General features: G+C 61.2%; 45 protein-coding genes and 1 pseudogene (1 of these 46 running past the window's edge). 26 read left to right on the forward strand and 20 right to left on the reverse strand.

Annotated features, from left to right (window positions below; translation table 11 throughout):
- Positions 1 to 135 precede the first annotated feature (135 nt).
- From M2400_RS25650 to M2400_RS25660, 3 genes are all read right to left on the reverse strand, one after another.
- Positions 136 to 1,836, reverse strand: coding sequence for an aspartate:alanine exchanger family transporter (locus M2400_RS25650; protein WP_259197349.1), 1,701 nt, complete (start codon positions 1,834 to 1,836; stop codon positions 136 to 138).
- Positions 1,837 to 1,905: 69 nt separating this feature from the next.
- On the reverse strand, positions 1,906 to 3,336 hold the full coding sequence (locus tag M2400_RS25655; RefSeq protein ID WP_177044099.1) for a glutamate decarboxylase: 1,431 nt from the start codon (positions 3,334 to 3,336) through the stop codon (positions 1,906 to 1,908).
- Positions 3,337 to 3,512: 176 nt separating this feature from the next.
- Complete coding sequence (locus tag M2400_RS25660; RefSeq protein WP_259197350.1) at positions 3,513 to 4,535, reverse strand: AraC family transcriptional regulator; 1,023 nt, start codon at positions 4,533 to 4,535, stop codon at positions 3,513 to 3,515.
- A 168-nt stretch (positions 4,536 to 4,703) separates the two neighbouring features.
- Between M2400_RS25660 and efeU the strand changes: the two genes are divergently transcribed.
- The 4 genes from efeU to efeO (M2400_RS25680) are packed head-to-tail and all read left to right on the forward strand — an operon-like array spanning position 4,704 to position 8,936.
- Entirely contained in the window at positions 4,704 to 5,552 is an 849-nt protein-coding gene (gene efeU / locus M2400_RS25665; RefSeq protein WP_177044101.1) for an iron uptake transporter permease EfeU, read from the forward strand.
- 10 nt (positions 5,553 to 5,562) lie between these two features.
- Positions 5,563 to 6,765: an iron uptake system protein EfeO gene (efeO, locus tag M2400_RS25670; RefSeq protein ID WP_259197351.1), complete on the forward strand. Its 1,203-nt coding sequence runs from the start codon at positions 5,563 to 5,565 to the stop codon at positions 6,763 to 6,765.
- 14 nt (positions 6,766 to 6,779) lie between these two features.
- The gene (gene efeB, locus M2400_RS25675) at positions 6,780 to 8,090 is read left to right on the forward strand and encodes an iron uptake transporter deferrochelatase/peroxidase subunit (RefSeq protein ID WP_177044103.1); all 1,311 of its coding nucleotides are present in this window, start codon (positions 6,780 to 6,782) and stop codon (positions 8,088 to 8,090) included.
- 27 nt (positions 8,091 to 8,117) lie between these two features.
- Positions 8,118 to 8,936 (forward strand): iron uptake system protein EfeO, encoded by an 819-nt coding sequence (efeO, locus tag M2400_RS25680; RefSeq protein WP_177044104.1) that lies wholly within the window; start codon positions 8,118 to 8,120, stop codon positions 8,934 to 8,936.
- Positions 8,937 to 8,992: 56 nt separating this feature from the next.
- Here the strand turns inward: efeO (M2400_RS25680) and M2400_RS25685 are convergent, their stop codons facing one another.
- Together M2400_RS25685 and pssA are read right to left on the reverse strand one after the other, a co-directional pair.
- A complete protein-coding gene (locus tag M2400_RS25685) occupies positions 8,993 to 12,706 on the reverse strand; it encodes a hypothetical protein (protein WP_259197352.1) in 3,714 nt (1,237 codons plus the stop codon).
- 150 nt (positions 12,707 to 12,856) lie between these two features.
- On the reverse strand, positions 12,857 to 14,200 hold the full coding sequence (gene pssA / locus M2400_RS25690) for a CDP-diacylglycerol--serine O-phosphatidyltransferase (protein ID WP_177044105.1): 1,344 nt from the start codon (positions 14,198 to 14,200) through the stop codon (positions 12,857 to 12,859).
- Between the two features lie 126 nt (positions 14,201 to 14,326).
- Between pssA and M2400_RS25695 the strand changes: the two genes are divergently transcribed.
- A complete protein-coding gene (locus M2400_RS25695) occupies positions 14,327 to 14,878 on the forward strand; it encodes a TetR/AcrR family transcriptional regulator (RefSeq protein ID WP_259197353.1) in 552 nt (183 codons plus the stop codon).
- A 36-nt stretch (positions 14,879 to 14,914) separates the two neighbouring features.
- Entirely contained in the window at positions 14,915 to 15,394 is a 480-nt protein-coding gene (locus M2400_RS25700; RefSeq protein ID WP_259197354.1) for a nuclear transport factor 2 family protein, read from the forward strand.
- A 122-nt stretch (positions 15,395 to 15,516) separates the two neighbouring features.
- On the opposite strand, the gene M2400_RS25705 is transcribed toward M2400_RS25700, so the two are convergent.
- Together M2400_RS25705 and M2400_RS25710 are read right to left on the reverse strand one after the other, a co-directional pair.
- Positions 15,517 to 16,677: a PQQ-dependent sugar dehydrogenase gene (locus M2400_RS25705; RefSeq protein ID WP_177044108.1), complete on the reverse strand. Its 1,161-nt coding sequence runs from the start codon at positions 16,675 to 16,677 to the stop codon at positions 15,517 to 15,519.
- A 30-nt stretch (positions 16,678 to 16,707) separates the two neighbouring features.
- The gene (locus tag M2400_RS25710; RefSeq protein WP_177044109.1) at positions 16,708 to 17,028 is read right to left on the reverse strand and encodes a hypothetical protein; all 321 of its coding nucleotides are present in this window, start codon (positions 17,026 to 17,028) and stop codon (positions 16,708 to 16,710) included.
- Positions 17,029 to 17,226: 198 nt separating this feature from the next.
- Here M2400_RS25710 and M2400_RS25715 point away from each other — a divergent pair, with 198 nt between their 5' ends.
- Together M2400_RS25715 and ligD are read left to right on the forward strand one after the other, a co-directional pair.
- Entirely contained in the window at positions 17,227 to 18,063 is an 837-nt protein-coding gene (locus M2400_RS25715) for a Ku protein (RefSeq protein ID WP_010169546.1), read from the forward strand.
- 11 nt (positions 18,064 to 18,074) lie between these two features.
- Positions 18,075 to 20,573 (forward strand): DNA ligase D, encoded by a 2,499-nt coding sequence (gene ligD, locus M2400_RS25720; RefSeq protein WP_259197355.1) that lies wholly within the window; start codon positions 18,075 to 18,077, stop codon positions 20,571 to 20,573.
- 18 nt (positions 20,574 to 20,591) lie between these two features.
- On the opposite strand, the gene lpxO is transcribed toward ligD, so the two are convergent.
- The gene (lpxO, locus tag M2400_RS25725) at positions 20,592 to 21,491 is read right to left on the reverse strand and encodes a lipid A hydroxylase LpxO (RefSeq protein WP_177044112.1); all 900 of its coding nucleotides are present in this window, start codon (positions 21,489 to 21,491) and stop codon (positions 20,592 to 20,594) included.
- Here lpxO and M2400_RS25730 point away from each other — a divergent pair.
- Positions 21,393 to 21,644 carry a hypothetical protein gene (locus M2400_RS25730; protein WP_177044097.1) on the forward strand — a complete coding sequence of 84 codons (252 nt, stop codon included), beginning with the start codon at positions 21,393 to 21,395 and terminating at the stop codon, positions 21,642 to 21,644. The two genes, lpxO and M2400_RS25730, sit on opposite strands and share 99 nt — an antisense overlap.
- Before the next feature lie 110 nt (positions 21,645 to 21,754).
- Here the strand turns inward: M2400_RS25730 and M2400_RS25735 are convergent, their stop codons facing one another.
- Together M2400_RS25735 and M2400_RS25740 are read right to left on the reverse strand one after the other, a co-directional pair.
- Complete coding sequence (locus tag M2400_RS25735) at positions 21,755 to 23,098, reverse strand: LPS O-antigen chain length determinant protein WzzB (protein ID WP_177044113.1); 1,344 nt, start codon at positions 23,096 to 23,098, stop codon at positions 21,755 to 21,757.
- A gap of 550 nt (positions 23,099 to 23,648) precedes the next feature.
- Positions 23,649 to 23,831 (reverse strand): annotated as a pseudogene (locus M2400_RS25740) (SAM-dependent methyltransferase); the annotation flags it as partial.
- Positions 23,832 to 24,139: 308 nt separating this feature from the next.
- Here M2400_RS25740 and M2400_RS25745 point away from each other — a divergent pair.
- The 3 genes from M2400_RS25745 to M2400_RS25755 all read left to right on the forward strand — a co-directional run bounded on the left by M2400_RS25745 (position 24,140) and on the right by M2400_RS25755 (position 28,568).
- Positions 24,140 to 25,378 (forward strand): MFS transporter, encoded by a 1,239-nt coding sequence (locus M2400_RS25745; RefSeq protein WP_259197436.1) that lies wholly within the window; start codon positions 24,140 to 24,142, stop codon positions 25,376 to 25,378.
- Positions 25,379 to 25,540: 162 nt separating this feature from the next.
- The gene (locus M2400_RS25750; protein ID WP_177044114.1) at positions 25,541 to 27,130 is read left to right on the forward strand and encodes an ABC-F family ATPase; all 1,590 of its coding nucleotides are present in this window, start codon (positions 25,541 to 25,543) and stop codon (positions 27,128 to 27,130) included.
- A gap of 253 nt (positions 27,131 to 27,383) precedes the next feature.
- Positions 27,384 to 28,568, forward strand: coding sequence for an MFS transporter (locus M2400_RS25755; protein WP_177044115.1), 1,185 nt, complete (start codon positions 27,384 to 27,386; stop codon positions 28,566 to 28,568).
- On the opposite strand, the gene M2400_RS25760 is transcribed toward M2400_RS25755, so the two are convergent.
- From M2400_RS25760 to M2400_RS25770, 3 genes are all read right to left on the reverse strand, one after another.
- On the reverse strand, positions 28,562 to 29,599 hold the full coding sequence (locus M2400_RS25760; RefSeq protein ID WP_008436172.1) for a dienelactone hydrolase: 1,038 nt from the start codon (positions 29,597 to 29,599) through the stop codon (positions 28,562 to 28,564). The genes M2400_RS25755 and M2400_RS25760 overlap by 7 nt on opposite strands.
- A gap of 227 nt (positions 29,600 to 29,826) precedes the next feature.
- Positions 29,827 to 30,438 (reverse strand): FMN-dependent NADH-azoreductase, encoded by a 612-nt coding sequence (locus M2400_RS25765; protein WP_177044116.1) that lies wholly within the window; start codon positions 30,436 to 30,438, stop codon positions 29,827 to 29,829.
- A 120-nt stretch (positions 30,439 to 30,558) separates the two neighbouring features.
- Positions 30,559 to 31,497, reverse strand: coding sequence for an AraC family transcriptional regulator (locus M2400_RS25770; RefSeq protein ID WP_259197356.1), 939 nt, complete (start codon positions 31,495 to 31,497; stop codon positions 30,559 to 30,561).
- Positions 31,498 to 31,620: 123 nt separating this feature from the next.
- Between M2400_RS25770 and M2400_RS25775 the strand changes: the two genes are divergently transcribed.
- Together M2400_RS25775 and M2400_RS25780 are read left to right on the forward strand one after the other, a co-directional pair.
- On the forward strand, positions 31,621 to 32,529 hold the full coding sequence (locus tag M2400_RS25775; RefSeq protein ID WP_177044118.1) for a LysR substrate-binding domain-containing protein: 909 nt from the start codon (positions 31,621 to 31,623) through the stop codon (positions 32,527 to 32,529).
- Complete coding sequence (locus M2400_RS25780; protein ID WP_177044119.1) at positions 32,526 to 32,888, forward strand: MmcQ/YjbR family DNA-binding protein; 363 nt, start codon at positions 32,526 to 32,528, stop codon at positions 32,886 to 32,888. Before M2400_RS25775 ends, M2400_RS25780 begins: the two co-directional genes overlap by 4 nt.
- Here the strand turns inward: M2400_RS25780 and M2400_RS25785 are convergent.
- The gene (locus tag M2400_RS25785; protein ID WP_259197357.1) at positions 32,871 to 33,254 is read right to left on the reverse strand and encodes a DUF1294 domain-containing protein; all 384 of its coding nucleotides are present in this window, start codon (positions 33,252 to 33,254) and stop codon (positions 32,871 to 32,873) included. The genes M2400_RS25780 and M2400_RS25785 overlap by 18 nt on opposite strands.
- Entirely contained in the window at positions 33,251 to 34,081 is an 831-nt protein-coding gene (locus M2400_RS25790) for an undecaprenyl-diphosphate phosphatase (RefSeq protein ID WP_177044121.1), read from the reverse strand. Before M2400_RS25790 ends, M2400_RS25785 begins: the two co-directional genes overlap by 4 nt.
- A gap of 230 nt (positions 34,082 to 34,311) precedes the next feature.
- Here M2400_RS25790 and M2400_RS25795 point away from each other — a divergent pair, with 230 nt between their 5' ends.
- The 3 genes from M2400_RS25795 (at position 34,312) to M2400_RS25805 (ending at position 37,211) form a co-directional block, all read left to right on the forward strand.
- Entirely contained in the window at positions 34,312 to 35,955 is a 1,644-nt protein-coding gene (locus M2400_RS25795) for a methyl-accepting chemotaxis protein (protein WP_259197358.1), read from the forward strand.
- Between the two features lie 174 nt (positions 35,956 to 36,129).
- A complete protein-coding gene (gene pnuC / locus M2400_RS25800; protein ID WP_259197359.1) occupies positions 36,130 to 36,693 on the forward strand; it encodes a nicotinamide riboside transporter PnuC in 564 nt (187 codons plus the stop codon).
- A complete protein-coding gene (locus tag M2400_RS25805) occupies positions 36,690 to 37,211 on the forward strand; it encodes an AAA family ATPase (protein WP_259197360.1) in 522 nt (173 codons plus the stop codon). The genes pnuC and M2400_RS25805 overlap by 4 nt, the downstream gene beginning before the upstream one ends.
- Before the next feature lie 94 nt (positions 37,212 to 37,305).
- Here the strand turns inward: M2400_RS25805 and ggt are convergent, their stop codons facing one another.
- Positions 37,306 to 39,030 carry a gamma-glutamyltransferase gene (ggt, locus tag M2400_RS25810; RefSeq protein ID WP_177044125.1) on the reverse strand — a complete coding sequence of 575 codons (1,725 nt, stop codon included), beginning with the start codon at positions 39,028 to 39,030 and terminating at the stop codon, positions 37,306 to 37,308.
- A 153-nt stretch (positions 39,031 to 39,183) separates the two neighbouring features.
- Here ggt and M2400_RS25815 point away from each other — a divergent pair, with 153 nt between their 5' ends.
- On the forward strand, positions 39,184 to 39,819 hold the full coding sequence (locus M2400_RS25815) for a TetR/AcrR family transcriptional regulator (RefSeq protein ID WP_063029859.1): 636 nt from the start codon (positions 39,184 to 39,186) through the stop codon (positions 39,817 to 39,819).
- A 98-nt stretch (positions 39,820 to 39,917) separates the two neighbouring features.
- Here the strand turns inward: M2400_RS25815 and M2400_RS25820 are convergent, their stop codons facing one another.
- The 4 genes from M2400_RS25820 to M2400_RS25835 form a co-directional block, all read right to left on the reverse strand.
- Positions 39,918 to 43,454: a molybdopterin-dependent oxidoreductase gene (locus M2400_RS25820; protein ID WP_259197361.1), complete on the reverse strand. Its 3,537-nt coding sequence runs from the start codon at positions 43,452 to 43,454 to the stop codon at positions 39,918 to 39,920.
- A gap of 16 nt (positions 43,455 to 43,470) precedes the next feature.
- Positions 43,471 to 43,947 carry a (2Fe-2S)-binding protein gene (locus M2400_RS25825; protein ID WP_177116042.1) on the reverse strand — a complete coding sequence of 159 codons (477 nt, stop codon included), beginning with the start codon at positions 43,945 to 43,947 and terminating at the stop codon, positions 43,471 to 43,473.
- A gap of 275 nt (positions 43,948 to 44,222) precedes the next feature.
- Positions 44,223 to 44,657, reverse strand: coding sequence for a MarR family winged helix-turn-helix transcriptional regulator (locus M2400_RS25830; protein WP_177044129.1), 435 nt, complete (start codon positions 44,655 to 44,657; stop codon positions 44,223 to 44,225).
- 190 nt (positions 44,658 to 44,847) lie between these two features.
- Entirely contained in the window at positions 44,848 to 45,900 is a 1,053-nt protein-coding gene (locus M2400_RS25835; protein WP_177044130.1) for a 2,5-dihydroxypyridine 5,6-dioxygenase, read from the reverse strand.
- 308 nt (positions 45,901 to 46,208) lie between these two features.
- Between M2400_RS25835 and M2400_RS25840 the strand changes: the two genes are divergently transcribed.
- The 8 genes from M2400_RS25840 to M2400_RS25875 form a co-directional block, all read left to right on the forward strand.
- On the forward strand, positions 46,209 to 47,342 hold the full coding sequence (locus M2400_RS25840; protein ID WP_177044131.1) for an FAD-dependent monooxygenase: 1,134 nt from the start codon (positions 46,209 to 46,211) through the stop codon (positions 47,340 to 47,342).
- Positions 47,339 to 48,148, forward strand: a complete 810-nt coding sequence (locus tag M2400_RS25845; RefSeq protein WP_259197362.1) for an alpha/beta fold hydrolase — start codon at positions 47,339 to 47,341, stop codon at positions 48,146 to 48,148. The genes M2400_RS25840 and M2400_RS25845 overlap by 4 nt, the downstream gene beginning before the upstream one ends.
- Positions 48,149 to 48,159: 11 nt before the next feature.
- Positions 48,160 to 48,912 carry an Asp/Glu racemase gene (locus tag M2400_RS25850; protein ID WP_177044133.1) on the forward strand — a complete coding sequence of 251 codons (753 nt, stop codon included), beginning with the start codon at positions 48,160 to 48,162 and terminating at the stop codon, positions 48,910 to 48,912.
- 137 nt (positions 48,913 to 49,049) lie between these two features.
- Entirely contained in the window at positions 49,050 to 49,682 is a 633-nt protein-coding gene (locus tag M2400_RS25855; RefSeq protein ID WP_259197363.1) for an N-carbamoylsarcosine amidohydrolase, read from the forward strand.
- Positions 49,683 to 49,997: 315 nt separating this feature from the next.
- A complete protein-coding gene (locus M2400_RS25860) occupies positions 49,998 to 51,308 on the forward strand; it encodes an MFS transporter (RefSeq protein ID WP_177116041.1) in 1,311 nt (436 codons plus the stop codon).
- A gap of 14 nt (positions 51,309 to 51,322) precedes the next feature.
- Positions 51,323 to 52,405, forward strand: coding sequence for a nucleoside hydrolase (locus M2400_RS25865; protein ID WP_259197364.1), 1,083 nt, complete (start codon positions 51,323 to 51,325; stop codon positions 52,403 to 52,405).
- A 189-nt stretch (positions 52,406 to 52,594) separates the two neighbouring features.
- A complete protein-coding gene (locus M2400_RS25870; protein ID WP_259197365.1) occupies positions 52,595 to 57,241 on the forward strand; it encodes a dermonecrotic toxin domain-containing protein in 4,647 nt (1,548 codons plus the stop codon).
- Between the two features lie 89 nt (positions 57,242 to 57,330).
- A protein-coding gene (locus M2400_RS25875) for a glycosyltransferase family 4 protein (RefSeq protein ID WP_259197366.1) crosses the window boundary here: on the forward strand, positions 57,331 to 57,671 show its 5' portion. The gene runs 943 nt beyond the window's last position; the window shows 341 of its 1,284 coding nt (coding positions 1–341); its start codon is at positions 57,331 to 57,333; the stop codon falls past the right edge of the window.

The following is a 57,671-nucleotide window of genomic DNA, read 5'->3' on the forward strand; positions in this document are numbered from 1 at the left end:
ACACCGAGCCTAGGCGAGGTGCCGACAGGCGGGGCAGAGCCCTTTGCTTACTTTGGGGCTTTTCCAAAGTGAGTCGCTGTAAGAGCGAAACCATAAGCCGCCGTTACCTAAATAACGGATATGTACGCAGACCGGCTACCGCGCAAGCACCATGGCAAAATACCCAAACACCGTGAGCAAGATCCCCGACACCGCATAAGCCACCGGAAACCCGATCCACGGCACGGTGCTGTCAATCTCCTTGGCCGCCTCCCGCGCAGGCCCCGAATGACTACGCGCCCCCGCCACCCCGCCCATGAGAATCGCCGGGTTGATCTTGAACACATGAAACCCCACCGCCCAAACAATAAACGGCGGAATCGTGCACGCCACAAACCCCAGCACAAAGATCTTCAACGCAATAATCGCGCTGATCTGCGAAACCAGATTCGCCCCCGCATTCACCCCCACAATCGCAACAAAGAAAATCAGCCCCATGTCCTCGAGGATGTTGCGTGCCGCGTTCGGCGTATTACCAAAGAACCGCACCCGCGATACCAGTGACGAAACAATAATCCCCGACACCAGCAACCCACCTGCATTCCCCAACCCAACCGCCGCACCGAACGCCGGCACTTGAATCAGCCCGATCAGCAAGCCCAGCACCATGCCCAGGGACAACGTGAGCAAATCAGTCGCGGTGCTCGGCCGCCCCGCCTTGCCCAACAACGCCGTGGCCTTGTCGATAGCACTGCGCAGGCCAATCAGGTGCATCACATCCAGGCGTTGCAGACGGGTTTCCAACCCCACGGGAATCGGCGCCCCACCCCGCTCAATCCCCACCAATTGCACCTGCCCGGCAATCGGCGACTGGCTGAATTCCTTGAGGGCCTTGCCCACGGCATCCTTGTGGGTCACCAGGATCACCGCTTCGTCCAGCGGTATATTCAGCGCCCGGGCATCCGGCACTTCCGGACCGATCAGGCCCATGTGATCGGTCAGTGCGTCCAGGCTCCCACCCAGTGCAATTACGTCGCCCAGTTGCAACACCAATGTCGGATCGGCCCCCAGCAACTGGTCACCGCGCTCGACATTCTCGATCTGGTACAGCGCAAACCGCTCGCGAAACTGCGCGATGCTCTGCCCCGCCAGCTCCGGATTCACCAGCCGATAAGCCCGCAGGTCAAACGGTCGATAACCGCTGAGCCCCGCATCATCGACGTTCGGCACGCCGTGCTCGACTTCATATTGCTTGGCCGCCTTGCGCGCATCCACACCCCACCAGCGCGGCAGGTATTTGCAGATCAGGATGATGCCGACCGTGCCCCAGATATAAGTGATGCCGTAGGACAGCGCGATCATCGCCGTGGCCGCAGCCGCCGTGGTCCCCGGCGGCAGCGGCACCACGCCCGAGGTGATGGCCTGTTCGGCGGAACCTATGGCCGCCGACATGGTTTGCGAACCGGCAAGAATCCCGCCCGCCGCACCCACCGGCAGCGATAACAGGCGTACGCCCAGCACCACGATGCCCAGCCCGAGGAACGAGGACAGAATTGCCAGGAAGGTGAACTTCAGGCCATCGCCCTTGAGGCTGTTGATGAACGAAGGCCCCACACGCAGGCCGACGCCGTACATGAACAGGTAATAAAACAGGCTCTTGGTGAAGTTATCGAGTTCGAAATGCACGCCGTAGTACGACGCCCAGGTCGCAATCGCGCAGCCGATCACGATGGCCCCGGCCACCGCGCCCAGGCCGTAGCCCTTGATGGTGCCACGCCCGACCCAGACAGACAGGCCAACCACCAGGAACAGCAGGATGTAAGGGTTGTCGTGCAGGAAAGTAAAGAAGGCAGTCACGATGATTCGTACCTGGCGATGAAACGCTAAAGGCACCGGGCCTCAAGGCCCGGTGAGTGTTCAGGGCGTTCAGTCGAGGTTCGGGGTGTCGGCCGGGGTAACCGGGTCGGCAATGGCGCCATGGCTGAAACTTGGGCCCGCGTCGGAATGCTCCACCGGGTTTTTCTGCAAGTAGGCGATGGCCTTACGCAGGTCATCAAGCAGCAGCGCCACCAGGTCGCGACTCACGCCATGGCGCACCAGGATGCGCTGCACCACGATGTTCTGGCGGTCGGACGGCAGCGGGTAAGACGCAATCTGCCAGCCGCGCATGCGCACGCGTTCCGACAGGTCGTAGAGGCTGAAACCGTGGTCGACGCCATCCTTGAGCTTGTAGCAGACCGCCGGCAGCCCGTCCTTGCCGTCATACACCAGTTCCAGCGGGGCGAACTTGACGATCTCCGACGCCAGCCACTGCGCAGTGTCCGAACAGGCTTGTTGAATGCGGGTGTAGCCGTCGCGCCCGAGCCGCAGGAAGTTGTAGTACTGGGCGATGATTTCACCGCCCGGCCGGCTGAAGTTGAGGGCAAAGGTGGCCATGTTGCCGCCCAGGTAATCGACGTAGAAGATCAGCTCTTCCGGCAGGTCTTCGGTGGAGCGCCAGATCACCCAGCCCACGCCCAGCGGCGCCAGGCCGTACTTGTGGCCCGAGGCATTGATCGATTTGACACGCTCGATCATGAAGTCCCATTGCAGTTCCTGCTGGATGAACGGGGCGATAAACCCGCCGCTGGCGGCGTCGACATGGATCGGGATGTCCAGGCCCAGGTCACGTTGCATCGAGTCCAGCTCGGCCGCCAGGGCGGCGACCGGTTCGTAGATCCCGGTAAAGGTCACGCCCAGGGTCGCCACTACACCGATGGTGTTTTCGTCGCAATATTCCCGCAGGTCGGCCGGGCGCAGGCCCAGGGCGTCGCCGCGCAATGGCACTTCGCGAATTTCCACGTCGAAGTAGCGGGCGAATTTCTTCCAGCAAATCTGCACCGGGCCACACACGAAGTTTGGTTTGTCGGTGGGCAAGCCTGCGGCTTCGCGGCGTTTCTTCCAACTCCATTTGAGGGCCAGGCCACCGAGCATCGCCGCCTCGCTGGAGCCGGTGGTGGAACAGCCGACGGTTTGCCAGGACTTCGGCGCGTGCCACAGGTCGGCAATGATGTGCACGCAACGGTTTTCGATTTCGGCCGTCTGCGGGTATTCATCCTTGTCGATCATGTTCTTGTCGAGGGCATCGGCCATCAACTGCTGCACTTCGGGCTCGACCCAGGTGGTGCAAAAGGTCGCCAGGTTTTGCCGGGAGTTGCCGTCCAGCAGCAGCTCGTCGCGCACCAGGTTGTAGGCCGCCGACGGTGTGGTCGAGTGGTCCGGGAGGCGATATTTGGGGAGTTTGTGCTGGGCGGAGCCACTCGAATAGACGTCTTCGATGGCTTGGTCCTGGGTCTCTACGGTTCTGTGAAGTGCCATGAAATCCTGCTCTTGGATGAGGGAAATGGCGTAGACGTTGATCGCGACAAACGCCGATCAGGCTGCGTCAGGAAACGAACGATGGAGCGGTGGCGCCGAATATCACACGCACTGCGGCACAGGAAAGTGACCCAGATCATCAAAACCGTGGATAAGCAGTCCAGCCTGGCAGTGACCTATTGGCTCAGCGCTTCGTTCAGTATCAAGCTGCGATAGTGCCCGGGGTTGGAGCCCGACCACTTGCGAAACGCCTTGTAGAACGAGCTGGCGTCGGCAAACCCCAGGCGGGTGGCGATCTCGGCGAAGCTGATCTCGGCGTCGGCCAGCCATACGATAGCCAGCTCTTTGCGCACGCTGTCCTTGAGGCCCTGGTAGGTCTGCCCTTCTTCTGCCAGGCGCCGGCGCAGGGTCGAGGCCGAGATGCACAGGGAGGCAGCCAGGCCGTCGGTTTCCGGCCAGGTGTCGGCGGGCATTTGCCGAAGGTCGGCCTTGATGCGGGTGGCGAGGCTGTCGGGGTCGCGGTATTTGACCAGGATGTTGGCAGGCGCATGGGCCAGGAAGCGCTTGAGTTCTTCCGGACTGCGCTTGATTGGCAGGTCGAGGCAGCCGGCGGAGAAAATCATCCGGGTGCGGGGCCGGTCGAAGCGCAGGTTGTCGGAGAACATCACCTGGTAGTCGTCACAGAAGTCCGGCTGTGGGCAGCGCAGTTCAATCGCCAGGATCGGGATACGCCGCCCGGCCAGCCAGCAGGCGACACCGTGGACGATCATCCAATAGGCAAAATAGGTGAAGGCTCGCTTGGGTTTGGGCTCAGGCTCCAGCAATACGATTTCTGCCAGGCTCTGCTGGCGCACCAGTTGCGCAGGCATGCGCTCGAGCATCAGCGACAGAAAGCCCAGGCCGGTTTCCAGTGCGGTGGCAAGCGTCGGCTGGGCCATGGAGGCGCGGCAAAGGAATTCCAGGCTGCCGGATTTGAGCTTGCGCGGGTCCATGCCGAAAAATTCATCATCCATGCGCCGTGCCAGCAAGCGCCATAAACGCGCATACGCCGTGGCCGGAACGCGTGCATTTGGCTGGCCCAGCAGCGCCGGACTGATCCCGACCTTGGTCAATACTTCATCGGTCGCCGCACCCGGTGCGCAGCTCTGCAACAGGGCTTCGCGGACCAGTTGGATGGAAATCGTGTCTTTTTCCGACATGGGGAATGGCGCAATCCGGTGACTGGAACGTTGCCGCGCATTCTAGTGGCGGTTGCGGTTTGCCACCACCGTTCAGTCAACGTTCAGTAAAGGTCAACATTTCCTGTTTAGCAATGAGTATCATTATGTTACAACTTAGCCTCCTATCTAGTGACGATTCGGTGCCGAATGCTTGTTCCCTTTTTAATCATGCTGCGCGAAGGCATAGAAGCGGCCTTGATCGTTGGCATTATTGCCAGCTATCTCAAGCAGACTGGCCGTGGCCAGTACATGCCCGCAGTGTGGATCGGCGTCTTTCTGGCAGCCGCCCTGGCGCTGCTGGTGGGGGGCGGCCTGGAACTGGTCAGTGCCGAATTCCCGCAAAAGCAACAGGAACTGTTTGAAGGCATCGTCGGCCTGGTGGCCGTGGGCATTCTCAGCTCCATGGTGTTCTGGATGCGCAAGGTAGCGCGCTCCATCAAGCATTCCCTGCATGAATCCCTTGATCACGCTTTGGCCGGCTCCAAGCACCAGGTCACCGCGCTGATCGCCATGGTGTTTTTTGCCGTGGCCCGTGAAGGCCTCGAAACCGTGTTCTTCCTGCTGGCCGTGTTCCAGCAAAGCGAAGGTCCGGGCGCGCCGATTGGCGCCCTCCTCGGCCTGATCCTGGCAATCATCGTCGGCTTCCTGATCTACACCGGCAGCATGCGCCTGAACCTCGGTGCGTTCTTCCGCTGGACCGGTTTGTTCATCCTGGTGGTGGCCGCCGGCATCCTCGCCAACTCGGTACAGGCCCTGCACGAAGCCGGGGTGTGGAACCACCTGCAAACCGTGTTGTTCGATTTCAGCGCGACGCTGCCGATGGATGGCCCGTTGGGCTCGGTGCTCGCCGGCATGTTCGGCTACCAGGACGCCCCGACCGTGAGCACCCTGGGTGCCTACCTGATTTACCTGGTGGTGGCCCTGGTGATGTTCTTCTTGCCGGCGCCGCCGAGCAAGCCGGCCGCCCGCACAACCTCTTCCGTTTCCAGCCAGTAAGGACCGCCTCTTGTCCAACCAAACCCCTCAACCGGCTCCGCCCTCCCGCGCCTTGCGCTGGGCGGTGGGCGGCTCGGTGGTCGTGATGATCGCCGCCGGTGGCCTGTTCTATTACGCCTCGCAACTGGCCGCCTCCAAGCGCCAGGCCAACCACAATGAAATCGCCGTGACCATCCACGCCCACAGCTGCGAGCCGAATGCGCTCACGGTGCCGGCCGGCCACGCCAGTTTCCGCATCATCAACCGCTCGGACCGTGCCGTGGAATGGGAGATCCTCGACGGCGTGCTGGTGGTCGAAGAGCGCGAAAACATCGCTCCGGGCCTGAGCCAGATGATCAACGCCAACCTGCTGCCCGGCGACTACCAGATCACCTGCGGCCTGCTGAGCAACCCGCGGGGCACCTTGAAGGTGACGCCAACGGCCGAGTCGGACGCCCAAGCCAAGGCCAAGCCGTCGATGGTGGCGTTTATCGGCCCGCTGTCGGAATTTCGCGTGTACCTGAGCAGCCAGGGCAGCGCCCTGGTCAAGGCGGTTACCGCGCTTGATCAGGCCATCGAAGCCGGCGACCTTGCCCAGGCTCAGGCGCTGTACGTGCCGGCCCGTGAGGCTTACCAGCGCCTGGCCCCGGCCTCGCAGCGCCTGGCGGAACTGGACAACGCGATCAACGCCCGCGCCGATTACTTTGAAAAACGCGAGCAAGACCCGGCCTTCAGCGGCTTCCACCGCCTGGAATACGGCCTGTTCCAGCAACGCAACCTCGACGGCCTGGCCCCGATTGCCCAGCGTCTGGTGACCGACGTCACCAGCCTCAAGCAACAGCTGCTGGCCCAGTCGCTGCCACCGGAGCAACTGGTGAGCATTGTGGTGCGCAACCTCAACAGCCTGGCCGACGTACGCGCCGCCAGCGGTGAGGAAGAACGCTACAGCCATATCGACCTCAACGGTTTCGCCGCCAACCTGGACGCCGCCCGCAAGGTGGTCGACCTGATGCGCCCACTGTTGACCAAATCTGCCGAGCAACTGCTGCCCGGCATCGACAGTGCGATCACCGCCCTCGACGCCGAACTTAACGGTTTGAAAGTCGATGGCCGCTACGCCACGTATGACAGCGTTACGGCCGATCAGCGCAAGCAGATCGCCGACAAGGCCAAGGCTCTGGCCGCCGCACTCGATGGAATCGACCCCGCCCTTGGCCTTTCCGGCCTGAAGTGAAGACGACCGTAGACATGAGTGATTCAGAACAATTTTCTTCCCAGCGTCGTCGTGTATTGCTGGGCATGGCCGCCACTGGCGCCGCGATTGCCGGTAGCAGCCTGAGCTGCCCGGCGATGGCGGCCGCGTCGGCGACTGCACAAGTAACCACCGCCCCAAGCAGTGAAAAGACCCAGGACCACCACGATTACCATGGCAAGCACCAGACCGGCATCGTCACCCCGCGCCCGGCCTGCGGCATGCTGGTGTCGTTCGATGTGCTGGCCAGCGACCGCGAAGACCTGGAGCGGCTCTTCCGCACCCTGAACGAGCGCATTGCGTTCCTGATGACCGGCGGCACCGTGGTGCAAGTCGACCCGAAACTGCCACCCACCGACTCCGGGATCCTCGGCCCGGTGGTGACACCGGACAACCTGACCATCACCGTATCGGTGGGCGAATCGCTGTTCGACGAGCGTTTCGGCCTGGCCGCGGCCAAGCCCAAGCGCCTGATTCGCATGGTCGGTTTCCCCAACGATGCGCTGGAGCCGGCGCAGTGCCACGGCGACCTGAGCCTGCAGTTCAGCTCCAACACCCCGGACACCAATATTCACGCCCTGCGCGACATCGTGAAGAACCTGCCGGACCTGCTGCTGGTGCGCTGGAAACAGGAAGGCAGCGTGCCGCCCCAGGCCCCTGCCCGCCCCGGCGAGCCGGCACAGAGCGCCCGCAACTTCCTCGGTTTTCGTGACGGTTCGGCCAACCCGAATTCCAACGACAACAAGGCGATGGATCAGATTGTGTGGGTTCAACCCGGCAGCGACGAACCGGCCTGGGCCGCCAATGGCAGCTACCAGGCGGTGCGGATCATCCGCAACTTCGTCGAGCGCTGGGACCGTACGCCCCTGCAAGAGCAAGAAAGCATCATTGGCCGGATCAAGACCAGTGGCGCGCCCATGGACGGCCAGAAAGAAACCCAGGTCCCGGACTACAGCAAGGACCCGGAAGGCAAATTGACCAAGCTCGATGCCCACATCCGCCTGGCCAACCCACGTACTGCACAGACCCAGGCCAACCTGATCCTGCGCCGGCCGTTCAACTACTCCAACGGCGTCAATAAAAACGGTCAGCTGGACATGGGGCTGTTGTTCATCTGCTACCAGGCTGACCTGGAGAAAGGCTTTATCAGCGTGCAAACCCGGCTCAACGGCGAGCCCCTGGAGGAATACCTGAAGCCGGTCGGCGGCGGTTATTTCTTCACCTTGCCAGGCGTCACCGGGCCCCAGGATTTTATCGGGCGCACGCTGCTTGATGCGACACATCCACAAACCACTGCCAAAACCTAAAACAAACCCCAGAGCGGAAATCGTCCCATGAAGAAGTCGTCTCTCGCATTGTCGTTGTTAATGAGCCTTTCGCCGTTGGCCGCCTTCGCCGCCACCGCGCCGCTGGACCTGGTAGGGCCGGTGTCGGACTACAAAATCTATGTCACCGAAGAAATCGGTGAACTGGTCACCCAGACTCAGGCGTTCACCGACGCCGTGAAAAAAGGCGACCTGGCGACCGCCAAGAAGCTGTACGCGCCAACCCGCGTTCACTATGAGTCCATCGAGCCGATCGCCGAGCTGTTCAGCGACCTCGACGCGTCCATCGACTCCCGTGTAGACGACCACGAAAAAGGCGTGAAAGCCGAAGACTTCACCGGCTTCCACCGCATCGAGTACACCCTGTTCTCCGAGAACACCACCAAAGGCCTGGACGCCCTGGCAGACAAGCTCAACAGTGACGTGCTGGACCTGAAAACCCGTGTGGATGGCCTGACCTTCCCGCCGGAAAAAGTCGTCGGTGGTGCTGCCGCCCTGCTTGAAGAAGTAGCCGCGACCAAGATCTCCGGTGAAGAAGACCGTTACAGCCACACCGACCTGTATGACTTCCAGGGCAACATCGACGGCGCGAAGAAAATCGTCGACCTGTTCCGTCCGCAGATCGAGAAGCAAGACAAGGCGTTCGTCGCCAAAGTCGACAAGAACTTCGCGGCTGTAGACAAGATCCTGGCCAAGTACAAAACCAAGGATGGCGGCTTTGAGACCTACGACAAGGTCAAGGAAGCTGACCGTAAAGCCCTGGTTGGTCCGGTTAATACCCTGGCTGAAGACCTGTCGACGCTGCGTGGCAAGCTCGGTTTGAACTGATGTAATGACCGCCTGCGTCTGACGCCCCAACGGCGGGCAGACGCAGGCGGCTCCTGTTACGCGGGTGTTTGCGGCTTCGGCATAAAGTGGCGAAGCGGCGTACCCGACAGGCTCCCCGTTTGCAGGTCGACGGCATACCACTTGCCATCATGCTGGCCTGCGACCAGCTCCTCTTGCAGATTTTTTCCTGACTGCCCCTCGACACTGGCCACCGAACGGTGCGCCCAGTTAGCCCTGGCCTGCATACCCGCTGCCGTAATCAGATAACTTTTGAGCTTTTCCTGCGCGGTCACCAGATGCGGGGCCGCCTTGGAAAATTTCAGCGCGCTACCCCCAATCAGCAACGGCAGCTTGGCCAGGCCTCTGGTCGCCGCCACGAGCATTTCCGGGTAACCATCCACAGGGTTGAACACCGCGCTGGCAAACAGCCCCGCATCCCGGGCAAAGTTGAAGGCTCGGTCACTGAACGTTAACGGCGGGCTCTGCCATGCGACTTTCACCGGGTGTGGCCCGGACACAGGCTTGATACGGGCCAGGCTACCCCTCAATGCACTGACTGGCTTCAAGGCCCTGGACGAGCGGATAAGGGCTCGGGCCTGCCTCCCTGCGCCCATCAATAATCCGCCCGCATCAAGCACTAAATTGGCAAAACCCTCGCCGATCTTGCCTTCCGAGAACGCCTTGTACGCTCCAACAAAGGGCACCAGCCCGACCAGGATCGCATGGTCGCGTGCTACGGCCTCACGGTGGTTTTCAAGGGGCAACGGGTTCCTCGCCCGCTCCAGCATTGTGGCCGGACGCTCATAGAAATTGTCTGTGGCGATTTGTTCGACAATGCGCCGGGTTTTTGCCGAGGCATAGGTATCGGGAACAAAAGCATCGGGCGTGACACCCTCCCGAAGCCAGTCGCCGGGCAGGCTGTCGCCCAGGGGTTCAATAATGACATTCGATGAAATGGCCCCCGCCCGGTTTTCTGTTCCCTTGTCGTAAGCGTCGTAATCAAACGGCACGTGGGTGCCCCGTTGCACCCGCAGCATGGTCTCGTGATCCGCACTGATGGTGCCATTCAAGGGCAACGTGTCCGGCAAATCGCTGCGCTTGACGATTTTCCCGGATGCGAACACCTCGAAGTAACTCACACCTTCAACGTCTTCGGCGCGGATCAAGGTGCCTTGGCGGCCCCTGACCTCTTCCAGCCGCTCAGGTTTTTCGCCGGATTTGGGCTCACCGGTCTCGCCACGCAAGGTATAGAGCTGAACCGTGCCCTTCTCTATGCGCTGGCGGTCCTTGAGCGGCAGCTCTGCGAACATCAGCTTCAACCGGGTGGCGTAGGCGGCCTGGAGCTTTTGGTAGTGTGCCGTGACCTGGGGTTTCAACAGCGGGGCCAACGCCGGCAACTGGCTGATCCTGGCATCCAGTGTCTGTTGGGCGGCCTTCACCGCCTCGGGAACCTTATGGGCGTTGACCGCGCTGATGGGCACCTTTCGTGATGCGGAAGGTGGTACGTCGGCATCCAGCAGCCAGACGCCTGGCTTCAGGTCGCCAGTCATGTAAGTGTCGATAATGAGCCGCGTCCTCGGCTCGGAGGGGGCCATGTTTCGCGCGACCCGGTCATCGGCAACACGTACTTTCATACGTTCCAAGTGGAGCTCCGAAACCTCGGGAAAGACGCGCAGCAACTCCTTGATCGCCAGTGCCCTGCGGGTTGGCAACGCCGTGGTCGCGATGGTGAATGCTTCGTTGGCCTCGGCACGCTGGGCGAGAAAGCTTTTGGAGGCAGCCTGAATGTTTTTCTCAGAGTGACTGCCGTCGGTGCCGGCGGTTATCACGCCATTGAGTACGCCCCAATCCGCCATGATTTTCATGGCGTGCAGTTGGATCAACGCCTCCTGCGCCGCATCCGTCGGCCCTTGAGTCGTCAGATGGGTGACCTGCTCTTCGCTCATCAACCGGGAAGTACCCGTCTCGCTGAAGTCGGCCAGCTTGCAACCCAGGCGCAGCTCCATCCAGGCCAGTGTGCCGATACGCACCGCGTCCGGTACGTCCCTGACCAGAAACTCCGGTGCCGCCTGGGCGAGAAGCAACTGTGCCAGCAGCGGCGCCACCTTGGGCTCGACCCCTTTGCCGACCAGGTGCTGTTCAACGTCCTCGCGCACCGCGCTCAGGGTACGGCCGTTATTGCCGGGTTGATACAGCGCATAGCCGGCCACCTGCCCGGGAATGCCTGGGGCGTCGGGGTCGACCTGCAACTTCAAGGCAGCAATCACCAGTTGTTGACGCGCGCGCCGTGCCTGGCCTGCATCGGTGGATGCATCGAGCCATTCCACCGCCACCGCCAATTGCCCGCCCCACTCCAGCGTCCGCGAATTGTTGAGTACGGCTTCCAGGACTTCGCCAGCCTTGTCCCGCAGTGACGCTGGAGTTTCATCATCCAGATGGCCGCTCCAGATGTCCGAGCCGTCAACGGCCAGGTTCGCGAGGATGGTTTTGTCCTCCGTCGACAAGCCTCCCTTGGACCGCGGCGGCGTCAACCATCCGTCATAGTCCCCAAGGGGCGGCGCTGGAGGCAGCGAGGTTTGCAGCCATCGGATCACGTTGCGTATCTGGCCGGCATTCACGGGAGAGCCAAGCCCCTTGGCCGCCACTCGCTGGCGCAGGTCATGCTGGGGTACGGAATACAACGCATTGCCCATGGTGGCGCTCAACGCTACCAACGGACCAAGCTCGGCCTTTAATTGAGGGACAGCTTCGACATAAACCGTCAGATTTCGCCAGCTCCCTAGCGGGGTGCGGCGTTCCAGCCGACCCTCGGAGATCCTGAACGGGTTGCCTTCCCAGTCCGCCGCTTCGCGCGTGAGCAGCGCTTGCATCGCGGGCGAGGCCACCAGTTGATTGAGTTGATCCCGGGCGGCCTCATCGCTGATCGCAAGCGTTGATCCCGGCGGCAGTTCAGTAGGGTGTTCGGACAAATCAACCCGCTCGCCATCGGGCCGATCCTGGACCAATTCCGTCAGCCGTTCGGCCAGATACTGGCGTTCATCAAGCTCGTCAATGGTTTGCCTCGCCCCCTCCAGTGCCTGTTGCATCCGCTGTGCCTGGGGCTGCGTCACCAGCGGCAAGCCCTGCTGGCTCAACTGGTGCTTGAGGCTATTCAGTGCGTCTGAGCTGGCGGGCAGTTCGATCCCATAGTACTGCAAGACCGCATTGCGGCTGACCCGGGGCGGACTGCCCGGCCTGTAGTTCAAACCGCTGTCCGCCGGGTCCAGCACCTCGCGGATGACCCGCAACCGCGCCGAGACTTGCCACCACCCGGAGTCGTCTGCCGTGGTGTATTTCACCCGGGTTCGGGTGCCGCCGCTCACTACGGTGGCGGCAATGAAATCCCGGTGAACCTCAACCGAACCGGGCTCTATGCCCTTGCGGGCAAACCACTCCACCAGCGACGGCTGATTCAGCACCTCGTGGTAGACATCCAATGCCTGCGACAGCCTGCTGCCTTCTGGCACACCGACTCTCAGATTGCCACTCTGCATCGCCGCCCCCAGCGCCTTGCCCAAGGCGACCTCGGCCGAAGCGGCACGGGACGACACCGGGCTCGCCGGCCCCAGCGTCCATGCCAGGTGATTGGCCGCGGTTTGCGGCAAGGAAGCAGTGGGCGAATCGGTGACGACGGTGCCAGACGCAGGTGCGTGGGAACGAAGCGGTGTGTCGATCAGCCATGGGCGGTGATCGGTCGATGTTGCGCGAGGTGTTACTTGAAGGCTGGGCATAGCGATGCTCTCACGTGCGGTTCCATAAGTAGGAAGAGCCGTGCGTCCTTGAACGGTGAGGCAACGTTAAATGCTGAATCCCCCGGAGGTTATCAGACGTATCCGGCAGGCGCCGTCGAATTGTAACTGGTGCGTGTGGTCTCTATGACGCTACAGGATCCGATACAACAACCGCTCGATCCGCACCCGGCTGACCCGCCGCAAAAACTTGCCGACGGCCGTCGGGTAGTCCACCAGGGTTTGCAACTGCTGATAGCGTTCGATACGCGAGGTGTGCTGGAAAATCTCCGCCAGTTCGGTACGCCGCGGCCCCACCCACTCACCCTTGGGATCGTCGATCAGCAAGGCATTTTCCAGGTCGAGGCGAAACGCGCGCGGGTTGAGGTTGTTGCCGGTCAGCAAGGTGTAGCGCTGGTCGACCCACATGCCCTTGAGGTGGTAGGTGTTGTCGCCGTCGCGCCACAGGTGCAGGTTGAGTTGGCCGCTGTCGATCATGCGCTGGTGGCGCTTGGCAAAGCGTCGCAGGCTGATTTCGTAGAGATACGGCAACGCCGCGATGACCTTGAACGGCTCGCTCGGCGGGATGTAGAAGTCGTTGGCGGTCTTGTCGCCCACGATGATGTCGATCTTCACCCCGCGCGCCAGGGCGCGGTTGATTTCCCGCGTGACCGGCAGCGGCAGGTTGAAGTAGGGGGTGCAGATGGTCAGTTGGTGCTGGGCACTGGCGATCAGCTCGCAGATCACGCGGCTCAGGGGGTTGTTCTTGCACACGCCCAACAATGGGCTCACCGACAGGTTGCCGTTGGGCAACTGCCCCGCCGTGGTGTCGTACACCGCGTGTTTCAGGCGGCTGCGCAGGTCGCCGATGTCGTTGCGCAGGCTGCGGGTGGTCGGCGGGTTGGGCAGGTCCAGGCGGTGCACCGCCTTGGCGGCCACCAGGCCGTGCTCCACCAGGTGCTGCATCGAGTCGGCCAGGGCCTTGTTGTGGATCAGGTGGTAACGGTCATAACGGTATTTGTCGAACTTGTGCAGGTACACGTTGTTCAGGCTGGCGCCGCTGTACAGCACGCTGTCGTCGATCACAAAGCCCTTGAGGTGCAGCACGCCGAACAGCTCGCGGGTTTGCACCGGTACGCCATACACCGGCACTTCGGTGCTGTGGGACTGGGTCATGGCCTGGTACCAGGCGCTGTTGCCCGGTTGCTTGCCTGCGCCGATCAAACCGCGCTGGGCGCGCAGCGAGTCAACCACCACCACGATGTCCAGCCCGGGCCGCGCGGCCTTGGCGGCGTGCAGCGCGTCGTAGATCTCTTGCCCGGCCTCGTCCTGCTGCAGGTACAACGCCACGATGTAGATACGCTGGGTGGCCTGGGAAATTTTCTCCAGCAGGCAACGACGGTATTGCGCGGCGCCGGACAGCACCTCGATAGCCTCGGGCGTAAGGGGAAAACCGCGCAGCTTGGGCAACAGGGAGCGTTTGAATAACGACGGCATAGGGCTCGCAATGGGTCGAATCCGAAGGACTCGAGAGCTTACACCATGGGCTGGCTCAGGTCTTCCCGCACGCGGGTAAAAAATAATTAATTGACCAAGGAGAACGATCGTTCTACTGTAGTTTTCATGAACGATATCACTCGCGACATTATCCTCGACGTCACCGAAAAGTTGATCTACCGCCACGGCATTGCTGCCACCGGCATGGATCTTCTGGTGAAGACCGCCGGCGTCTCCAGAAAGAGCGTCTACCGCTACTTTGCCAACAAGGACGAACTGGTGATCGCCGCCTTGCAGCGCCGCGACGAGCGCTGGATGCACTGGCTGCGCACCGACGTGGACCGCCACGCCACCACCGGCGCGCGCCTGTTGGGTGTGTTCAGCGCGCTGACGACCTGGTTTGGCTCTGCCGACTTTCGCGGCTGCGCCTTCATCAACACCAGCGGCGAAACCGGCGACCCGCAAGACCCGGTACGCCTGCTGGCCAAGGCCCATAAACACAAACTGTTCGAGTACCTCCTCGAACTGTGTCAAGCACATGGCACCCCCGACCCGGAACGCCAGGCCGCGCACCTGCTGATCCTGATTGATGGCGCCATTACCGTTGCCCTGGTGATGGGCGACACCACCGCTGCCGATAATGCGCAATCCATGGCGCGAACCTTATTGGCACTTTGACCCAACTTTTATTTGAACCTGCCCAGGAGCCGTCCCATGTCCTCCAACCCTGAAATACGCCCGCCGCTGCCGCCGTTTACCCGTGAATCGGCGATTGAAAAGGTTCGCCTGGCCGAAGACGGCTGGAACTCCCGTGACCCACAACGGGTATCCCTGGCGTATACCCTGGATACCCAATGGCGCAACCGCGCCGAGTTCGCCCACAACCGCGAAGAAGCCAAGGGCTTCCTGACCCGCAAATGGGCCAAGGAACTGGATTATCGGTTGATCAAGGAGTTGTGGGCGTTTACCGGCAACCGAATCGCCGTGCGTTATGCCTATGAATGGCATGACGACTCCGGCAACTGGTTCCGCTCCTACGGCAACGAGAACTGGGAGTTTGACGAGAACGGCTTGATGGCGAACCGGTTTGCCTGCATCAACGACCTGCCGATCAAGGAAAGCGAGCGCAAGTTCCACTGGCCGTTGGGGCGGCGCCCGGATGAGCATCCGGGGTTGTCAGAGCTGGGACTGTAAACCTGACGCGACTCACCTGTGGGAGCTGGCTTGCCTGCGATGCAGGCACCTCGGTGTATCAGGCACACCCAGTTGATGCCATCGCAGGCAAGCCAGCTCCCACACAACCCCGGTGGTCTACGTCAGTCCTGGTTAAGGCCCACCCGATACAACACGCCATTGTCTTCATCCGTGAGCACATACAGGTAACCATCCGGTCCCTGGCGCACATCGCGGATCCGCGCTTTCAACCCGCCCAGCAGACGCTCTTCGTGGATGACCTTGTCACCATCGAACTGCAAGCGAATCAACTCCTGGCTGACCAGTGCACCAATAAACACGTTGTGCTGCCAGGCCTTGAAACGGTCCGCATCGTAGAACGCCATGCCACTCACGCCCGGTGATTTCTCCCACACGTGGTGCGGCGGGACGGTGCCCTCGACGGTCTTGCCCTTGGCCTCGGGAATCGGCGTCAGGGAATAGTTGATGCCATGGGTTGCCAGCGGCCAGCCGTAGTTTTTGCCACGCTCGATGATGTTGATTTCATCCCCGCCGCGCGGACCATGTTCGTTCTCCCACAGCGTGCCGCTCCACGGGTTGAGTGCAGCGCCTTGGGGGTTACGCTGGCCGTAGGACCAGATTTCCGGCCTTACACCTTCCTGGCCGACGAAGGGGTTGTCTTCCGGTACACGACCGTCAGGAAAGATCCGCACCACCTTGCCTTGCAGCTTGTCCAGGTCCTGGGCGGTGGGGCGATCGTTGTTTTCCCCCAGGGTCACGAACAGGTAACCGTCACGGTCAAACACCAGCCGCGAGCCGAAGTGATTGCCCGTGGACAGCTTGGGCTCCTGGCGCAGGATCACCTTGAAATCCTGCAGGCCGCTGAGGTCATCGCTCAAGCGCCCACGCCCGACTGCCGTGCCGGCGGTGCCATTCTTGCCGCCGCCCTCGGCGTAAGACAGGTACACCAGGCGGTCCTCTTTGAAGTCCGGCGACAGCACCACATCCAGCAAACCGCCCTGCCCTTTGGCAAACACCTTCGGCACGCCACTCAGGGGCGCGGACAGCTTGCCGTCCGGGCTGACAAACCGCAGGTTGCCGGGGCGCTCGGTCACCAGGAAGCCTTGCTTGTCCGGCAGGAACGCCACCGCCCACGGATGATCCAGGCCCTTGGCTATCGGAGTGACCGTAATGCTCCCCTGTTCACTGGGGAACTGTTGGGTGTCGGCCGCCGAAACGGGCAGCGCCAGGGGCAGCAAGGCGGCGGCGCAGAAGGTCGCTAGAAGGGTTTTGCGTAGAAACATACGGTGGGTTTCCTTGTCGTGTTGACACACTCAATCGCCGCGATTGCCATTGGCATCGCGGGTGGGAGCCTTGGGCTGGATGGCCGGCGGGGTCTGCGCGCTGTCGCGGCGCTGGACGCTGTTGCCGATGCCGCCGTTTTGCAGGGTGGGTGGCCGTTGCGCCGGTGGAATGTAGGTGCCCCGCGCAGCGGGTGCGTTGGGCTGGGTGCCCTGCATGCTGTTGGGGTTGGCCTGGTGAATAGGCCCGTTGTAGGGATTGTTGCTTCTGCCGGGCAGGTTTTGCGCCTGTGCCAACGAGCTCAAGGCCAGGCCCAACGCCAATACGGCAAGGTGACGCAAACGGGTGTTCATGACAAAGCCTCTCTGGGCGCGAGGAGTACGTGCTTTCGATAACACGCTACGCCTAGGGTTCGGCTTTGGTAACTAAATAGTTTCTCATCAGGTGTAACACGATCTGTCTGAAACCCCGCTGCCAGCCGGCTGGCCAGGGAAACTTTTGCCGAACCCGCCGTGTCACCTGAAGACCCCCACACGCTCAGGAAAACCGACATGCCACGGGCTATCTGGAAAGGCGCAATCAGTTTCGGCTTGGTACACATCCCGGTGTCGCTGGTCTCGGCGACGTCTTCCCAAGGCGTCGACTTCGACTGGCTGGACAAGCGCAGCATGGACCCGGTGGGTTACAAGCGCGTCAACAAGGCCACCGGCAAGGAAGTCACCAAGGACAACATCGTCAAGGGCGTGGCCTACGAGAAAGGCCGCTACGTGATCCTCAGCGAAGACGAAATCCGCTCGGCCCACCCCAAATCCACCCAGACCATCGAAATCATCGCGTTTGTGGCCAGCGATCAAATTCCCTTGCAGAACATCGACACGCCCTACTTCCTGGCGCCCGACAAGCGTGGCGGCAAGGTCTACGCGCTGCTGCGGGAAACCCTGAAGAAAACCCGCAAGGTCGCCCTGGCCAACGTGGTGCTGCACACCAAGCAACACCTGGCGGCGCTGATGCCGCTGGAATCGGCCCTGGTACTGGTGATGCTGCGCTGGCCCGCCGAGGTGCGCGGCCTGGATGAGCTGGAACTGGGCAGCGACGTGACCAAGCCAACCCTGGCCAAGGGCGAACTGGACATGGCCAAGCGGCTGGTGGAAGACATGAGCGCCGACTGGCAGCCCGACGAATACCGCGACAGCTTCCAGGACAAGATCATGGCGTTGGTGGCGAAGAAGGCCAAGGCCGGCAAGATCGAAGACGTGGAGTCCAGCGAAGGCGTGGATGAGCGTAAATCCGCCGATGTGATTGACCTGACCGAGTTGCTCAAACGCAGCCTGGCGGGCAAGAGCCCTGCGAAGAAACCTGCCGCGAAAAAAACCCGCAAGGCTTCATGAGGTAGACCGCCATGGCCAAGCCCCTGAGTGAATACAACGCCAAGCGCGACTTCGAAGTCACCGCAGAACCCGCCGGCAGCGCGCCCCGCGGCCGGAACCGGGCGCAGGCCCTGTCGTTCGTGATTCAGAAGCACGATGCGCGCAACCTGCATTACGATTTTCGCCTGGAACTCGATGGCGTGCTCAAAAGCTGGGCGGTGCCCAAGGGTCCGAGCCTCGACCCGAGCCAGAAGCGCTTGGCCGTGCATGTGGAAGACCACCCCTTGGGCTACGGCAGTTTCGAAGGCAGTATTCCCGCCGGCCAATACGGCGCCGGCGATGTGATCGTGTGGGACCGCGGCGTGTGGCAGCCCCACGACGACCCGCGCAAAGCCTACGCCGCAGGCAAGCTCAAATTCACCTTGATCGGCGAAAAACTGGCCGGCGACTGGACCCTGGTGCGCACGCGACTCAAGGGCAGCGGTGACAAGGAACAGTGGCTGTTGATTAAGGAAAATGATCAGCAGGCACGCCCGGTGGCTGACTACGATGTGGTGCTGGCCGAACCTAAAAGCGTACTGAGTGACGCCACGGTGGGCCGCGAGAAAAACACCGTCGCCGCGAAGAAAACCACGCGCAAATCTTCAGCCGCCCTGCCCGACCAGTTCGCGCCACAGCTGGCGACCCTGGTGGATCGTGCGCCTGACGGGGACTGGGTGTACGAGATCAAGTTCGACGGCTACCGGATCCTGGCGCGCATTCGCGGCGGCGAGGTCCGGCTGTTTACCCGCAATGGCCATGACTGGACCGATCGCCTGCCACGCCAGGCCAAGGCCCTGGAAGCGCTGAAGCTCAAGGACAGCTGGCTGGATGGCGAGGTCGTCAGCCTGAACGCGGAGGGGTTGCCGGATTTCCAGGCGTTGCAAAACGCCTTTGATATCGGCCGCAGCCTGGACATCGTCTATTACCTGTTTGATGCGCCGTTCCTGGAAGGTCGCGACCAGCGCGAAGCCGCCGTCGAAACTCGCCGTGCCGCACTGAAAGACGTACTGAGCCGCAGCAAAAGCAAGTTGCTGCGCTTCTCCGAATCATTCGCCGCCAACCAGCGGGATATCTTCGAAAGCGCCTGTGACCTGGCCCTGGAAGGCGTGATCGGCAAACGCGCCGGCAGCCCGTACGTGTCCAAGCGCAGCCCGGACTGGATCAAGCTCAAGTGCCGGCTGCGCCAGGAATTCGTGATCGTCGGGTTCACTCGCCCACAAGGTTCACGCAGCGGGTTTGGTGCGTTGCTGCTGGCAGTCAACGACGACACGGGCCTGGTGTATGCCGGGCGCGTGGGCACGGGGTTTGATCAAGCCGCGTTGAAGAAGATCAGTGAACAATTGAAGGCGCTGGAGCGCGATGCTTCACCGCTGGCCAAGCCGCTGACGAGCGCCCAGGCCCGTGGCGTGCATTGGGTCGAACCGCAACTGGTTGGCGAAGTGCAATTTGCCGAATGGACCCGTGAGGGCGTGGTGCGCCAGGCGGCATTTGTTGGGCTGCGCACCGACAAGCCGGTCGCGCAGATTGTTCATGAGCAGCCGCGATCGGCCAAGTCGCTGAAGGAAAAACCACGCAAAAAGGCAGCTGAAGCCAGCGCAGCGGCCGGGGTCAAGATCACCCACCCGGATCGGGTGATCGACACCCAAAGCGGTACACAAAAACTACAACTGGCACAGTTCTATGAAGGGATCAGCGAGTGGTTCCTGCCGTATTTGCGCAACCGTCCCGTGTCCCTGCTGAGGGCGCCTGAAGGCATTGCCGGCGAACAGTTTTTCCAGAAACACTCCGAGCGCCTGGCGATCCCGAATATCAAGCAACTGGACCAGGCCCTGGACCCGGGCCATGCACGGCTGATGGAAATCGACAGCCCGGCCGCGCTGATCGGCGCCGTACAAATGGGTACCGTTGAGCTGCACACCTGGGGCGCCACCACCGACAAGATCGAAACCCCGGACCTGTTTGTACTCGACCTCGACCCCGACCCGGCACTGCCATGGAAAAGCATGCTCGAAGCGGCCCAGTTGACCCTGTCGGTGCTGGACGAGTTGGGGCTTGAAGCCTTCGTCAAGACCAGCGGCGGCAAAGGCCTGCACCTGGTGGTGCCACTGGCGCGCCGGGACAACTGGGAAACGGTAAAGGCCTTTGCCAAAGCGATCGCCCAGTTCATGACAGAACAACTGCCGGAGCGTTTTACTGCAACGTCAGGCCCGAAAAATCGCGTCGGCAAGATCTTCATCGACTACCTGCGCAACGCCCGTGGCGCCAGTACGGTAGCAGCCTACTCGGTGCGGGCACGGCCAGGCCTGCCGGTGTCGGTGCCAGTAAGTCGTGATGAGTTGAAAAGTTTGCAGGGTGCCCAGCAATGGACGATGGCCAATCTGCATGAACGCTTGCAGGGTTTGAAGAAGGATCCGTGGGCGGGTTACGCCAACCGGCAGAAGATCAGCAAGAAGATGTGGGACAAGCTGGGCGCGCATCCGCCAGGTTGATGCGCGCTGCCGCCCGATTCAGATCAGGATGAAGATCAACGCCAGGCCGGCGAAGATCGCCCACTTTTCCAGGTAATAACGCGTACGGTTGCGCTTCTTCAGTTCCTTGCCCCGCAGGCGGATCTTGTACAGGCGGGTAAAGGCACGGTTCAGGCCACCGGTCTTGTCACCGGCATCGTTGGGCGACCCGGCGGCGGCCATCACGTTGCGGCTGAACCAGCGGTTGAAGGCGGCCGCCCAGCGGTACTTCATCGGACGCTCGATGTCGCAGAACAGAATGATGCGGTTCTGCTGCGTGGTGTTTTCAGCGTAGTGGATGAACGTCTCGTCAAACATCACCGCTTCGCCGTCGCGCCAGTAGTAGTTTTCACCGTCGACGTTGATGTAGCAGCCCGGGTCATTTGGCGTGTCCAGGCCCAGGTGATAACGGTAGGAGCCGGCGTACGGGTCACGATGGCGTACCAGCTTGGACCCCGGCGGCAGCTCGGCAAACATCGCGGCCTTGATCGTTCCGATGCTTTGCACCAGTTCGGTGGTGCGCGGGCACAGCTTCATCGCCGAAGGATGGCTGTCGCCGTACCATTTCAAATAGAAGCGCTTCCAGCCCGTCTTGAAGAACGAATTGAAACCCACGTCGTTGTATTGGTCGGAGCGCTTGATCTCGCCGGCCCGCAGCAGGTTCTGGCCTTCCTGGCGAATTTCTTCCCAGTGCTCCTGCAACGGGCTCAGGTCTGGAAAGTCGCTGGGAGACAAGTACGGTCGGCTGGGCAGTTTGGAGAAGAGGTAGAGAAAGCAATTCACCGGAGCCAGGAAGGTCGAGTGATCGCTGAGCTGGCGGCCCAGCTTGTGTCGCACCCGGCCACGCAGGTGAACATACGCAATGGACAAAACGTAGAGAGCAACAATGATGAGTTTCAAGGTATTCGTCACAAGTCAGAAGAGAACAGGCTGCTCCTGCGTGCCCACGACGGCCGAGGATTGAAGATGCAGCACCTGAAATCACAATTCAAAAACAGGCAACATGACCGGCTGGGTGACAATCCGGATCATGGCCATTGGCAGCTATTTTAGCCACACTTTGTAACCAAAGGTTAATCAAGAATTGTGAAAAGGTGTCCATTGAGTGTGCTGGACAGCGCGGGAGCGGGCTTGCCAGACGGCAAGCCCGAGGGCGGTGGGTGTTAAATATGCGGTTCGCCATCCTTGCGTGGACGCTGGGAAAACCGATTGTCGTCCTGCAGCGAATAAGCCACAGCTTCACGGCGTGTCGAGATGAAATGACGGCCCAGCGCTATCAACACACCCACCATCAATCCCGCAACCAGGCTCAGCAGGATAACCAGGGTTTTTTTAGGCTTGATCGGGCTGAGCGGCTCCTGGGCACGTCGGTCGATAGTGACCAGTTTCAGGGAGCTCATGTCGATATTGAGGCCGCGTAACCGCGCGACTTCCGCTCGTAATGGTTCAACATCCTGCAAGAAAATGTCTTCATTCCCGCGCTTTTTCAGTACTTCCACTTCGCGGTTGACCTGCAGCATCTGTAACTCCTTACCAATCTCCGCAATGCGACTGTTGGTAAAGTCATCGTTGGTGCGCGCCTGCAGGGCCGTGCGCTCCGCCTCAAGCGCCTCTGTACCCAAAAAGTACAGCGGGATTTTCTGATTATTGACCTCAGTGCGCATCACTTGATTCGAGCCGCTACGCGAGGCGTCCGCCATCGAGGAGGGGGTAGTCGGTGTCTTGATGCCCATCGATTTGGCAATGGAAATGGCCTCAGCCAGCTCTGCCAGTCGATCCGTTCTCTCGATTTTCATCTGCAGGCGCAGGGCAACCAACTCGTCCTCCAACTGGGCCCGCTTGAGCCGATCCGCTTCAAGCAGCTTGGCAATCTTGGACTCCTTATCGGTTTCGTAATTGGAACGCGCCGCGTCAATCTTGCCCTTGAGTTCGTTCAAGCGGTTATTGACGATCACCTTCAGGTCAGCGCCGACTTGGGCACGTTCCGAATCAATGGCGTAATCCACAAAACCGTTGAGAATCGCCACCCCGTCAATGTCTCTGGGGTACTGCAACTCAAGCCGGATATAGTTGCTCAGGGAGTCGGCTTTTTTAGGATCAGGCAGGCTCAGATTGATGGAGTTTCGGTTGAACTCTTCAAAACTCTGCTCCAGGCTTTGCCCAGGCTTCTGGACCGCCTTGAACAGGTCCTCGTGGGTTTTAAAGAACCCCAGGCGCGCTTCGTAGGAATCCAGCTGTGCCCCCACTTTGTTCAGGGCGTCGGCCGGGGGCAGCTTATAGACTTCGGAGCGGTTCAGTGCATCCAGTTCGTTGATGGCGGCGGGACGCAGCACACTGCTGACCTGATATTCCCGCGGTGCCAGAAATGCGTACCCAACCCCCAGGACACCCGCCAGAATCGTACATCCCAGCACCACCTTTTTTTGCCGCCAGATACCGTGAAACACTTCAAACAGATCAATTTCGTCCGATGCCGCATGAGCTTGGAGCCGAGGAGTTTTATTCAAAACTGATACACCTTAAAAAAGTCGACAGTCAACGGCCGCACATGTTCGTGAAATACTGAATAACCATGCGCAAAACAGGGACAACGCCCTGTACACCCAACACACACGGTCTGTAGATGTGTCATCGGACCACCCCAGACCCGGAAAAGTCCCACACGAGTAGAGATTGTTTTCGTTCAGATACTTAGATGTCATTCCCGATGCGCTGAGCGTAGACCAGCTTGTAAAGAATGGTGTCCGAAGCGGGCTACAAAATAGCGCTAAATACGCGTGATTATTAGGAAATCTCGTACGCAGCTTTGAGAATTCAGACAATTCTCACAAAATCGTTTCAGTTAGTCCTTCAGACAGGGTTAACCCATGACCTTGACTGGTCATTTCTTAACCAAAAAAGAAATTTAAAGGCTGCCGGGCAGGCAAAAAAAAGCCCGCGATGAGGGCGGGCCAAGGTATTCACTGGAGTAGGTAGCCTTCACCCTACAGGTCGATAAGTGAAGGCCATGTGAAAACCATGTCGCAAGAACAGGTTGCCGCCCTTGCAGCCAGCCAGTCACTCCGGGCGCTTGATGGCAGTCAGGGTGTAGCACAGCGGCAGTTGCGCGGGCTGGTGTTCATACTGGTCGTAGAGTTCCTCGCGATTGGAGTGCGCGAACTCCTGCAGATGGCTGATCTGCAACCCGGCGGCGATGGCACCGCTGACGATCTCTCCCCATGTGTGCACAAACCAGTAGGAGGCAAACTTTTTAGTCATTGCGACAAAAGAAGTTCGCCCTACACCAAAAGCCTCGCCATCCCTGAACCGGTAAAGAGCCTTCACTGTAGGGCGAACGGACGGAAAATAAGCCAGGCTTATGGGATGTTCAACTGTTAACAATAAAATCCCCTGAAAAAACCTCCGCCAGCGCTATTTTTCGATGCAATTGGCTCCACTTTGTAAATGTTTGTGCTTGCGCCGCCGTGGGCGCGTGACGCCCACGGCAGAACTATACGTTCATGCCATGGGTCACTATCGCTACCGACCTCGCCCTTGAAGACTGTGCCATGGCCACTCGCTCTGACCTGCGCAACACCTTGTCCCTGGACAGCCTGAACTTCTTCCTGGCCGACGTGCGTGACGGGCTGGGACCTTACCTGGCGATTTATCTGCTGGCCGTGCATCACTGGGACCCCGCCAGTATCGGCGTGGTGATGACCCTCGCCGGCATCGCCGCCCTGCTCACCCAGACGCCAGCCGGCGCCTTGATTGACCGAACCCGCAACAAGCGCGCAGTGATCGTGATCGCAGCCCTTTTGGTGACCGCCAGTTGCCTGCTCCTGCCCTTCGTCAGCTCCTTCAGCCTGGTGGCGCTGACCCAGGCGGCCAGTGCGGCAGCAGCTTCGGTGTTCGCACCCGCCATCTCGGCGATTTCCCTTGGCATCACCGGGCCGCGGGCCTTCACCCGCCGCACCGGCCGCAATGAAACGTTCAACCACGCCGGTAACGCGGTGGCCGCCCTCCTCGCCGGCGGGTTTGCCTATCTGTTTGGCCCGGTGGCGGTGTTCTACTTGATGGCGGTCATGGCGGTGGCCAGCGTGATCGCGGTCAGCTGCGTGTCGGCCGAGGCGATCGACCACGAGGTGGCGCGGGGCTTCGACCCGTCCCACAGCGCCGAACATGAACAGCCGTCGGGTCTGGCGGTGCTACTGGCCAACAGGCCATTGCTGCTGTTCGCCATCTGCTGCGCACTGTTTCACCTGGCCAATGCCGCCATGTTGCCGCTGGTCAGCCAGAAGCTGGCGCAGATCAACCTGCAAATGGCCACCCCGCTGACCTCGGCCTGCATTGTTGCGGCGCAGCTGGTGATGGTGCCGGTGGCCTGGCTGGTGGGGGTGAAAGCCGATGTGTGGGGGCGCAAGCCGCTGCTGCTGGCCGGCTTCATGATTCTGCCACTGCGGGGCGTGCTGTATACGCTGTCCAATGATCCCTATTGGCTGGTGGCAGTACAGATGCTCGACGGCGTCGGGGCCGGGGTTTTTGGTGCGCTGTTTCCGGTGATTGTCAAAGACCTCACCCAGGGCACCGGGCGTTTCAATGTCAGCCTGGGGGCGCTGTCCACTGCATTCGGCCTCGGGGCCGCGCTGAGCAGCAGCCTGGCGGGTTTCGTGGTGCAGTGGGCTGGATACAACGCCGCTTTCCTGACCCTGGCGGGTGTGGCCGCCGTCGCGTTGGGCCTGTTGTGGGTGGCAATGCCGGAGACCCGGGTGAATCCATCCTTGCAGCGCCATACAACTCCCGCCTGACATATGCGACAATGCGCGCCAAATTCCAACATGCACCCATTTTTCTGCTCAGCGACTGGGCCTCAAGCCTTGATGTCGCTGCCGACGTATGCCCGTTGGCCTGGGCCACAAAATGGGCCCGGCTCAAATTAGCGCACTCCAAGCTATTGATAGGTAAAGTAATTGATCTCCACAGCTAACATCACCATGCAGTTCGGCGCCAAGCCGCTCTTTGAGAACGTTTCGGTCAAGTTCGGCGCAGGTAACCGTTATGGCCTGATCGGTGCCAACGGTTGCGGCAAGTCGACCTTCATGAAAATCCTCGGTGGTGACCTCGACCCATCGGGCGGCCAGGTCATGCTGGAGCCGAACGTGCGCCTGGGTAAGCTGCGCCAGGACCAGTTCGCCTACGAAGAATTCACCGTACTCGACACCGTGATCATGGGTCACGAAGAGCTGTGGAAGGTCAAGGCCGAGCGCGACCGCATCTACTCGCTGCCGGAAATGACCGAAGACGACGGCATGGCCGTTGCTGAACTGGAAACCGACTTCGCCGAGATGGACGGCTACACCGCCGAATCGCGCGCTGGCGAGTTGCTGCTGGGCCTGGGTATCGGCATCGAGCAGCACAACGGCCCGATGAGCGAAGTGTCGCCAGGCTGGAAGCTGCGTGTGTTGCTGGCCCAGGCACTGTTTTCCGATCCGGAAGTGTTGCTGCTCGACGAGCCAACCAACCACCTGGACATCAACACCATTCGCTGGCTGGAAAACATCCTGACCCAGCGTAACAGCCTGATGATCATCATCTCTCACGACCGTCACTTCCTGAACAGCGTCTGCACCCACATGGCCGACCTGGACTACGGCGAGCTGCGCCTGTTCCCGGGCAACTACGACGAATACATGACCGTGGCGACCCAGTCCCGCGAGCAGTTGCTGTCGGACAACGCCAAGAAGAAAGCTCAGATATCCGAGCTGCAATCCTTCGTCAGCCGCTTCTCGGCCAACGCCTCGAAAGCCAAGCAGGCCACCTCCCGCGCCAAGGCGATCGACAAGATCCAGCTGGCCGAAGTCAAGCCGTCGAGCCGCGTCAGCCCGTTCATCCGCTTTGACCAGACCAAGAAGCTGCACCGCCAGGCGGTCATCGTCGATCGCATGGCCAAAGGCTTTGACGGCAAGACCTTGTTCAAGGACTTCAGCTTCCAGGTCGAAGCCGGCGAGCGCGTCGCAATCATTGGCCCGAACGGTATCGGCAAGACCACCCTGCTGCGCACCCTGGTCAACGAACTGACCCCGGATGCAGGCACCGTGAAGTGGACCGACGCCGCTGAACTGGGCTACTACGCCCAAGACCACGCTTCGGACTTCGAAGACGAATCCAACCTGTTCGATTGGATGGGCCGCTGGACCAAGGAAGGCGAGCAAGTGGTTCGCGGCACCCTGGGCCGCATGCTGTTCTCCAACGACGAGATCCTCAAGTCGGTGAAGGTGATTTCCGGTGGTGAGCAAGGCCGCATGCTGTTCGGCAAGCTGATCCTGCAAAAGCCGAACGTGCTGATCATGGACGAACCGACCAACCACTTGGACATGGAATCCATCGAGGCGCTGAACCTGGCGCTGGAAAACTACGCGGGCACGCTGATCTTCGTCAGCCATGACCGTGAGTTCGTATCGTCCCTGGCGACCCGCATCATCGAGCTGAGCCCGAGCGGCGTGATCGACTTCAGCGGTACTTATGACGACTACCTGCGTAGCCAAGGCGTGGTTTTCTAAGCACCGCCTGCCGTAGAAACGCCAAAGCCCCGTCCAGTGTGACGGGGCTTTTTCATTTCAGGGGCGCACATTGTGGCGAGGGAGCTTGCTCCCGCTGGGGTGCGAAGCGCCCCCAGAAGTTTGCGACTGCTACGCAGTCGAACGGGAGCAAGCTCCCTCGCCACAGGTTCTCGCGGAAAATTAGATAGCCTGCTTCCTTTTGCTCCGGGCCCTTGCCATGATGCACTCACCGCCCGCCCGCGAACGAGTCCCCATGCCTGCCCCACAGCCCGCCGCCCCCAGCTCCCTGTCGATCACCCTGCAGATCGTCTCCATCGTTTTCTACACCTTTATCGCGTTCATCTGCATCGGCCTGCCGATTGCGGTGATTCCCGGCTACGTCCATGGCGAACTGGGCTTCAGCGCGGTAATCGCCGGGATAACCATCGGCTCTCAATACCTGGCAACGCTGCTCAGCCGCCCCATGGCGGGTCGCATGTCCGACAATGTCGGCACCAAGCGCGCCATCGTGCTGGGCTTGAGCGGGATCCTGCTGAGCGGCGTGCTGACGTTTATCGCCACGCTGGTGCAAAGCCTGCCATTGCTGAGCCTCGGCATCTTGATCGTCGGCCGCCTGTTGCTGGGCGTGGCCCAGGGCCTGATCGGCGTCGGTACCATCAGCTGGTGCATGGGCGCGGTGGGCGCCGAACACACCGCGCGCTCGATCTCGTGGAACGGTATCGCCTCCTACGGCGCAATTGCGATTGGCGCGCCGCTGGGCGTGGTGATGGTTGCCGATTACGGCTACACCAGCCTCGGGATCGCGCTCACGGTGCTATCGGCCCTGGGCCTGCTGCTGATCCGCAATAAACCCTCGGTGCCCGTGGTACGCGGCGAGCGCCTGCCGTTCTGGGCCGTGTTCGGACGCATTGCGCCGTTTGGCGCCAGCCTTTGCCTGGCATCGATCGGCTACGGCACCCTCACCACCTTTATCACCCTGTACTACCTGAGCCGTGGCTGGACTGGCGCCGCCTGGTGCCTCACGGTATTTGGCGTGTGTTTTATTCTGTCGCGCCTGGTGTTTATCTCCGCCATCAACCGTTTCGGCGGGTTCACCGCGGCGATTGCCTGCATGACCATCGAAACCCTCGGCCTTACGCTGCTGTGGCTGGCACCGTCCACCGGCGTGGCGTTGATTGGCGCCGGGCTGACTGGCTTTGGGTTGTCACTGGTGTACCCGGCGCTGGGCGTGGAGGCGATCAAGCAGGTGCCTAACAGCAGCCGGGGCGCCGGGTTGAGTGCGTATGCAGTGTTTTTTGATCTGGCGCTGGCAATTGCCGGGCCGGTGATGGGCGCGGTGGCGTTGAACCTGGGCTATTCGTGGATCTTCTTCTGCGCCGCCCTGCTCTCGGTCACCGGCCTGGGCCTGACCTTGATGCTCAAGCGCCGCGCTTACTGATCAGCCGTCTGCAAGCCCGCCCGGGTGGATTGCCCCAGGGTGTGATTGAAGAACCGCCCGGCCTCGGAAATCAGGTCACGGTGGATGCTTTCACGGTCAACCCCGTCCGCATCGGTGCACATGGCGGGCATCGCGGCCAGTTGGCTCTCATCGCAAGGGGCCATGAACACGAAGTGCCCTGCCCCGGCCAACAGCTTGAAGTCCGGCGGTTCCGGCAGCTTGCGCGCCAGGGCCTCGGCGTTCTTGTCCACGGCCACCAGCTTGTCGCCATCGCCACTGTAGAGCAGCACCGGCACATGCACGTCTGCCAGGGTATGGCGACCAAACATCAGGCTCAATGGCGCCATCAACATCAAGGCGTGGATGCGCGGATCTGCCTGGGGTTGCAGGTCGTCACGGTCGACGATCAGTTCGCCCTTGGTTGTGCAGGCATCGCGATCTTCTGGGCGTTGCTGGCAATAGCGGCGCAGGCGGTCCAGGTCGGGTTTGGCACCGGCGAGGATCAGCGCGGTCTCGCCACCGGCCGAGTAACCGATGACGCCCACCTGGTCGACGTTGACGAACGGCGACAGCATCGGGTCGCCGAGGGTGGCGGTGATGGCTTCGGAAATCTGGATCGGGCGCCCATACAGGTTGCTCAAGGTGCCCAGGCGGCTGTGATCCTTGTAGTTGTCGCCCGGGTGCAGCACCGCCACCACCACAAAACCCTTGCGTGCCAGAGAGGTGGCAAGGTCGTGCAAGGCCAGGGGCGTGCCGGTGTTGCCGTGGGACAGCATCAACATCGGAAAGCGGCCGATGGCGATCTTCGAGTCTTCAGTAGCGGCAATGTGATAAGCGCCCACCTGGGTGGTGTGTTCCAGGCCCGTGGACGGATAGAACGCGACGGCTTTCATCGGCTGCAGGTCCAGCGGGTCGAGAAACGTCATGCGGTGAAAGCCCACACTCCAATGAGGGTGCGGCGCAGGCGCGGCTTGCACTGAAATCAGGCCGCCGAGCAGGGAAAGAACCAAGACTGCACAAAGACGCATCATGGGGATGTCCACCTTTGTTGCGTAAGCCCGCGTAGCTATTGAAATATCCATGGTTCAGGCGCTCGGACTGGCAGGGTTTACCCATGCGTGCATAACCTGGGCCAAAGTAGTGACAGCGGGTAAACGAAAAAACTCCGTACTCCGATCGCTTTTCAGGCGAGCAGAGTACAGAGTTTAGGCGCCTCGGATCAGATTGATATCGAGGAGCAGCAAAATTTACACAAGTCTTACGCGGCAGCGAACAATTGTTCGTTGATGACTACGTTGGCGTCGCTGATAGCCTTGTTGCGCACTTCTTCGCCGTAGCCCAGGCCGTGAGCGCGAACGATTTCGATGTCGGTGATACCGAGGAAACCCAGCAGCACTTTCAAGTAGTCTTCGTGCGCCACACCGGTAGGCTGGCCAACGTGCAGGCCGCCGGATGTCGACACGATGATGACTTTCTTGCCACCGGCCAGGCCTTCAGGGCCGTTTTCGGTGTAGCGGAAAGTCTGGCCGGCAACGGCGATACGGTCGATCCACGCCTTGAGCTGGGTCGGAATGGTGAAGTTGTACATCGGCGCAGCCAATACAATCGCGTCGGCGGCGAGGAATTCGGCGAGGGTGTTGGCGCTCAGCTCGGCTTCGTGCTTCTGCACGGCATCACGCAATTCGGCAGCGGTGCCCAGTGCACCCAGGGTCACGCCGGAAAAGTGGTTGATGCCTTCGCCAGCCAGGTCACGGTAGGTCACTTCAACGCCTGGCTCGGCTGCCTGCCAGGTCTTGACGACGCCGGCGCTCAACTGACGGGAAACCGAGTTGTCGCCGAGGATGCTTGAATCGATATGCAACAGTTTCATGGGTTATCTCCAAGTAAGCATCGCCAGGGGCGACGGAATGGAAATAAGCCTACAGATGAAACCAATCGACGATTAGTCGGACAGAATGCGATTGTTTGTCCCACTGACAGGACAGTGATTCTAATGTGACGAAACATAGATAGACGCACTCGTGGGTGCAGGCAACGCATAGGTGCGCTTCATCCAGTCAATCTCTTCATGGGGCGTGCGCCCAAAAAACCGCTTGAACTCACGGCTGAACTGCGAGGCGCTCTCGTACCCGACCTTGGCGCAGGCCGTGGCCGCGCTGATATCACTCCTCAGCATCAGCAGCCGCGCCTGATGCAAGCGCGTCGACTTCAGGTACTGCATGGGCGAGGTGTCGGTCACCGTGCGAAAGTGCGCATGAAAACTCGGCACGCTCATCATCGCTTCGTTGGCCAGCTCTTCCACGCCCAGGCGCTGGTCATAACACGCGTGGATCTTGCGAATCGCCCGGGCCACCTTGCCGAACTGGCCCTGGAGATTCAGTGCCGCACGCATCGAGCCGCCCTGCTCGCCTGTGAGGATGCGGTAGTAGATTTCCCGCATCAGGGTCGGGCCGAGTACCTGTGCTTCAACCGGCACGCTCATCACCTCCAGGAAGCGCAACAACGACCCGCTGAGCTTGTCGTCCATCGGCGAGGCGTACATGCCCTTGGGCCTGGCTTGCGGCGATGGGGCCAACGCGTCGAGTTCCAGCATCAACTCGGCGGCCAGCTTGAAATCCAGGCGCAGGTACACCGCGAGCATCGGCTCTGCTTCACTGGCCTCGGTTTCCATGGTGAACGGCACCGGTACCGAGACCACCAGATAGTGCCGGGCATCGTAGACGTAGACGTCTTCCCCCAGATAACCGCGCTTGCGGCCCTGGCACACGATCACGATCCCCGGGTCGTAAAGCACCGGAATCCGCGTCAACGGCCGGTTGGAACGCAGGAAACGCACGTCATCCAGAGGCGTCAGGTTGTAGCCCTCCACGGGCGCCAACTGTCCCATCAAGTCGATGATTCTGCGGTTACGTGGATGTTCAAGGTTCATCGCAATGCACAGGCAGGGGAAAGCCAGAAGGTAACCCGCCGATGCTTCACTGACCAGTTGGGGGTGGATTTGCCGACGTCAGGCGCGGATAGTTCGTCCCATCGACAGGACAATAGGCCCACCATGCAAGATCTGAATGACCTCTACTATTTCGCCAAAGTAGTGGAAGCCGGCGGTTTCGCCGCCGCCGGGCGGTTGCTGGGGATTCCCAAGTCCCGGCTGTCACGGCGCATTGCCGAGCTGGAAGAACGCCTCGGCGCACGCTTGCTGCAACGCACCACCCGCCAACTGACACTCACCGCCGTGGGTGAGCGCTACCTGCGCCACTGCCAGGCAATGCTGCTGGAGGCGGAAATGGCCGACGAAGCCGTGGCCAGCATGTCCAGCGAGCCCCGGGGCCGGCTGCGGGTCAGCAGCCCGGTGGGCCTGGCTCACCAGTTTCTGCAAACCGTGGTGGCAGAGTTTCTCACCGCCAACCCGCTGGTGCAGCTGGAGATGAACCTGGTCAACCGCCGCGTCGACCTGGTGGCCGAAGGCATTGATGTGGCCCTGCGCGTGCGTGAACTGGGGGACGAAGACCCGTTGCTGGTGACCAAGCGCCTGCGCCAGGCACAGACCGCCATTGTCGCCAGCCCCGCCTTTGTGCGTGACCGGCAGATCACCACCCTGGAAGACCTCAAGCAACTGCCGGTGCTGGGCGCCCTGGAGGCAGACCGCATGGTGCACTTCCGCATGCTGAGCCCGGAGGGCATCAGCCATGACCTGGCCATGGAAGCCCGGCTGGGCATCGACGATTTCCTGGTACGCAAGGCGTGCGCCCTTGCCAGCCTGGGATTTACGGTGTTGCCGATGATGTATTGCGAGGAGGAGTTGGCCAGCGGCCAGTTGGTGCAACTGTTGCCGCAATGGTCATTACCGGGCGGCTGGTTGCAGGCGGTTTACCCTCATCGGCGCGGCGTGTTGCCGGCCGTGCGAGCCTGGATCGACCACCTGGATAACGCCTTCAAAGGATGTGGAGACCGTTTGTTATGAGAATGACCGAAGAACAAGTCGCCCAATTTTGCCTGGGCTTGCCCGGCGCGCGGGAAGACTACAAATGGGGCGGCGTGCGGGTGTTTTCCATCGCCGGCAACAAGATGTTCGCCTTGCAGCACCTGCGGGGTGATTCGCTGGCCTTCAAGGTCGACAAGGAACTGTTCCTGGGACATGTGGATCGCCCGGGTATCCATCCGGCGCCGTACCTGGCGCGGGCGCAGTGGATCATCATGGAGGCGCCCTACCCGCTGGGCGCCGAAGAACTGCGTGGCCTGTTGCAGCGTTCCCACCAGTTGGTGGTGAGCAAACTGCCCAAGCGCACGCAGGTCGGCTTGCTGCTAGAAGATCGAGAGTAGCGTGCCGCCGAGGAACAACTGGTCAATCCAGAACACCTCGTGCAGCAACACGATCAGCCAGAACGCCACCTGATAAGACACCTTGCGCGTCTTGTGGCGAAACACCTGCTGGGCGATCAACGCCCCCGGCCAGCCGCCTGCCAGCTCCACGGCGTGCAGGATGTTTTCCGGGGTGCGCCAGCTGTCTTCGCGGGCCTTGCGCTTGTCGCGCCAGTACAGCAAGAACGCGATAACGCTGACCACGCCGTAGGCCACCAGCGGGATCATAGAAACCCCGCGATACCACAGCAGCGCCGAGCCCAACAGCGGCGCGGCGCACACCAGTGCAAACACCAGCGCCTTGAAGCGCGGATGCTGGATGTTCATGGCTTGACGGCCGACCAGTCGATCCAGCCGAATTGCCAGGTGGCCAGGATCACCAGGCCAAAGGCGATGCGGTACCAGGCAAACGCCGCATAGCTGTGGCTGGCGATGAACTTGAGCAGCGCCTTGACCGCGATCATCGCGAAGATGAACGAGGTGACAAAGCCGATGGCAAACACCGGCAAATCGTCCGGCTGGAACAGGTGGCGGTACTTGTAGCCCGAGTACACCGCCGCGCCGACCATGGTGGGCATGGCCAGGAAGAACGAGAACTCGGTGGCGGTCTTGCGTGACAGGCCGAACAACAGGCCGCCGATGATGGTCGCGCCCGAACGCGAGGTACCCGGAATCATCGCCAGGCACTGGGCGAAGCCGACTTTGAGGGCGTCCTTCCAGGTGATCTGGTCGACGGTTTCGGCGTGCACTTCATGTTGGCGACGCTCGGCCCACAACATGATGACACCGCCCACCACCAGCGCTGCCGCCACGGTGATCGGGTTGAACAGGTAATGCTTGATCAGGTCGGCAAAAATCACCCCCAGCACCACCGCCGGCAATACGGCGATGATCAGGTTGACGGTGAAACGCTGGGCGTTGCGCTGGGTCGGCAAGCCGATCACCACGTCGAGGATCTTGCGTCGAAACTCCCACACCACCGCCAGGATTGCGCCCAGCTGGATGATGATATTGAACGCTTCAAAGCGCTCGCCACCGAAGTTGATCAAGTCGGCGACGATAATCTGGTGCCCGGTACTGGAGATCGGCAAAAACTCCGTCAGCCCTTCTACAACCCCGAGTATCAGCGCCTGAGCGGCGGTCCAAAGATCCATCGATTCCCCCAAAGGTCATGCCTGTGGCACGCCTCTAACATAATTTTTTAAGTGTTCACTAACGACGAATGCGCGGCGAAAGCAGCGCAGATAATCAAGACCGGGCTGCGAAAATTCCGTGAAAAATCAGGCAGGACTCAGGTTTTTTGATTCTGGGCCGAAAGCCTATCAGACAAGCCGGAAATGTCGATGCGGCACCTAAAATTATAAGAACACGGAGTGACAGGACCATGAACAGTTTGCGCAACATGTCCATCAGCCGACGCCTCTGGCTGATCCTGATTGTCGCCGTGCTGATGCTGCTAACCCTCGGTCTGCTTATGCTCAAGCAGATTCATGGCGACCTTTACCAGGCCAAGAGTGAGCAGACCCAGCGCGTGGTCCAGACCGCCAACGGGATCCTGACTTATTATCACAGCCTCGAAACCAGCGGCGTCCTGACCCGCGAGGCGGCCCAGAAGCAAGCCTTGAGCGTGGTCCGCGGCTTGCGCTACGGGCATGACGATTACTTCTGGATCAATGACCTCACGCCCGTGATGATCATGCATCCGGCAAACCCCAAGCTCGATGGCCAGAACCTGTCGGCCATTCGCGATCCGGACGGTTTTGCGGTGTTCAACGAGTTCGTGATCCTGGCCAAGGCCAAGGGCGCCGGGATGGTGAATTACCGCTGGCCCAAGCCCGGGGCGGATGCGCCGGTGGCCAAGACCTCGTATATCCAGTTGTTTGAACCCTGGGGCTGGATCATCGGCTCCGGCGTATATGTCGATGACGTGCAAGGCGAGTTCCAGGGCCAGGTATGGAAAGCCTCGATGGTGGGCCTGGTGATCGCGGTGATCATGGCCCTGCTGGTGGTGCTGATTGCCCGCAGCATCGTGCGCCCGTTGCAGCAAGCAGTGAACGCCATGGGCAATATCGCCAGCGGCGAAAGCGACCTGACCCGCACCCTCGACACCCACGGCCAGGACGAAGTCACCCAATTGTCCCGCCACTTCAACAGTTTTACCGCCAAGTTGCGCCAGGTGGTGGGCCAGTTGCAGGCCTGCGCCAATGCCCTGGGCCAGTCGTCCAGCGAACTGGGCAGCAATGCCAGCGACGCCCATGACCGCAGTCAGCAGCAATCGCAGCAGATGGAACTGGTGGCGACGGCGATCAACGAAGTCACCTACGGCGTGCAGGATGTGGCCAAGAATGCCGAGCACGCCGCCAGTGAAATGCGTGATGCCCAGGTACAGGCCGAACAGGGCCAGCTGAATATCGACGGCAGCCTGCAACAGATCGACCAGCTCTCCACCACCATCAGCCAGGCGGTGGAAGTGATTCGCACGCTGTCCGCCGAAAGCACGCAGATTGGTGGCGTGCTGGAAGTGATCCGCTCCATCGCCGAGCAGACCAACCTGTTGGCGCTCAACGCCGCCATCGAGGCGGCCCGCGCCGGGGAGCAAGGACGCGGGTTTGCGGTGGTGGCCGATGAAGTACGGCTGCTGGCCCAGCGCACGCAAAAATCCACGGCAGAAATCCAGGGCATGATTGAGCGGCTGCAAAGCCATTCGGAAGCGGCGGTCAAGGTGATCAGCGACAGCCACCAGGCTTCGCAACTGACCATTGAGCAAGCGGGCCAGGCCGGAGCGAGTCTGACCGCCATCGGCCAGGCGTTGCGTAATCTCAATGGCCTGAATGCGTCGATTGCCAGTGCCACGTTGCAGCAGGCGCATGTGGTGGAAGACATCAACCAGAACGTCACCCAGGCAGCCGGGCTGTCCCACAGCACGGCGCTGGCGGCGCAGCAGTCAAGCGTGGCGAGTACGCACCTGAAAGGCTTGAGCGAACAGTTGGACGGCCTTCTGCGCCAATTCAAGGTCTGCCCCCCGTAGCCGCTGTCGAGCCTTGGCGAGGCTGCGTGAGGCGCGACGAGGTATCGTGCCTGGCTCGGCAGTTCTGGTGCTGCCAACGCAGCCTCGCCTAGGCTCGACAGCTGCTACGGAGTTTGAGGAATGCGCCACTCTGGTTACAATCACCGCCCTCTTCGACTCCCCCAAGGAACCGCCATGTCCGGGCTTGAACTGTTTGCCGCCGCCCTGGGGGTGATCGCTGTCTGGTTGACGGTCAAACAGAACCCGTGGTGCTGGCCCATCGGCCTGGTGATGGTGCTGCTGTACACCTGGATCTTCTTCGACGTGAAGCTCTACTCCGACATGCTGCTGCAAGTGATCTACGCCGCCCTGCAACTCTACGGCTGGTGGCAGTGGACCCGCGCCGGCGAGGTCAGGCAAGGCCGGCAGGTCACCAGCCTGGGGCTGCAACCGATCCTGCAAGGCCTGGCCGTGGGTGCCGTAGGCAGCCTGTTGCTGGGTGCCGCCATGGCCCACTGGACCGACGCCGCCCAACCCTGGCTGGATGCCGCCCTCACCGGCTTCAGCCTGGTGGCGCAAATGTGGATGGCGCAAAAACGCGTACAGTGCTGGCCGCTGTGGATCACCGTGGATGTGATCTTCGTCGGGCTGTTCCTCTACAAAGGCCTGTACCTGACCGCCGCGCTCTATGCCTTGTTTACCGTGATCGCCGTGCAGGGCTGGCGCGCATGGCGCGCCGACCCGGCGTTGCAGCCATGAAAGTCGTGGTACTGGCCGGCCCGGAATCCAGCGGCAAAAGCTGGTTGGCAGCGCAGTTGCAGGCGCACTTTGGCGGGATGATGGTGGACGAATACGTGCGCCATTTCATCGACCAGCACCAGCGCGATACCACCCTGGCCGATATCCCCGAGATCGCCCGCGGCCAACTGGCCCGGGAAGACGCCGCCCGCGCCGCGCAGCCGGCATTGCTGATCCTGGACACCAACCTGCTGACCAACAAGCTCTGGAGCCAGACCCTGTTTGGCGACTGCCCGGCGTGGCTCGACAGCGAGCTGCTGGCCCGCCATTACGACTTGCACTTGCTGCTGTCGCCCGAGGATGTGGAATGGACCGCCGACGGCCAACGCTGCCAACCGGAGTTCGCCGACCGCCTCGCATTCTTTCAGGCCAGCCGTGACTGGCTGGAGCAACATCATCAGCTGCTACGGATAATCCGTGGGGATTGGCACGCCCGCCGAGCGCAGGCGTTTTCAGCTGTGGAGCAACTGCTGGATTAAACCGCGCGGCTGCCACGCAGCTGTCCCATGATGATATCGCGCTCTCCCTGGCTTTTTTCCGCAGCCACCATGGAGAACACGAAGGGTTGACGCCTCAGTAGCCCAGCGACAAGCCGGTATTGCGCCGAGGGTCGTTGGCCCCGTAGAAACGGTTGTTGCCGACCGGTTTGCCATCCAGGGACGGCGCGCCCACCAGGATCGCCGCCAGGTGGTTCGCGTCCTGGGGGCCTGCAAACTTGTGGCCCCAGCCTTCGAGGATTTTCTGGGTATCGGGGCTCAGGGCAAAGCGCTCGATATTGGTCGCCTCAGGCAGCCATTGCTGGTGGAAACGCGGCGCGTCCACGGCTTCCTGGATGTTCATCTTGTAGTCGATCACGTTGAGGATGGTCAGCAGTGTGGCCGTAATGATGCGGCTGCCACCCGGCGTACCCACCACCATCACCGCCTTGCCGTCCTTGGTGACGATGGTCGGGCTCATGGACGACAGCGGCGTCTTGCCCGGGGCGATGGCGTTGGCTTCTCCCTGGACCAGGCCGTACATGTTCGGCACGCCGATCTTGGAGGTGAAGTCGTCCATTTCGTCGTTGAGGATCACCCCGGTCTTGCTCGCCATCACGCCGGCGCCAAACCAGTCGTTGAGGGTGTAGGTCACCGAGACTGCATTGCCCCACTTGTCGACGATGGAATAGTGGGTGGTGTTATTGCCCTCGTGAGGCGATACCCCGGGCTTGATGTCCTGGGAGATCCCGGCTTTCTGCGGGTCGATGGCGGCGCGCAGTTTGGCGGCGTAGTCCTTGTCCAGCAGATGGTCGACCGGGTTTTGCACGAAATCCGGGTCGCCGAGGTAGCTGTTGCGGTCAACGTAGGCGTGGCGCATGGCCTCGATCTGGTAGTGCAGGCCTTGGGCCGAGTGATAGCCAAGGTCGGCCATCGGATAGCCTTCGAGGATGTTCATGATCTCGCAGATCACCACGCCGCCAGAGCTCGGTGGTGGCGCGGAAACCACGTGGTAACCGCGGTAGTCACACTCGATGGGCGCCAGTTCGCGGGTCTTGTATTTGTCCAGGTCGGCCTGGGTGATGATGCCCTTGCCTGACTGGCTGGAATCGACAATCGCCTTGGCTACCCAGCCCTTGTAGAAGCCGTCGGTGCCCTTGGCGGAGATTTCCCGCAGGGTTTTCGCCAGGTCTTTCTGCACCAGTTTCTGGCCCACCAGCATCGGTTCGCCGCCGTGCAGGAAGATGCCGCGCAGGTCTTTGTCTTTCTTGAACTCGTCAGTGGCCGTGTGCAACAGGTCGACATCGCCCTGCTCCAGGGCAAAGCCGTCTTCGGCCAGCTTGATGGCCGGGGCAATCACCTGGGCGCGCTTGAGGGTGCCGTATTTGCTCAGCGCCAGTTCCATGCCCGACACGGTGCCGGGAACGCCGACCGCCAGGTGGCCCTTGGAGCTGAGGTCGGGGACGACGTTGCCGTCCTTGTCCAGGTACATGTCGGCGGTGGCCGCCAACGGGGCTTTTTCGCGGAAGTCGAGGAAGGTCTTGCGCCCGTCGGCCAACTGCACGGTCATGAAGCCGCCGCCGCCCAGGTTGCCGGCCGCCGGGTAGACCACGGCCAGGGCGTAACCCACCGCCACCGCCGCATCCACCGCGTTGCCACCGGCCTTGAGCACATCCACGCCCACATGGGTGGCGAGGTGCTGGGCCGTGACCACCATGCCATTTTCGCCAGCCACCGGGGCCTGGGAGGCCGCCTGTACGCCGCTGACGGTCAGCACCAGCGCCGTGGCAATCAATGTTCGGGTAAACGGTTGGTATTTCATCCCTGGCTACTCTGTTTATTGGAAGAATTAGAAAGTAGTACGTTTCGAACACAAGCCCCAGCCTTATGCCGCGTTTGTGACAGAGCCTGTCGGTAACGGAATAATGCCCATGCTATATTCCGGGCCTTTACGCTGTGCAGCAGAGGCTTTTCGATGGTGATCAAGAAGACCGGTATCCGCGCCCAGCAAGCCGACCAGACCCGCGCGCGGATTCTCCAGGCGGCGGTCAAGGTCTTCACCCGCGACGGCTATTCCGGCGGGCGCGTCGAAAGCATTTCCCGGGAGGCCGACTCCAACGACCGCATGCTGTATTACTACTTCGGCAGCAAGGAGCATCTGTTTGTGTGTGTGCTGGAGCACACCTATGAACAGTTCAACAAGGCCGAAAGCAAACTCAAGCTCGACCTGAGTGCGCCGGTGCAAGCCTTGCAGGCATTGGTGGGTTTTATCTGGAATTACTACGTCAAGCATCCCGAGTTTGTGGCGATCCTGAGTATCGAGAACCTGCACAAGGGCAAGCACGCGAAGCAGTCCGGGGAGTTGCGGCGGTTGTCGGGGGAGGCGGTTGGGGTGTTGCGGCCGATCATCGAGGCGGGTCAGGCGCAGGGGTTGTTTCGTGAGGATGTGGACATCAAGCATGTTTACTTGATGATTGCTTCGTTGTGCTACTTCTACAATTCCAACCAGCACACGCTTAGTTCGTTTTTGGGGGAGGATCTGGCGGACAAGGGGCAGCAGCGGGACTGGCTGGGGTTTATCAGTGATTTGGTGTTGCGCGGCGTACGGTAATGTGGGAGCTGGCTTGCCTGCGATAGCGGTGTACCAGTCACCACCGCTATCGCAGGCAAGCCAGCTCCCACATTTGATCTCCATATGGCTTGGAGCTTTCAGTGAGTGCCAGGGTTCGCTCGCAGGTGTGCCACGGTTTTTTCCAGGCCTTCCCACTGTGGTGCATCAGGTGCAAAGCGCCCGCGCAGGTAGGCGGCCAAATCCGCCACCTGGGTGTTGGACAGGCTGTCCTTGAACGCGGGCATATAGCCCAGGTCCTTGGTCGCCGGGGTGCTGATGCCTTGCAGGATCACCTTGATCAGGTTGTCCGGCTGGTCGCTGTGCACATTGGTATTGGTCGCCAGTGACGGGCTGACCCCGAACAGTTTCGGCCCCTGCCCGTCGGCATGGCAGGCCTTGCACGAACCTTCGAATACCCGGCGTCCATTCGCATTGGGCAGCGTTGCGGCGGTCACCACCTGTGCCTCTGCCGCGCCACTGTCATTCAGCGAGGCCAGGTATACGGCCATCGCGCGGATATCGGTCTTGGGCAATTTCGCCAGTTCAGTCACCACTGGCCCCATCGGCCCTGTCGCCACGCCGTGTGCGTCGGAATAGCCGGTGCTCAAATAAGTGAACAGTTGGTCTTCGGTCCAGGGCGTCGGTGCCTTGGACAAGCCGTTCAAGGCCGGCGCTTCCCACCCATCCACCATACCGCCCGCCAGGAACGCCTTGCCGCCCTTCTCCGCGCCCATCAGGTTGCGCGGCGAATGGCACGCCGCGCAGTGCCCCAGGCCATTGACCAGATAGGCCCCGCGGTTCCATTGCTCACTGCGCTGTGGTTGCACAGTGATTTCCCCGCGACGCAAAAACAGTGCGTTCCACCCGGCCATCAACGGGCGGATATTGAACGGAAAACCCATCGCATTCGGCACCGGCGCCTGGCTCACCGGTGCCTGGGACATCAGGTAGGCATACAGCGCCTGCATGTCGGCATCGTTGATATTGCGAAATGCCGTATAGGGAAACGCCGGGTACAGGTTGCGCCCGTCGCGGCCAATGCCATCGCGCATCGCCCGCTCGAACGCCGGGTAGGACCAGTTGCCAATCCCGGTCTTCTCATCCGGGGTGATGTTGCTGCTGTAGAGCGTGCCGAATGGCGTGTGCATCGCCAGCCCGCCGGCATTGGTCGCCCCGCCCGGCGCCGTGTGGCACACCGCGCAATCCCCTACCGCCGCCAGCAACCGACCGCGCTCCAGGGTGGCCTTGGACCAGGTGCCGGCGCTGGGCGGTGCAATCGGGGCGATTTCGCTGTGGAACGGCCACGCGGTGGCGGCCATGCCCAACACCGCACCAAAGGCTGCGAACAATGAACCGAACAACCATTTGCGGCGTTTTTCCGGGGACTTTGCCGGCTCGCCCAGCGTGCCCGCATTCAGCGCCGCCAACACGCGCTCGGGGGTGATCGGCAGCTCGCGAAAACGAATGCCGGTGGCGTCATAGATCGCATTGGCAATTGCCGCCGCGCTGGGCACCGAGGCCGACTCGCCGGCGCCCATCGGCGGCTGGTCCTGGCGCGGCATCATCAGTACGTCGATCTGCGGCACTTCAGGGAAGGTCAGGATCGGATAACCGCCCCACTCCTTGCTCGCCACGGTCGACTCTTCAAAGGTCACGCGCTCCTTGAGCACGCGGCTGGTGGACTGGATCACATTGCCGTGGATCTGATGCTGCACGCCCGCCGGGTTGATCATCATCCCCGAGTCATGGCCGATCACCACGCGGGTCACCGAGACGTCGCCGGTCTGCTTGTCGATGGCCACGTCCGCCACCCAGGCCGCCCAGGCCGCGCCGAAGCCGGGGAACTTGCTGTGGATGTAGCGCGCGTAGGCAAAGCCCCGGCCGCGCAGCAGGTGGTCTTCATTGGCGGTTTGCATCGGTGCGGTGCGCGGTGCCCAGTTGGCCCGTTCGGCGGTGGATTTCACCAGGTCGATGGCGCGTTCGTCCTTCAGGTAACGCAGGCGGTATTCCACTGGGTCGACGCCGGCGGCGAAGGCCAGTTCGTCGATATAGGACTCATGGGCGAAGGTATTGGGCAGTGCCGATACGCCGCGCATCCATGAGGCGCGCACGATCGGCGCCATGTCGTTGATGGTGACGCGCATGTGCTCGATGTCGTACGGCGGAATCGAGGTGCGGTCGCCCATCTCGAACATGGCCGCCACCGGCTCGACCCGACCGGTCAGCAACAGCGCCAAGGTGGGCGCGCCATTGGACGGGTAGCTGGTTTCAAAGTCATAGGCGGCGATGCTGCCGTCAGCATTCAGGCCGCCGTCCACATCCATCAATTGCGCGGTGCCCTTGGGTTCCCACAGATGTTCCTGCTCGCGGGTCAGTTGCACCCGCACCGGTTTGCCCACCGCGCGGGACAACAGCAAGGCGTCGGCGCAGACATCGTCGGCGCAGTTGCGCCCGTAACAGCCGGAGGCTTCCATGCGGATCACGTCGATGGACTCCTCCGGGCACTCCAGCAGCCAGGCCAGGTCGGCCCGCAGCAGATGCGGGTTCTGGCTGCCGGACCAGACCCGGCTGACCCCGGGCTGGTAGTCGGCCACGCCGCAGGACGGCCCGATGGAACCGTGCATCTGGTACGGCCACAGGTAGGTGCGCGGCATGCGCTGGCTGGCGGCGGCCAGGGCTTCGTCGACGTTGCCCTGGTCGAGTACCGTGCGGCGTACCCGGGGGTTGTCGCGAATCGCCTGCTCTACATCACTCATGTCCGGTAGTGGGTTGTTCCAGGGTTTCCAGTGCACCAGCAGTTCCTGGGCGGCCTTGATCGCCTGTTCCTCGCGCAACGCGACCACGCCGACAAAATCACGGATCACCACCACCGCGACGATGCCCGGGATATGGGCGATGGAGGACTCGTCGACACTCAACAGGCTATTGCCGACAAAATCACCGCAATCCAGCCCCGCGTACGGCGGGCGAATTACCCGGCCGTGGAGCATGTCCGGCACGCGCATGTCGTGGACGTAGGTCAGCTCGCCAGTGGCCTTGCCGGGGATATCGACCCGGGCAGCGCCCTTGCCCACCAGGCGGTAATCCGCGGAGGCTTTCAGCGGTGCATCGCCGCTGATGCGCAGTTCGTCATGTTCGCCCGTCACCAGCTCGCTGTAGGTGGTGGTGCGTCCGTCTTCGGCGCTGATGACGCCCGCTTCGACCTTGAGACGTTGCGGGTTGACCGACCAGCGTTGCGCCGCCCGCGCCAGCAGGAAACGCCGGGCTTCGGCGGCGGCGTTGCGCAGCGGGATCGCGGAGATTTGCAGCGTCGCACTGGCAATGGTCGCGCCCTGGTTCGGCACGCGCTCGGTGTCGCCCAGCACCATGCACACCTGCTCCATCGTCAGGTCCAGTTCCTCGGCGACGATCTGCGCCAGCGACGTGCGAATGCCGGTGCCCAGGTCCACATGCCCGTTGAAGGCGTACACCCGCCCGTCATCGTTCACCGCGATAAACAGCCCCAGCTCCTTGGGCTTGACGGTCGGTGTGCCGCCCTTGGCCACCGGCCCCGAGGGCGGCAGCACGTCGTCGACGATCAGCAGGACGCCGGCCTTGGCCAGCCATTGGTCGCGGGAAGGAATTGCGTCAGTCATGGTCATCGATCCACGTTCAAGGCGTTTGGCGGGCGGCACGCAGCACCGCGCGGAGGATTTCGATATGGGTGCCGCAGCGGCACAGGTTGCCCGACAGTTCGGTGCGCACCTCGGCTTCGCTGGGGTTGGGGTTGCGGTCGAGCAAGGCCTTGGCGGTCATGATCATGCCGTTGAGGCAGTAGCCGCACTGGGCGGCCTGCTCGTCGATAAAGGCTTGTTGCACCGGGTGCGGGGTTTCGCGCGTACCGAGGCCTTCGAGGGTGACGATGTCTCGGCCCACGGCGCCCGACAGGGGGAAGACGCAGGAGCGTGCGGCCACGCCATCGATGATCACCGTGCAGGCGCCGCACTCCCCCAGGCCGCAGCCGTATTTGGGGCCGTTGAGTTGCAGGTCATTGCGCAGGATCAGCAATAGCGGGGTGTCGGCCATCGCGCTGACTTGTGTGGTGTGGCCGTTGACCTCAAGCGTTACCGTGATGTGCTGGCTGATCATTCGTGTCGCCCATGGCTTTGGTGAAGTGCCCACTACATCAAGTAGTCAAAAAAAAGCGTCGCGTACCTGGGGTCTCGCGACACACTTTTCTGGTGAAGTGGTTACTACATCAAGCAGAGCAAAAACGGTGCCAGAAGATGGGTGAGTTCCTGTGGCGAGGGAGCTTGCTCCCGCTGGACTGCGCAGCAGGCCCATTTTTTGGGGTCGCTTCGCAACCCAGCGGGAGCAAGCTCCCTCGCCACAAAAGGGGTTGGGTTTCAGCCCTGGGGGGGGTATCAGTTTTGGGGGTCGTCGATCATTTTGCGTAGCAGGAACAGCACGGCCACGCGCTCGGCGGGGTTGAGGTTGCTCAGGGTCAGTTCGGTGATGGTCGCGGCGCAGGGCACGGTTTGCTGCACCAGCGTGGCGCCGGAGGCAGAGAGGTTGACCACGACTTTGCGCTTGTCCTGGGGGTCGGGCTCGAGGGTGATCAGTTCGCGGGCCTTGAGCCGCTCGACGATGCCGCGGATGGTGGCCTGGTCGACGGCGGTGGCCTTGACCAGTTCGGTCAGCGAGCTTGCACCATGATCGCGCAGGGCGCAGAGGGTGACGAACTGCACGGCGGTGAGCTGGGAGTCGCCGACGTTCTGCTGGAAGATCGCCAGGTGGCGCTGGTAGGCCTTGCGCAGCAGGTGGCCAACTTGCTCGGAGAAAACGTAGGAATCAGGCACGGCGGGCTCGGGAAGGCGGTGGTCGATGGGGTGGCATGATGGCGGGGTTGTGGGTTGGACTCAAGCATCAGCCACTGAAGGAACCGAATCGCATGTGGGAGCTGGCTTGCCTGCGATTGCGGGGGATCAGCCAGCTCTGTGTTGTCTGACACTCCGCTATCGCTGGCAAGCCAGCTCCTACAGGGGGTTTTTAGCGTGCCAGGGAGGCTGGGGGGGCTACGACGTCGCCGGCGATGACGACGGCCTCATCATCGAGGTAGACGTCGCAGTTGCGCAGCGGGATGTCCATGTGGCACGGCGTTTTGCGGGTGCCGCCGACTTCGGTGTTCGGGCCGGTGGAGAACAGGAAGTTGCCGTAGAACGCCCGGGCGTCCATGCACATGCCGTCGTTCTTGTCGTGCAGGCCCATGGCCGTCCATTGCGCCCGTGGCTGCAGGCCCCAGCCGATGTGGGAGATGCCGTACACCTCGGGATCATTGAAGTATTTCATGTAGTCGCGCAGGTATTCGGCCTCGAACCCGCCATGAATTCTGGTGATGAAGCCCTTTTCGATCTCCAGGGTGATTTTCTCCCGGGTGTAGGTCTTGAACGGCAGCAGGATGTCGCCGATGTCCAGCACCAGTACGCCTTCGGCGGTTTCTTCGTTGGGCCAGGAGAACAGGAAGCCGCTCGGCCAGTGATCCCAGCGTCCCGGTTCGTCGGCAAAGCCGTATTCGGTGACTGACGGGTATTGCCCCAACGCCGCGCGGAAATCACTGCCGGCGCGGGATTTGACGTGGATCGAGCGGGCCTTTTTCAGCAGTTGTTCGGCGGCCAGTACCCGCACCTTGTCTTCCTCGGTCGGCAGCATGCGCGCCAGCACTTCCGGGGGTTCCACCGCCAGCAGGATGCGTGTGCCGGTCTTGAGGATCTGCTCCTGCTCCGGCGAGTGCAGCAACATCATGGTGTCGACGATCAGGTCGGCCGCCTCCAGCGCCCGCTGGGCCGCGATGTTGCCGGTCAGCGCGGTGTCGCCGCAATAGGCAGTCATGTCATTGCCCATCGCCCGAGGATGGTTGAACGACGGCAGTTCCACCGCGTACACCTTGGCCCCCAGGCGCTGCGCCGCGTCCATGGCGGCGCGCACGGTGCGCGGGTCGGAGTAATGGCTCTTGAGCACGGCGACGCTCTGGGTCGGGTCGACCTTAGAGAGCTTCAACACGTGCTCAAACATCTGGGTCAGTTCGCAATCACTTACTGGCATTTCCTCTCTCCTCAGCGGCTGCACCAAGATCTGGCAGTGCGCTTCACTCTAGTGCATTTTTATAGCGTATACGCCATTTATCCAAGATAAGAACTGATTTCGGCATGGACTGCAAGCGCCACGCCAAAACGTTACCAATTCACACATAACCAATAAAATATGGAGATAAACGGTTACATGGGATCCATATGGCCAAAAAAACAATTTTTCAGGCGTGGGCTTTTCATTTGAAAAAATGAGCGTATACACTTTAAAAACCTTGCGGACAGACGCCGCCGGCCATCATTCGAAAAAGAGGACCACGCCCCATGGGAAGCACACAAAAAATCGCAATCGTCGGCGCCGGCCTTGGCGGTGCCGCCGCTGCCACCCTGCTGCAACAAGCAGGGTTTGACGTGGACATCTTTGAACAGGCGCCGGAGTTTTCCCGCCTGGGTGCCGGGATCCACATGGGGCCCAACATCATGAAAATCTTCCGGCGCATGGGCATCGAAAAGCAGCTGGACCTGATGGGCTCGCACCCCGAGCACTGGTTCAGCCGCGACGGTGAAACCGGCGACTACCTGTCACGCATCCCTTTGACCGGCTACGGCGCGTCCTACATCACCGTGCACCGTGGTGACCTGCACGCGCTGCAGATGTCCACCCTCAAGCCCGGCACCCTGCACTTCAACAAACGCCTGGAAACCCTCGAAGAAACCGACACCCAGGTGCGCCTGACCTTTGCCGACGGCGAAGTGACCTACGCCGACATCGTGATCGGCGCCGACGGCATCAACTCACGCATTCGCGAAGAGCTGCTGGGTGCCGAAAAGCCGCTGTACAGCGGCTGGGTCGCCCACCGTGCGCTGATCCGTGGCGATCAACTGGCCAAGTACGACCTCAAGTTCGAAGACTGCATCAAGTGGTGGACCGAGGACCGGCACATGATGGTCTACTACACCACCGGCAAGCGCGACGAGTACTACTACGTCACCGGCGTGCCGCACCCGGAATGGGACTTCCAGGGTGCCTTCGTCGACAGCAGCCGCGAAGAGATGTTCGACGCCTTCAAGGGTTACCACCCCACTGTCCAGGCGCTGATCGAATCCACCGAAAGCGTGACCAAGTGGCCGCTGCGCAACCGTAACCCGCTGCCGCTGTGGAGCCGTGGCCGCCTGGTATTGCTGGGCGATGCCTGCCACCCGATGAAGCCGCACATGGCCCAGGGCGCCGGCATGGCCATCGAAGACGCAGCGATGCTCACCCGCTGCCTGCAGGAAACCGGCATCAGCGACTACCGCACCGCCTTCGAACTGTATGAAGCCAACCGCAAGGAACGTGCTTCCCGGGTACAGGCCGTGTCCAACGCCAACACCTGGCTGCGCACCCAGGAAGACCCGGACTGGGTCTACGGCTATGACCTCTACGCCCAACAGCTGAAATCGGGGGTGGCCGCGTGAGCAGCTTTCTCTACGGCGGCAACGTCCAGGCCAACGGCATTCGCCAGCATTACCTGCGCTACGGCGGCAAGGGCCCGGCACTGATCCTGATCCCCGGGATTACCAGCCCGGCGATTACCTGGGGCTTTGTCGCAGAGCGCCTGGGCCTGCATTTCGATACCTATGTGCTGGATGTGCGTGGTCGCGGCCTGTCGTCCACCGGCCCGGAACTGGATTACAGCGCCGACACCTGTGCCGATGACATTGGTGCGTTTGCCGATGCCTTGAAGCTCGACAGCTATCACCTCGTGGGCCATTCCATGGGCGCGCGGTTTGCCGTGCGCAGTGCAGTGAGCCACCCTCAAGGTGTCAACCGAGTGGTGTTGATCGACCCGCCAGTGTCCGGCCCCGGCCGCCGTGAATACCCGAGCAAACTGCCGTGGTACGTCGATTCGATTCGCCAGTCGCTGGTGGGTATGGACGCCGAGGCCATGCGCGCCTTCTGCGCCACCTGGACCGACGAGCAACTGCAATTGCGCGCTGAATGGCTGCACACCTGCTACGAACCGGCCATCGTGCGCGCGTTCAATGACTTCCATACCGTCGACTTCCATCAGGACCTGCCGCACCTGGAGGCGCCTGTCCTGTTGATTGTTGCCGGACGCGGCGGTGTTATTCAGCCCGAAGATGTCGAGGAAGTCCGGCAGTTACAGCCAAGCCTGCAGGTGGCCCATGTGCCGAATGCCGGACACATGATCCCCTGGGACGACCTTGAAGGCTTTTTCGCAGCCTTCGGCGACTTCCTCGGCCAGCCCCTGACTGCATAACGGAGACCACCATGCTCAAGCCTTACCGCATCGGCCAGATCGTGCCGAGTTCCAACACCACCATGGAAACCGAGATTCCGGCGATGCTCAACGCGCGCCAGGCAATCCGCCCGGAACGTTTCACCTTTCACTCCAGCCGCATGCGCATGAAGCAGGTGCGCAAGGAAGAACTGGCGGCGATGGATGGCGAGTCCGACCGTTGCGCCATCGAACTGTCCGACGCCAAGGTCGACGTGCTGGGTTACGCCTGCCTGGTGGCAATCATGGCCATGGGATTGGGCTACCACCGCAACTCCGAGCAACGCCTGCGCAAGGCCACCGCCGACAATGACGCCAACGCCCCGGTGATCACCAGTGCCGGCGCCTTGATCGAAGGCCTGAAAGTGATGGGCGCCAAGCGCATCGCCATCGTCGCGCCCTACATGAAGCCGCTGACCGAACTGGTGGTGAACTACATCCGCGAAGAAGGCTTTGAAGTGGTGGACTGGCGCGCCCTGGAAATCCCCGACAACCTCGAAGTGGCCCGCCACGACCCGGCCAAGCTGCCGGCCATCGTTGCCGGGATGAACCTGGAAGGCGTCGACGTGATCGTGCTGTCGGCCTGCGTGCAAATGCAGTCGCTACCGGTGGTGGCCAAGGTCGAAGCGCAAACCGGCCTGCCGGTCCTCACCGCCGCCATTGCCACCACCTACGCCATGCTCAAGGCCCTGGACCTGGAACCCATCGTCCCGGGCGCCGGCGCCCTGCTCTCCGGCGCCTACTAAAAACGCTTTTGTGGTGAGGGAGCTTGCTCCCGCTGGGGTGCGAAGCGCCCCCAAAAAATAGGCCTGCTACGCAGTCCAACGGGAGCAAGCTCCCTCGCCACAAGGTATGTGCACTGTCCATTACCGAGGACTGAAAGATGAGCGACCAATCCGCCGACGCCAACTACCAGGGTGTCTGGGGCAACCGAATCGGCTTCGGAAAAAAGTCCGCCCTGCTGATGATCGACTTCATGCAAGGCTACACCACCGAAGGCGCGCCCTTGTTCGCGCCGGGCGTGGTCAGTGCCGTGACCGAAAGCATCGAACTGCTGGCCAGCGCACGCCGCCACGGGATCAACGTGGTGCACACCAATATCCGCTACCATCCCGGCCATTTCGCCGACGGCGGTATCTGGGTAAAAAAGGCCCCGGTGATGAAAGACATGGTCGAGGGCAACCCCCTCGCCGCCTTCTGCCCCGAAGTCCTGCCCCTGGCCAATGAAGTGGTGATCACCAAACAATACGCCAGCGCGTTTTTCGGCAGCAGCCTGGCCCCGATGCTGCACGCCCAGGGCATCGACACCGTGGTGCTCGCCGGTTGCTCCACCAGCGGCTGCATCCGCGCCACCGCGGTGGACGCCGTGCAACACGGGTTTCGCACCATCGTCGTGCGCGAATGCGTCGGCGACCGCCACCCGGCTCCCCATGAAGCCAACCTGTTTGATATCGACAGCAAGTACGGCGACGTGGTCAGCAAGCAGGAGGCGATGAGCAAGTTCAAGGAGCAATAACGCGTCAACAGGAACCACGACAAAGAGCGTGGTCCGGAAAAAACTGAGAGCTCACCCTGGAATTCATTCAAAGGTAGACGCTGCAACCTGTAGGAGCTGGCTTGCCTGCGATAGCATCGACTCAATGTACCTGACACCCCGAGTCGCATGCTATCGCGGACAAGCCCAGCTCCCACAGAAACCAGCTCCTACAGTGGAAAACCAGTGCAGCTCCCAGTCTTCTGTCACTGCCTTTGGAAGTCGCTTTCACAGCACTCCGAAGTGCTGAAAAAGCGGCTGTATAAAAACCATAAGTCACCGCCAGGAGACACCCCAATGCCCATTGCGAATGCAGCGCCCGCGACTACGGTCGCCGATCCGGTCCACACGCTCTACCACAAGATCACCTGGAAGCTGATTCCGTTCCTGTGTTTCTGCTACCTCGCCGCCTACCTGGACCGTATCAATATCGGCTTCGCCAAACTGCAGATGCTCGACCAGTTGCACTTCAGCGAAACCGCGTTCGGCCTCGGCGCCGGCCTGTTTTTTGTCGGCTATATCATTTTCGAAGTACCGAGCAACCTGATCCTGGAAAAGGTCGGCGCGAAGATCTGGATCGCCCGCATCATGATCACCTGGGGCCTGCTCTCGGCCTGCACCATGCTGGTCACCTCCACCACCCAGTTCTACATCCTGCGGTTCCTGCTGGGCGCGGCCGAGGCCGGGTTCCTGCCAGGCGTGCTGTATTACCTGACCACCTGGTTCCCCACCCATCGCCGCGGGCGGATCATCGCGCTGTTCATGATCGGCCTGCCACTCTCCAGCGTGATCGGCGGCCCGTTGTCCGGCTGGATCATGGGCCACTTCGACAACATGGCCGGCCTGCGCGGCTGGCAGTGGCTGTTCCTGATCGAGGCGGTGCCCAGCGTGCTGCTCGGGGTGTGGACCTTCTGGGCGCTGCCCAATACCTACCAGCAAGCCAAGTGGCTGTCGCCGGAAGAAAAGACCCTGCTGGAAAGCGAACTGCGCAAAGACGATGCCGACGGCACCGACAGCAAGCACAGCTTCCGCGACGGCTTCTTCAACCTCAAGGTATGGATGCTCGGCGGCATCGACTTCTCGATCCTGCTCAGCGCCTATGCCATGGGCTTCTGGATGCCGACCTTCATCCGCAACGCCGGCATCACCGACACCTTCCACATCGGCATCCTCACCGCCCTGCCCAGCGTGGCGGCCCTGCTGGGCATGCTGCTGATCGGCGCAAGCTCCGACAAACACCGTGAACGCCGCTGGCACATCATCGTGCCGTTTTTCATCGGCGCGGCGGCGATGGCCACCAGCACCTTCTTCACCCATAACGTGGTCGCCACCGTGGCCCTGTTTGCGATTGCCTCGGCGGCGATCATCGGTGCGGTGCCGGTGTTTTTCAGCCTGCCGGCGACCTTTCTCAAAGGCACTGCAGCGGCCACCGGGTTTGCCCTGGCCTGCTCGCTGGCGAACATCGCCGGCCTGGTGAGTAACTCGTTGATGGGGGTAGCGATTGACGTCACCGGCAGCAGTGCCGGGGCCTTGTGGTTTTTTGCCGGCTGCCTGATTCTCAGCAGCTTCCTGGTCATCGCCTTGCCGGCGAAACTGGTCAACCGCTAATAGGGTGAGTCTCCATGCAAGGTTTCATCAAGCGCTGTGCCCTGCTTGTCGCCGTCGGCCTGTGTGCCGGTACGGCGCAGGCCGCAGAAAAAGTCATCTTCGACACTGACTTCAACGTGCTCAACGATGACGGCCAGGCCTTTATCATGCTCGCCCAGTTGCATGGGCAAAAACGCATCGACCTGCTGGGCATGACCCTGGTCAGCGGCAACGCCTGGGTCGACCAGGAACAGGTGGACGCCCTCAAGGCCGTGGAACGCATGGGCGTGGAAAAGGAAGTCGGCGTGTACTCCGGCGCCGCCTACCCGCTGCTGCATGACTACGCCACCTACGAGGCGGAAAAGGCCCTGTTCGGCTCCGGCTGGCCCGGGGCGTTCAAGAACCCGCGCCCCACCAGTGCCTCCCAACTGGTCGCGCCGCCGGACGGCCTGGCCACCCACACCAAACTGCGCAAGGAAACCGCCGCCCAGTTCATCGTCGACAGCGTGCGCGCCAACCCGCACGAGGTGACGATTCTGGCAGTAGGCCCGCTGACCAACATCGCCCTGGCGATTCGGTCGGCGCCGGACATCGTGCCGCTGATCAAGCGTATCGTGTACATGGGCGGCGCCCTGGAGATTCCGGGCAACACCACGCCGGCAGCGGAGTTCAATTGGTGGTTCGACCCGGAGGCGGCGAAGATCGTGTTGCGCTCGCCCATCGAACACGTGATTTTCCCCAACGATGTCTGTGAGAAAGTCACCTTCGACAAGTCAGTGTATGAGCGGGTGATTGCGCACAAGGGCGCAATTGCCGATCTCTATAAGCACGAGTTCGGCCCGCTGTTTGCCAAAGACCCGTCCTACCACAGCTTCACCTGGGACAGCCTGCCAGCGCTGTTTCTTGTGAACCCCGGGATCGTCACCGAATCCCGTGAACTGTGGGTGGACGTGGACGCCACCTTCGGCGCCGATTACGGCCGGGCACTGGGCTACAACAAAGGCGCGCCGGTGGGCACGCAGAAGGCCAAGGTGGTGTTTGGCGTGGACCAGAAGCAGTTCTGGGACGGCTATGTCGGGCTGGTGACATTGCCAGCACCGGTAAAAACAACGCCATAAATAACACTCACCCGTTGCGCCTCCTGCAGAGGCCAGGCCAACGGGCACCCTGCCGCTTTTGCTATCTCCCCTTGAAATACCCCGCCAAACTCCGAAGAGTATTTCTCGGAACGCCTACGGCGCGCGACTCGACACAGGCGGGTAAGTTCGGCCATTCCTGGTCCGGCCTCCCTAGTTCAAGGAGCTTCCATGAGAAGTGTCGAGTCCCATTTCCCAGCTTCCACCACACAGATGCTTGCGGACGATAGCACCGGCATCCGGCCCCTCGACTCACCCAACACGCTGCTGCCACTCACCACGCCCCCCCGTGATGCGCCGCCCGAACCGGGTGGCAAGGAAGTCGTGCCGTTTCCGAAACGCTCGGGGTTCGGGCTGGTGCGCCAGGCATTGGAAGGCGCACCACCCTCTGCGCCGCCAATGCCATTGGCCAGGCAACGCAGTCTTTCAGAGTCCAGCGTCAGCAGTGATCCGAACACATCAACCCGCGCCGAGGCCGACGCGCAGGTGGCGCAAATCCTGGCGCAGACGGACGATCAGCAGACCGCGCCTCTTCACGTGCCGCCTTCGTCGACCCTTGGGCAATGGTTAACCCAATTGCGCGCTGTACTGAGCAGCCCTGCATTTCAGGCCTTTATCCAGGAAACCGGCCTTGATGCGTCGAGCATTAAGTTTCTGCCTTCTAAGTCGAGCCTCAACGGCATGATCAACGGCAGGTTGGTGAGGTTCACAACCGAAAGCGAAGGTTCCTCAAATATCGCGATCCGGAACCTGGCAATCGCAGAAGCTGTCGTCATTGCCATCGGGCTGCCAACGCCCCTGTCCTACACTGAGGTAATGAGCGGTACGCTAAACGCCTCGATGGTAAAGGCGTTCTACGACGATAGTTTCAAGTCCGTCCTCAAATCAGAGAAAGCGCGCGGTCCACAGACGCTGGCAATTCATCGCAGAATCGTTGGCGATATCTATGATCGGAATAACCTCGCGCAGGAACTGAAGGTCATCAGTGCCCGCCTGGGCTCGGGCCGAATCACCCCGGCAACGCTCCCGCATGTGTTGGCCAACACCAAGGTAGATATCCAGGCTGGCTCAACCTATAGCCAACTGCACGCAACTGAGCCTGGGGCCTCTGCCAGCCTGGAGGGTTTCCTGAAAACCCTGGGCAAGCCACTGCCGGAAAGCAGGGAGCAAATCGACCAGCTTGTCACCTACCTGACCGGCAATGCCGAGCTCTTTTCCGAAGAGACAATCCTGACGATCGCCTATTCCAGAGCACTGAGAAAAGCCGCCGAAGGTCAGTCAGAGGCGCTCGTCACGGTTCCACGGCACTCACTGCTGGGCCGCTGGCTCGAACTTTACCGCGGCTTGCTCGACAGCGAGGTGGTCCAGGCATGGCTGGTCCGGCAAAACGTTGACCCCGGTACGTTCACGGTTATTCCCGCGACCGGGCAAGCGACAGCCACGGTGCACGGCGCACTGAAAACCTTTGAGCTATCAGACGACTCAGGGTGGGCAGGGATCGCCGGCCCGCTCCTGGCAACAGGCAAACTCATCGCACCAGGTTCTGACCAGTCATTGCAGGTGCCCCGCTTGAGCCACTTTATCGACGTGCCAATGAGCATGGTCGCCGGCTTTTACAATGAGCCGCCCACTGACACGGCCGCTCAAGCCCGGGAGCGGGCCGACTATCTTGAACATAGAGGGGCTTTCGATTCCACGCCGGCAACTCCGGAGCATTCGATCCCATCCCTTGAAACGCATAAGCAGCAAGCGGATACCTATTACGACAACCTTGCCCGCGCCATGGCTGAAAAAAGCAAGTTTGAAAACATTGCCAGCACCAACGCCGCGGCACTGCCCAACGCACGTGCTGAAGCGAAGAAATCTGCCGAGGCGATCATATTCAAGCTCACGGGCAAGACGGTGGATGCCGACACGATTTACCACAACCGGTTTGACACGGCCCGCACGTCCGAAGAACTTTCCCACCGGAGGATCAAAAGCTCACTGCGCTTGCCGGATGCCTTATTGAAGAACTTCAGTGAGGCCGACTGGGTTCCTGGCATGCTCGACGCCACCTCGGGCCTGTACACCGACCCAGAGGGTTATGGAGAACACCACAAAATTGCACTTGCCCCCTCAGAGGTGATGAACGAAAGCTGGAAAACGGATCTCCAGACGATCACGACTACCAAGCTGGATAACTTCTGGGATCAGCACCGTAGCGATTTTCGCTCGATCCTCAAAGGCCGGTTTATTGCCCAGGCCCGCCAGCAATTGCTGGCCTATGAAGCGCTTTCCCCGGCAGAGCAGGCAAAGCTTGCCGATGAGCATAAATTCACGCGCGAGGACTACCTGCTGGTCATGGGGGCGGCGTCGAATGTTTCGTTGAATGAGCGCGCCCCGATCACCGTAGCGCAGTTGCAGGCATCCACATCGACACGCGGCGTTGTCCGGGCCCACCCCTTGGATATCAATGGCTATGGTTCCGATATTGTGCGTTTCACCGCCCAGGACGATGGACAATACCTCTACTCCAATGGCCGGCGTGATGGCAGACAGGTGCTTTACGTGCCAGGAGGCGACCCGGACTTTGTTCGCTTCGACTCTCTGGAAAAGATGGACCAGTGGATCGTCGACCAAGCCCGGGATCCGAAGAAGCGCAAGGACCTGGCGTCGCACTTCTCCGTGTACGACCGGCAGGACGGTATCAGCTATTACGGCGTCGACACCTCGCTGGCCAGGCTCGGGACAAACCAGTGGGACCTGGAGGAAGGCATCACCATTGATCGTGCCAACATCAGTATTCACGGCGATGTCTTCCAGCACATCACGCAGATAACCGAAAAACGCACGAGCAGTGATGCGGACTTGGCGATCAAATCAAACAGCGAGGTCATTCGCGACGCTTGGCTCAACGACATCACGGTTGGGACAGGATTGCTGGCAAAGTTGGCTCCCACGGGCATCCTCGCCAGGGGGGTGGCGACCGCCGCCGCGATCGCTGAAACAGCCCTTGGCGTAGAAAAATCGGTTTCGGGTGACACCTTGGCCGAGCGCCGTGATGGCGCACTCAAAGCTGCGGATGGCTCCCTCAACACCCTGTTTTCCGTGGGTGCAAGCAGCGGTCCTGAAGATCCATTCGCCCTGCCGGACGCCCGAACCCCATCAACGCTCCCACTGCAAAGTGAAACCTTCTTTGACGGCACCAAGGCGTTGGTCACCGAACAATCGTTGGCAGAAGATGCCTATGTCATCTCACGCTCCGACGGCTTTGATGTAGTGGATGGCGAGAAGGTCTATCGCTACAACGCCAGACAACCCGGCCAACTGACGGACCTGGAATCAGCCGGGCCAGAAGCGGAGCTGCAGAACTACGAAGCCTTTTGCCCGGCGCCAGCGGCGCCTGTCGGGAGAGCGAAACGCGGCGCCAACGATGAGTGCTTCTCCAGAATCATCGTCAACACTGGCAACGAGCTGCAGTTGGAGTTACAGGCGCTGGAGCACGAGCGTCTGTTGCCTTCCCCGCGCAAACTGTTCAACAGTGACCGGTTCGTGGTTCGGGAAAGACGCCTGCACAAGATGCTCGATACTGAAACGGGCACCAAGCTCGTACCGCTTCCTACCCAAAAGCCTATCGAATACAAAACACTTATCGACGGGAAAATAATCGACGATCCACACTTCGGCCTCCCCTCTGGAACCACCAACAAATTCCTTGAGGCAGAAACACGTGTGGTGAAGCTCGGCAGCATCAGCCCTGGCGTCAACGATCAACGTGAGATGCGCGGCGTTGTGGTGTCCAGCCCTAAAGCAGGTGACCCCTCCCAATACCTGGTGGTTGAGGCGGATACCGCTGAATTCTATTACGTGAAGCTCAGCACGCCGCCGGCAACGGAGGTGACATTCATCAAATGCGGCGCGACAGACTTTGAATTGGCGCTGGCAAAAAAATATCGATCAAAATTTTATATACGCCAGGGCAATTCGGCCCATCCGAATGACGCCAACTTTATTGCATTGCCTAAATTGAAGGACGCTTACAGGTCACTGGAAAAAAATGGCTACTCGAAAGCGGACATCGCTGAACTCAAAAACAAGGTCGCCACGATGACTGTCGAGCAGCAGCGTGAGGTGGTGTTCCAACTACAAACACGAGGCGCGCTTGGCAGCGCCAATATTTCCATGATGCCAAACAAGATATCGGCCCTGACAAAACCCGATAACTTCGCCGGGCTGACCGAAGCACAAAAAAACCAGTTTTATGCGCAGAAGGCAAAGGAGTCGGTAGACCGTGCGATGAAGGCCACCGGGCTGGGCCCCAGCAACCAGGTACATTCAATCGCCGATATAAAACGAGCCGATGCTGCCAGCCAAACCATTGGATGGTTGCGCAAAACCGCGAATCCAAGGACCCATGACCTTGGGGCTCAGGCCATGAAAAGCGGGGCCGGAAATTGTGGCGAAATGAGCCTGCTCGCCAGGGATATCATCACGAAAAGCGGTGGCAAGGCCTATACCTGGGGCGCGGGCGACGCTCACGCCTTCACCGTCGTTGGCGGCCCGTCGATATTGCCTGGCGATACCGTCGACTTCTCGCAAGCCGAATGGGCTGACGCCTGGATCGTTGATCCGTGGGCCGAAATAGCCTGCCCCGCCCGGCAATACACCGCCGAGCTGGAGGCCGCCATGAAAAGATGGGATGCCTTGGGATGGAAGATCCGGGAGGGCGCGAACCCCAACATGAGCCCCCTCGATAACAACTGGACGAATACCCTGTTCAATTTACCGAAAAGCCCGGATGGCTATGGGTACGTCCAGCAGGCCTTGAGCGCCTGATCCGCCGATACGCAATCACAAGGCGGCGCGATATCAGGCCAATTGTGGTTTAATCGCGCCGTTTTTTTGCCCATAGGAACGCCCTGCTCATGAACCCGTCCGCCACCCAAGTCCTGGTCATTGGTTATGTCTGGCCAGAGCCCCGCTCTTCGGCGGCCGGCGGGCACATGATGCAGATCCTCGAGAGCTTCCTGTCCCAAGGCTGGGACATCACCTTCAGCAGCCCGGCCGTCACCGGCGAGCACAAGGCCGACTTGCCCGCCCTGGGCATTCGCGAATGTGCAATTGAGCTGAATAACAGCAGTTTCGATGATTTCATCACCGAACTGGCCCCGGATATCGTGCTGTTCGACCGTTTCATGATGGAAGAGCAGTTCGGTTGGCGTGTGGAAAAATGCTGCCCGAATGCCCTTCGCGTGCTGGAGACGTG

Source organism: Pseudomonas sp. BIGb0558 (genome assembly GCF_024807515.1).
Classification (GTDB): Bacteria; Pseudomonadota; Gammaproteobacteria; order Pseudomonadales; family Pseudomonadaceae; genus Aquipseudomonas; species Aquipseudomonas yamanorum_A.

Bases quoted from the DNA above. Each gene is read 5' to 3' on its own strand.
- M2400_RS25655 (WP_177044099.1), bottom strand. From the start codon at position 3,336: ATGGCACTTCACAGAACCGTAGAGACCCAGGACCAAGCCATCGAAGAC.
- M2400_RS25660 (WP_259197350.1), bottom strand. From the start codon at position 4,535: ATGTCGGAAAAAGACACGATTTCCATCCAACTGGTCCGCGAAGCCCTG.
- efeU (WP_177044101.1), top strand. From the start codon at position 4,704: ATGCTTGTTCCCTTTTTAATCATGCTGCGCGAAGGCATAGAAGCGGCC.
- efeB (WP_177044103.1), top strand. From the start codon at position 6,780: ATGAGTGATTCAGAACAATTTTCTTCCCAGCGTCGTCGTGTATTGCTG.
- efeO (WP_177044104.1), top strand. From the start codon at position 8,118: ATGAAGAAGTCGTCTCTCGCATTGTCGTTGTTAATGAGCCTTTCGCCG.
- M2400_RS25685 (WP_259197352.1), bottom strand. From the start codon at position 12,706: ATGCCCAGCCTTCAAGTAACACCTCGCGCAACATCGACCGATCACCGC.
- pssA (WP_177044105.1), bottom strand. From the start codon at position 14,200: ATGCCGTCGTTATTCAAACGCTCCCTGTTGCCCAAGCTGCGCGGTTTT.
- M2400_RS25695 (WP_259197353.1), top strand. From the start codon at position 14,327: ATGAACGATATCACTCGCGACATTATCCTCGACGTCACCGAAAAGTTG.
- M2400_RS25700 (WP_259197354.1), top strand. From the start codon at position 14,915: ATGTCCTCCAACCCTGAAATACGCCCGCCGCTGCCGCCGTTTACCCGT.
- M2400_RS25705 (WP_177044108.1), bottom strand. From the start codon at position 16,677: ATGTTTCTACGCAAAACCCTTCTAGCGACCTTCTGCGCCGCCGCCTTG.
- M2400_RS25710 (WP_177044109.1), bottom strand. From the start codon at position 17,028: ATGAACACCCGTTTGCGTCACCTTGCCGTATTGGCGTTGGGCCTGGCC.
- M2400_RS25715 (WP_010169546.1), top strand. From the start codon at position 17,227: ATGCCACGGGCTATCTGGAAAGGCGCAATCAGTTTCGGCTTGGTACAC.
- ligD (WP_259197355.1), top strand. From the start codon at position 18,075: ATGGCCAAGCCCCTGAGTGAATACAACGCCAAGCGCGACTTCGAAGTC.
- M2400_RS25745 (WP_259197436.1), top strand. From the start codon at position 24,140: ATGGCCACTCGCTCTGACCTGCGCAACACCTTGTCCCTGGACAGCCTG.
- M2400_RS25755 (WP_177044115.1), top strand. From the start codon at position 27,384: ATGCCTGCCCCACAGCCCGCCGCCCCCAGCTCCCTGTCGATCACCCTG.
- M2400_RS25760 (WP_008436172.1), bottom strand. From the start codon at position 29,599: ATGATGCGTCTTTGTGCAGTCTTGGTTCTTTCCCTGCTCGGCGGCCTG.
- M2400_RS25765 (WP_177044116.1), bottom strand. From the start codon at position 30,438: ATGAAACTGTTGCATATCGATTCAAGCATCCTCGGCGACAACTCGGTT.
- M2400_RS25770 (WP_259197356.1), bottom strand. From the start codon at position 31,497: ATGAACCTTGAACATCCACGTAACCGCAGAATCATCGACTTGATGGGA.
- M2400_RS25775 (WP_177044118.1), top strand. From the start codon at position 31,621: ATGCAAGATCTGAATGACCTCTACTATTTCGCCAAAGTAGTGGAAGCC.
- M2400_RS25780 (WP_177044119.1), top strand. From the start codon at position 32,526: ATGAGAATGACCGAAGAACAAGTCGCCCAATTTTGCCTGGGCTTGCCC.
- M2400_RS25785 (WP_259197357.1), bottom strand. From the start codon at position 33,254: ATGAACATCCAGCATCCGCGCTTCAAGGCGCTGGTGTTTGCACTGGTG.
- M2400_RS25790 (WP_177044121.1), bottom strand. From the start codon at position 34,081: ATGGATCTTTGGACCGCCGCTCAGGCGCTGATACTCGGGGTTGTAGAA.
- M2400_RS25795 (WP_259197358.1), top strand. From the start codon at position 34,312: ATGAACAGTTTGCGCAACATGTCCATCAGCCGACGCCTCTGGCTGATC.
- pnuC (WP_259197359.1), top strand. From the start codon at position 36,130: ATGTCCGGGCTTGAACTGTTTGCCGCCGCCCTGGGGGTGATCGCTGTC.
- M2400_RS25805 (WP_259197360.1), top strand. From the start codon at position 36,690: ATGAAAGTCGTGGTACTGGCCGGCCCGGAATCCAGCGGCAAAAGCTGG.
- ggt (WP_177044125.1), bottom strand. From the start codon at position 39,030: ATGAAATACCAACCGTTTACCCGAACATTGATTGCCACGGCGCTGGTG.
- M2400_RS25815 (WP_063029859.1), top strand. From the start codon at position 39,184: ATGGTGATCAAGAAGACCGGTATCCGCGCCCAGCAAGCCGACCAGACC.
- M2400_RS25820 (WP_259197361.1), bottom strand. From the start codon at position 43,454: ATGACTGACGCAATTCCTTCCCGCGACCAATGGCTGGCCAAGGCCGGC.
- M2400_RS25825 (WP_177116042.1), bottom strand. From the start codon at position 43,947: ATGATCAGCCAGCACATCACGGTAACGCTTGAGGTCAACGGCCACACC.
- M2400_RS25835 (WP_177044130.1), bottom strand. From the start codon at position 45,900: ATGCCAGTAAGTGATTGCGAACTGACCCAGATGTTTGAGCACGTGTTG.
- M2400_RS25840 (WP_177044131.1), top strand. From the start codon at position 46,209: ATGGGAAGCACACAAAAAATCGCAATCGTCGGCGCCGGCCTTGGCGGT.
- M2400_RS25850 (WP_177044133.1), top strand. From the start codon at position 48,160: ATGCTCAAGCCTTACCGCATCGGCCAGATCGTGCCGAGTTCCAACACC.
- M2400_RS25855 (WP_259197363.1), top strand. From the start codon at position 49,050: ATGAGCGACCAATCCGCCGACGCCAACTACCAGGGTGTCTGGGGCAAC.
- M2400_RS25860 (WP_177116041.1), top strand. From the start codon at position 49,998: ATGCCCATTGCGAATGCAGCGCCCGCGACTACGGTCGCCGATCCGGTC.
- M2400_RS25865 (WP_259197364.1), top strand. From the start codon at position 51,323: ATGCAAGGTTTCATCAAGCGCTGTGCCCTGCTTGTCGCCGTCGGCCTG.
- M2400_RS25870 (WP_259197365.1), top strand. From the start codon at position 52,595: ATGAGAAGTGTCGAGTCCCATTTCCCAGCTTCCACCACACAGATGCTT.